Annotated in this window: 49 protein-coding genes and 1 pseudogene (2 of these 50 cut by a window edge); 30 read left to right on the top strand and 20 right to left on the bottom strand. The window is 64.2% G+C overall.

Going from position 1 to position 57256, the window contains the following annotated elements:
• Positions 1-760: the 3' portion of a D-erythronate dehydrogenase gene (gene denD / locus L0U81_RS23525; protein ID WP_233806013.1), read on the top strand. 221 nt of this gene lie to the left of the window's left edge; only the last 760 of its 981 coding nucleotides appear in the window; its start codon lies off the left edge, out of view; the stop codon is at positions 758-760.
• Positions 761-1124: 364 nt separating this feature from the next.
• Positions 1125-2327, top strand: coding sequence for a 3-oxoadipyl-CoA thiolase (pcaF, locus tag L0U81_RS23520; RefSeq protein WP_233806011.1), 1203 nt, complete (start codon positions 1125-1127; stop codon positions 2325-2327).
• A 105-nt stretch (positions 2328-2432) separates the two neighbouring features.
• Here the strand turns inward: pcaF and dmeF are convergent, their stop codons facing one another.
• Positions 2433-3368, bottom strand: coding sequence for a CDF family Co(II)/Ni(II) efflux transporter DmeF (gene dmeF, locus L0U81_RS23515; RefSeq protein WP_233806009.1), 936 nt, complete (start codon positions 3366-3368; stop codon positions 2433-2435).
• A gap of 7 nt (positions 3369-3375) precedes the next feature.
• A complete protein-coding gene (locus L0U81_RS23510) occupies positions 3376-3651 on the bottom strand; it encodes a metal/formaldehyde-sensitive transcriptional repressor (protein ID WP_233806007.1) in 276 nt (91 codons plus the stop codon).
• A 146-nt stretch (positions 3652-3797) separates the two neighbouring features.
• Between L0U81_RS23510 and L0U81_RS23505 the strand changes: the two genes are divergently transcribed.
• The 3 genes from L0U81_RS23505 to L0U81_RS23495 all read left to right on the top strand — a co-directional run bounded on the left by L0U81_RS23505 (position 3798) and on the right by L0U81_RS23495 (position 5955).
• Positions 3798-4376 (top strand): copper-binding protein, encoded by a 579-nt coding sequence (locus tag L0U81_RS23505; protein WP_233806005.1) that lies wholly within the window; start codon positions 3798-3800, stop codon positions 4374-4376.
• A gap of 260 nt (positions 4377-4636) precedes the next feature.
• A complete protein-coding gene (locus L0U81_RS23500; RefSeq protein WP_233807921.1) occupies positions 4637-5608 on the top strand; it encodes a hypothetical protein in 972 nt (323 codons plus the stop codon).
• A 2-nt stretch (positions 5609-5610) separates the two neighbouring features.
• Positions 5611-5955, top strand: a complete 345-nt coding sequence (locus tag L0U81_RS23495; RefSeq protein ID WP_233805997.1) for a hypothetical protein — start codon at positions 5611-5613, stop codon at positions 5953-5955.
• Between the two features lie 11 nt (positions 5956-5966).
• On the opposite strand, the gene L0U81_RS23490 is transcribed toward L0U81_RS23495, so the two are convergent.
• Together L0U81_RS23490 and L0U81_RS23485 are read right to left on the bottom strand one after the other, a co-directional pair.
• Positions 5967-7166: a sensor histidine kinase gene (locus L0U81_RS23490; RefSeq protein ID WP_233805995.1), complete on the bottom strand. Its 1200-nt coding sequence runs from the start codon at positions 7164-7166 to the stop codon at positions 5967-5969.
• 183 nt (positions 7167-7349) lie between these two features.
• A complete protein-coding gene (locus tag L0U81_RS23485) occupies positions 7350-8276 on the bottom strand; it encodes a LysR family transcriptional regulator (RefSeq protein ID WP_233805994.1) in 927 nt (308 codons plus the stop codon).
• 107 nt (positions 8277-8383) lie between these two features.
• Here L0U81_RS23485 and L0U81_RS23480 point away from each other — a divergent pair, with 107 nt between their 5' ends.
• Complete coding sequence (locus tag L0U81_RS23480) at positions 8384-9259, top strand: aldo/keto reductase family oxidoreductase (protein WP_233805992.1); 876 nt, start codon at positions 8384-8386, stop codon at positions 9257-9259.
• Between the two features lie 61 nt (positions 9260-9320).
• On the opposite strand, the gene L0U81_RS23475 is transcribed toward L0U81_RS23480, so the two are convergent.
• Positions 9321-10229 carry a LysR family transcriptional regulator gene (locus L0U81_RS23475; RefSeq protein ID WP_233805990.1) on the bottom strand — a complete coding sequence of 303 codons (909 nt, stop codon included), beginning with the start codon at positions 10227-10229 and terminating at the stop codon, positions 9321-9323.
• A gap of 70 nt (positions 10230-10299) precedes the next feature.
• Here L0U81_RS23475 and L0U81_RS23470 point away from each other — a divergent pair, with 70 nt between their 5' ends.
• Both L0U81_RS23470 and L0U81_RS23465 read left to right on the top strand, forming a co-directional pair.
• Positions 10300-11124 carry an NAD(P)H-dependent oxidoreductase gene (locus L0U81_RS23470; protein WP_233805988.1) on the top strand — a complete coding sequence of 275 codons (825 nt, stop codon included), beginning with the start codon at positions 10300-10302 and terminating at the stop codon, positions 11122-11124.
• A 143-nt stretch (positions 11125-11267) separates the two neighbouring features.
• Positions 11268-12122: an alpha/beta hydrolase gene (locus L0U81_RS23465; protein ID WP_233805986.1), complete on the top strand. Its 855-nt coding sequence runs from the start codon at positions 11268-11270 to the stop codon at positions 12120-12122.
• 20 nt (positions 12123-12142) lie between these two features.
• Here L0U81_RS23465 and L0U81_RS23460 read toward each other — a convergent pair whose 3' ends face one another.
• On the bottom strand, positions 12143-13435 hold the full coding sequence (locus L0U81_RS23460; RefSeq protein WP_233805984.1) for an aspartate carbamoyltransferase: 1293 nt from the start codon (positions 13433-13435) through the stop codon (positions 12143-12145).
• Between the two features lie 439 nt (positions 13436-13874).
• Here L0U81_RS23460 and dapA point away from each other — a divergent pair, with 439 nt between their 5' ends.
• On the top strand, positions 13875-14765 hold the full coding sequence (gene dapA / locus L0U81_RS23455) for a 4-hydroxy-tetrahydrodipicolinate synthase (RefSeq protein WP_233805982.1): 891 nt from the start codon (positions 13875-13877) through the stop codon (positions 14763-14765).
• A 9-nt stretch (positions 14766-14774) separates the two neighbouring features.
• On the opposite strand, the gene L0U81_RS23450 is transcribed toward dapA, so the two are convergent.
• Positions 14775-16862 (bottom strand): putative bifunctional diguanylate cyclase/phosphodiesterase, encoded by a 2088-nt coding sequence (locus tag L0U81_RS23450; protein WP_233805980.1) that lies wholly within the window; start codon positions 16860-16862, stop codon positions 14775-14777.
• A gap of 59 nt (positions 16863-16921) precedes the next feature.
• Positions 16922-17380: a rhodanese-like domain-containing protein gene (locus L0U81_RS23445; protein ID WP_233805978.1), complete on the bottom strand. Its 459-nt coding sequence runs from the start codon at positions 17378-17380 to the stop codon at positions 16922-16924.
• Between the two features lie 121 nt (positions 17381-17501).
• Here L0U81_RS23445 and ftrA point away from each other — a divergent pair, with 121 nt between their 5' ends.
• From ftrA to L0U81_RS23430, 3 genes are all read left to right on the top strand, one after another.
• Entirely contained in the window at positions 17502-18461 is a 960-nt protein-coding gene (gene ftrA, locus L0U81_RS23440; protein ID WP_233805976.1) for a transcriptional regulator FtrA, read from the top strand.
• 98 nt (positions 18462-18559) lie between these two features.
• Complete coding sequence (locus L0U81_RS23435; protein ID WP_233805974.1) at positions 18560-19327, top strand: bestrophin-like domain; 768 nt, start codon at positions 18560-18562, stop codon at positions 19325-19327.
• 85 nt (positions 19328-19412) lie between these two features.
• A complete protein-coding gene (locus L0U81_RS23430; RefSeq protein ID WP_233805972.1) occupies positions 19413-20627 on the top strand; it encodes a DUF2252 domain-containing protein in 1215 nt (404 codons plus the stop codon).
• A gap of 98 nt (positions 20628-20725) precedes the next feature.
• Here the strand turns inward: L0U81_RS23430 and L0U81_RS23425 are convergent, their stop codons facing one another.
• From L0U81_RS23425 to L0U81_RS23415, 3 genes and pseudogenes are all read right to left on the bottom strand, one after another.
• Positions 20726-21190: a hypothetical protein gene (locus L0U81_RS23425; protein WP_233805970.1), complete on the bottom strand. Its 465-nt coding sequence runs from the start codon at positions 21188-21190 to the stop codon at positions 20726-20728.
• A gap of 154 nt (positions 21191-21344) precedes the next feature.
• A pseudogene (locus L0U81_RS23420) lies at positions 21345-21671 on the bottom strand (lactate/malate family dehydrogenase); the annotation flags it as partial.
• Positions 21672-21773: 102 nt separating this feature from the next.
• The gene (locus tag L0U81_RS23415; protein WP_233805969.1) at positions 21774-22157 is read right to left on the bottom strand and encodes a nuclear transport factor 2 family protein; all 384 of its coding nucleotides are present in this window, start codon (positions 22155-22157) and stop codon (positions 21774-21776) included.
• A 310-nt stretch (positions 22158-22467) separates the two neighbouring features.
• Between L0U81_RS23415 and L0U81_RS23410 the strand changes: the two genes are divergently transcribed.
• The 8 genes from L0U81_RS23410 to L0U81_RS23375 all read left to right on the top strand — a co-directional run bounded on the left by L0U81_RS23410 (position 22468) and on the right by L0U81_RS23375 (position 33497).
• Complete coding sequence (locus L0U81_RS23410) at positions 22468-24006, top strand: methyl-accepting chemotaxis protein (protein ID WP_233805967.1); 1539 nt, start codon at positions 22468-22470, stop codon at positions 24004-24006.
• A 310-nt stretch (positions 24007-24316) separates the two neighbouring features.
• Positions 24317-25729, top strand: a complete 1413-nt coding sequence (locus L0U81_RS23405; protein ID WP_233805965.1) for a GH1 family beta-glucosidase — start codon at positions 24317-24319, stop codon at positions 25727-25729.
• Between the two features lie 97 nt (positions 25730-25826).
• Positions 25827-27065 carry an ABC transporter substrate-binding protein gene (locus L0U81_RS23400; RefSeq protein WP_233805963.1) on the top strand — a complete coding sequence of 413 codons (1239 nt, stop codon included), beginning with the start codon at positions 25827-25829 and terminating at the stop codon, positions 27063-27065.
• 8 nt (positions 27066-27073) lie between these two features.
• Positions 27074-28030 (top strand): carbohydrate ABC transporter permease, encoded by a 957-nt coding sequence (locus tag L0U81_RS23395; protein ID WP_233805962.1) that lies wholly within the window; start codon positions 27074-27076, stop codon positions 28028-28030.
• A complete protein-coding gene (locus L0U81_RS23390; RefSeq protein WP_233805960.1) occupies positions 28027-28944 on the top strand; it encodes a carbohydrate ABC transporter permease in 918 nt (305 codons plus the stop codon). Before L0U81_RS23395 ends, L0U81_RS23390 begins: the two co-directional genes overlap by 4 nt.
• Before the next feature lie 3 nt (positions 28945-28947).
• Positions 28948-30108 (top strand): ABC transporter ATP-binding protein, encoded by a 1161-nt coding sequence (locus L0U81_RS23385; protein ID WP_233805958.1) that lies wholly within the window; start codon positions 28948-28950, stop codon positions 30106-30108.
• 45 nt (positions 30109-30153) lie between these two features.
• Complete coding sequence (locus L0U81_RS23380; RefSeq protein WP_233807920.1) at positions 30154-31194, top strand: LacI family DNA-binding transcriptional regulator; 1041 nt, start codon at positions 30154-30156, stop codon at positions 31192-31194.
• A 590-nt stretch (positions 31195-31784) separates the two neighbouring features.
• Positions 31785-33497, top strand: a complete 1713-nt coding sequence (locus L0U81_RS23375) for a SulP family inorganic anion transporter (RefSeq protein WP_233805955.1) — start codon at positions 31785-31787, stop codon at positions 33495-33497.
• Positions 33498-33534: 37 nt separating this feature from the next.
• On the opposite strand, the gene L0U81_RS23370 is transcribed toward L0U81_RS23375, so the two are convergent.
• The 6 genes from L0U81_RS23370 to L0U81_RS23345 form a co-directional block, all read right to left on the bottom strand.
• Positions 33535-34440 carry a lipid A biosynthesis lauroyl acyltransferase gene (locus L0U81_RS23370; protein WP_233807917.1) on the bottom strand — a complete coding sequence of 302 codons (906 nt, stop codon included), beginning with the start codon at positions 34438-34440 and terminating at the stop codon, positions 33535-33537.
• A gap of 445 nt (positions 34441-34885) precedes the next feature.
• Positions 34886-35575, bottom strand: a complete 690-nt coding sequence (locus L0U81_RS23365) for an MIP/aquaporin family protein (protein ID WP_267957206.1) — start codon at positions 35573-35575, stop codon at positions 34886-34888.
• On the bottom strand, positions 35572-36066 hold the full coding sequence (locus L0U81_RS23360; protein ID WP_233805953.1) for an arsenate reductase ArsC: 495 nt from the start codon (positions 36064-36066) through the stop codon (positions 35572-35574). The genes L0U81_RS23365 and L0U81_RS23360 overlap by 4 nt, the downstream gene beginning before the upstream one ends.
• A 28-nt stretch (positions 36067-36094) precedes the next feature.
• Complete coding sequence (locus tag L0U81_RS23355) at positions 36095-36577, bottom strand: ArsI/CadI family heavy metal resistance metalloenzyme (protein WP_233805951.1); 483 nt, start codon at positions 36575-36577, stop codon at positions 36095-36097.
• Entirely contained in the window at positions 36574-36909 is a 336-nt protein-coding gene (locus L0U81_RS23350; protein WP_233805950.1) for an ArsR/SmtB family transcription factor, read from the bottom strand. The genes L0U81_RS23355 and L0U81_RS23350 overlap by 4 nt, the downstream gene beginning before the upstream one ends.
• Positions 36910-37079: 170 nt before the next feature.
• The gene (locus L0U81_RS23345) at positions 37080-38522 is read right to left on the bottom strand and encodes an anion permease (RefSeq protein WP_233805948.1); all 1443 of its coding nucleotides are present in this window, start codon (positions 38520-38522) and stop codon (positions 37080-37082) included.
• Between the two features lie 103 nt (positions 38523-38625).
• Between L0U81_RS23345 and L0U81_RS23340 the strand changes: the two genes are divergently transcribed.
• From L0U81_RS23340 to L0U81_RS23330, 3 genes are read left to right on the top strand one after another with little or no spacing between them, the layout of a single operon-like run.
• Positions 38626-39264 carry a 2Fe-2S iron-sulfur cluster-binding protein gene (locus L0U81_RS23340; RefSeq protein WP_233805946.1) on the top strand — a complete coding sequence of 213 codons (639 nt, stop codon included), beginning with the start codon at positions 38626-38628 and terminating at the stop codon, positions 39262-39264.
• 15 nt (positions 39265-39279) lie between these two features.
• Complete coding sequence (locus L0U81_RS23335) at positions 39280-40929, top strand: FAD-binding protein (RefSeq protein WP_233805944.1); 1650 nt, start codon at positions 39280-39282, stop codon at positions 40927-40929.
• A gap of 20 nt (positions 40930-40949) precedes the next feature.
• On the top strand, positions 40950-42194 hold the full coding sequence (locus tag L0U81_RS23330) for a complex I 51 kDa subunit family protein (RefSeq protein ID WP_233805942.1): 1245 nt from the start codon (positions 40950-40952) through the stop codon (positions 42192-42194).
• A gap of 22 nt (positions 42195-42216) precedes the next feature.
• Here the strand turns inward: L0U81_RS23330 and L0U81_RS23325 are convergent, their stop codons facing one another.
• On the bottom strand, positions 42217-44133 hold the full coding sequence (locus tag L0U81_RS23325) for a potassium transporter Kup (protein WP_233805940.1): 1917 nt from the start codon (positions 44131-44133) through the stop codon (positions 42217-42219).
• A gap of 158 nt (positions 44134-44291) precedes the next feature.
• The gene (locus L0U81_RS23320; protein ID WP_233805938.1) at positions 44292-45167 is read right to left on the bottom strand and encodes a LysR family transcriptional regulator; all 876 of its coding nucleotides are present in this window, start codon (positions 45165-45167) and stop codon (positions 44292-44294) included.
• Between the two features lie 141 nt (positions 45168-45308).
• Between L0U81_RS23320 and L0U81_RS23315 the strand changes: the two genes are divergently transcribed.
• The 6 genes from L0U81_RS23315 (at position 45309) to L0U81_RS23290 (ending at position 54531) form a co-directional block, all read left to right on the top strand.
• Entirely contained in the window at positions 45309-45743 is a 435-nt protein-coding gene (locus L0U81_RS23315) for a VOC family protein (RefSeq protein ID WP_233805936.1), read from the top strand.
• Positions 45744-46159: 416 nt separating this feature from the next.
• A complete protein-coding gene (locus tag L0U81_RS23310) occupies positions 46160-49399 on the top strand; it encodes an efflux RND transporter permease subunit (protein ID WP_233805934.1) in 3240 nt (1079 codons plus the stop codon).
• A gap of 23 nt (positions 49400-49422) precedes the next feature.
• Positions 49423-50649 (top strand): efflux RND transporter periplasmic adaptor subunit, encoded by a 1227-nt coding sequence (locus L0U81_RS23305; protein ID WP_233805919.1) that lies wholly within the window; start codon positions 49423-49425, stop codon positions 50647-50649.
• Positions 50646-52181, top strand: coding sequence for an efflux transporter outer membrane subunit (locus tag L0U81_RS23300; RefSeq protein WP_442793445.1), 1536 nt, complete (start codon positions 50646-50648; stop codon positions 52179-52181). The genes L0U81_RS23305 and L0U81_RS23300 overlap by 4 nt, the downstream gene beginning before the upstream one ends.
• 188 nt (positions 52182-52369) lie before the next feature.
• Positions 52370-53056, top strand: a complete 687-nt coding sequence (locus L0U81_RS23295; RefSeq protein ID WP_042328199.1) for a heavy metal response regulator transcription factor — start codon at positions 52370-52372, stop codon at positions 53054-53056.
• Entirely contained in the window at positions 53053-54531 is a 1479-nt protein-coding gene (locus tag L0U81_RS23290; RefSeq protein ID WP_233805917.1) for a heavy metal sensor histidine kinase, read from the top strand. The genes L0U81_RS23295 and L0U81_RS23290 overlap by 4 nt, the downstream gene beginning before the upstream one ends.
• Here L0U81_RS23290 and dinB read toward each other — a convergent pair.
• On the bottom strand, positions 54498-55664 hold the full coding sequence (gene dinB, locus L0U81_RS23285; RefSeq protein ID WP_233805915.1) for a DNA polymerase IV: 1167 nt from the start codon (positions 55662-55664) through the stop codon (positions 54498-54500). The two genes, L0U81_RS23290 and dinB, sit on opposite strands and share 34 nt — an antisense overlap.
• A 278-nt stretch (positions 55665-55942) precedes the next feature.
• Between dinB and L0U81_RS23280 the strand changes: the two genes are divergently transcribed.
• A protein-coding gene (locus tag L0U81_RS23280) for an EAL domain-containing protein (RefSeq protein WP_233805907.1) crosses the window boundary here: on the top strand, positions 55943-57256 show its 5' portion. Its footprint extends 267 nt past the window's final position; only the first 1314 of its 1581 coding nucleotides appear in the window; the start codon lies at positions 55943-55945; its stop codon lies off the right edge, out of view.

Raw genomic sequence — 57256 nt, 5'->3', positions numbered from 1 at the left:
TCAAACTTCGGCGATCTTTCATCTGGCCGCCATCGTCAGTGGTCAGGCCGAGGCGGACTTCGATCTCGGCATGCGCATCAATCTCGATGCGTCGCGGCTGCTGCTCGAAGTCTGCCGCCAGCGCGGGCACCAGCCGCGCGTCGTGTTCACCAGCTCGGTCGCGGTCTATGGCGGTGATCTGCCCGCCGTCGTGCAGGACCACACCGCGCTCAATCCGCAGTCGTCATATGGCGCGCAAAAGGCGATCGCGGAGTTGCTGCTCAACGATTATTCGCGGCGTGGTTTCGTCGACGGCCGCGTGCTGCGGCTGCCGACCATCAGCGTGCGGCCGGGGCGGCCGAATGCGGCGGCGTCGTCGTTTGCGAGCGGCATCATCCGCGAGCCGCTCAATGGCGAGGAGGCCGTGTGTCCGGTCGCCGGTTCGACGCGGCTGTGGCTGCTGTCGCCGCGCAAGGCGATCGAAAGCCTGATCGCAGGCCTCGAACTCGATGGCGCCGCGCTCGGCAAGCAGCGCGTGCTGAATCTGCCGGGCCTGTCGGTCAGCGTCGACGAGATGATCGCGGCACTGCGCGAGGTCGCGGGCGAGGCGGTGGCGAGCCGCATCGTGCGACAGCCCGACGAGCGCATCGAGAAGATCGTCGGCAGCTGGCCGGGTGCGTGGGATACGTCGCGCGCGGAACGGCTCGGGCTCGCGGGCGAGCGCAGTTTTGCGGACGTGATCCGTGGCTACATCGCCGATGAAGGCATCGAAGTTCGCTGAAGACGCCCCCTCCGCGTATTCCCTGGTATCGCCCGGCACGGCTGCGGCCGTGCTTGACACGCTTTCGCGGCCACGCCTATTATCGAGCCTGTTTGTTCGATATATGACCTTGTGTTCGTATATAGAACATTAGGTCGGGTGAGGAAACCACAGCAGCCGCAACCGTCGGCACTCCCAAGCCCATCGTTCACGATCCTGCGCTAAGCTGGTCCGACGTGACCGCCACCGCGCCGCTGCTTTTTTGCAGCTTCCCGCTCCTTGCCAGGACGGCCCCCAGTTCGATGCCCCAGCGCTTCGAGCCGGTGTCATCGGTGCAAGGCAGGCCGCGGCGCAGCGCACGCAGCATCTCAACTGGAGACATCACATGACCGAAGCATTCCTGTGCGATGCGATTCGCACCCCCATTGGCCGCTATGCGGGTTCGCTGTCGTCGGTGCGCGCCGACGACCTCGGCGCAGTGCCGCTCAAGGCGCTGATGGAGCGCAACAAGAACGTCGACTGGACCGCGATCGACGACGTGATCTACGGCTGCGCGAACCAGGCCGGTGACGACAACCGCAACGTCGCGCGCATGTCGCTGCTGCTCGCGGGTCTGCCGAAGGACGTGCCGGGTTCGACGGTCAACCGTCTGTGCGGCTCGGGCATGGATGCGGTCGGCATCGCGGCCCGCGCGATCAAGTCGGGCGAGGCCGCGCTGATGATCGCGGGCGGCGTCGAAAGCATGAGCCGCGCACCGTTCGTGATGCCCAAGGCGACCAGCGCGTTCTCGCGTCAGAACGAGGTGTACGACACGACGATCGGCTGGCGCTTCGTCAACCCGCTGATGAAGAAGCTGTACGGCGTCGACTCGATGCCGGAAACCGGCGAAAACGTCGCGACCGACTACAACATCAGCCGCGCCGACCAGGACGCGTTCGCGGTGCGCAGCCAGCAGAAGGCCGCGCGCGCGCAACGCGACGGCACGCTCGCGCAGGAAATCGTCGGCGTGACGATCGCGCAAAAGAAGGGCGACCCGATCACGGTCACGCAGGACGAGCATCCGCGCGAAACGAGCCTCGAAACGCTCGCGAAGCTGAAGGGCGTCGTGCGTCCGGACGGCACGGTCACGGCCGGTAACGCGTCGGGCGTGAACGACGGCGCGGCCGCGCTGCTGCTCGCCAACGAAGAAACCGCGAAGCGCTTCGGCCTCACGCCGCGCGCCCGCGTGCTCGGCGTGGCCACCGCCGGCGTCGAACCGCGCGTGATGGGCATCGGCCCGGCGCCCGCCACGCAGAAGCTGCTCGCGCGTCTGGGCATGACGATCGACCAGTTCGACGTGATCGAGCTGAACGAGGCGTTCGCGTCGCAAGGCATCGCGGTGCTGCGCGCCCTCGGCGTTGCGGACGACGATCCCCGCGTGAACCCGAACGGCGGCGCGATCGCGCTCGGCCACCCGCTCGGCATGAGCGGTGCGCGTCTGGTGACGACCGCGACGTATCAGCTGCAACGCACGCAGGGCCGCTTCGCGCTGTGCACGATGTGTATCGGCGTCGGCCAGGGTATCGCGATCGCGATCGAGCGCGTGTGATGCGTTAGCTGGTCTAGCGAATAGTAAGAAGCAGAAGGGCCGGCGTGTCGTCGAGACACGCCGGCCCTTTGTTTTGATTGCGCCTTTTTTCGACGGGCGCGGGCGTTATGACGCCGCTTCGACTGTCAGATGCATGACCTCATGCACCGGCGCGAGCCGCGCGCGGATCGCCTCGGCCGTGACGCCGCCGTGTGTGCGCACGCTGACGATAGCCGCTCGCGCCTGCGGGCCGATCTGCCAGACGTGCAGGTCGGCAATCTCGGCGTCGCCGTGCGAATTCAGGATTTCGCGGATCTCGTCGGCAACGTGCTCGTCGGTTTTATCGAGCAGCACGCCGCCCGTGTCGCGCATCAGCGTCCACGCCCAGCGCGCGATGACGATCGACCCGACGATGCCCATCAGCGGGTCGAGCCAGATCCACCCGAGATAGCGGCCGGCCAGCAGAGCCACGATTGCCAGCACCGAGGTCAGCGCATCGGCGAGCACGTGCACATAGGCGGAGCGCAGATTATTGTCGGATCCGTGCGCGTGGCCGTGATGGTGATGATGGTGATGGCCGTGATCGTGATCGTGATGTCCATGTTCCGCATGACTGCCCGACAGCAGCATCGCGCTGACGATGTTCACGACCAGCCCGATCGCCGCAATCACTGCTGCCTGCCCGAACGCCACGCCGGTAGGATGAACGAGCCGGAACGCCGATTCGATGCCGATACCAAGCGACACCAGCGCAAGAATCAACGCCGAAGCAAAGCCAGCAAGCTCGCCCACTTTTCCGGTTCCGAAGCTGAAAGCGCGGTTGCCCGAGTTGCGTTTCGCGAACGCGTACGCAAGCGCCGCGATCCCGAGCGCGCCAGCGTGCGTCGCCATGTGGAAGCCATCGGCGAGCAGCGCCATCGAGCCGGTCATGTAACCGGCCGCGATCTCGCCGATCATCATGGCAAGGGTCAGCGCGACGACGGAACGGGTCCGGCGCGCGTTTTCGTCGTGCGAGCTGCCGAGAAACGAGTGCTCGTGGGTGCGGATCATGTTGTCAGTCATACGAAATCTACTTGGAATAGCGGCGGATCGCCTCGATTAATGCGTCTACTCCCTTCTTGCGCTGGCTCGCCGTCAGGTCGGGATGCGCGACGTGTTCGCGCGCGTGTGCCTCGACGATCTCGTCGAGCAGGCCGTTCATCGCGCCGCGTGTCGCGGCAACCAGATGCAGAACTTTTTCGCAATCGGCGTCCGACTCCAGTGAACGCTCGATAGCCTGAACCTGGCCAGCGATGCGGCGAACGCGCTTCAATAAGTCGTCCTTGTGTGCGCTCAGATGTGACATACCTATACCCCCTATAGGTATCAATGATAGCACGACGGTGACACGGAGTTTTCGCCGACAAATCGTTCGCGTCATACTGTTTGCAGTGGTTGTCGTGAATACGCGGCGTTCCTGGCGTATTTCAACCTTGCTCGAAGAGAACGCGAATGAAGACAGCGGCGATAGGCGCAGCGTTGATGCTCGCGGCAGTGGCCGCGGCCCAGCCGGGGCGCGCGCAGGACGACATGGCGAGCACCGCGCAAGCGGTGCTCGGCGCGACGCAGCCGGTGCACATGACGGCGGAGATCGTCGGCATCGATGCGGGCGACCGCGCGCTGACGCTGAAGGGCCCGGGCGGCAACGTCGTCATCGTGCTCGTTAGCCAGCAGGCCGCCGGTTTCGATCAGCTGAAGATCGGTGATCACATCGACGTGCTCTACAAGAATGCGCTGCTCACGAAGGCCGAGAAGGTCGGCGGCGCGGGCAAGGGGATTCGCGAGCGAATCGACAGGCAGAGCGATACACCGGCGTCGGGCGGCTACGAGTCGGCGCGGCAGACCGACGTGCTGGCGACGGTAATGAAGATCGATCGCAAGCAGCGGCTCGTGACGCTGCGCGGCGCGCATCAGACACAGACGTTCGAAGCCGCGCCGGATGTCGATCTGAGCGACGTCAAGGTCGGCGATACCTTGCGTGCGGTGTTCGTGTCGGCTGCCGCGGTGCAGGTGACGCCGGTGGGGCAGTGAGCAGCCAGGTTCGCGGCCCATTCCCGCAGCCGCGTTTGTTTCGCCAACTATGTCGAATTATGTCGCGCTGGCGGCCAGATGCCCGCAAACCCTTGCCTGGCGGGCCTGCGCCACGGTGAAACAGCGCGACATATCTTCCCTGATGATTTCCGCGGTGTGTCCTCCTATAGTCCGTTCGTCGCCACGCGGCAGCAACGCAAGTGGCCCGAATCCAGCAAGGACACTCCGTGAAAAATCGTTCATTCGCAGGTTCCGACAAGATGTTCGCTAACGTCGCACGCAGCGCGCTGCGCAACGTGGTGCTCGGCGGGGCTGCCGCTGTCTTCGCACTCGGCAGCGCATCGGCGTTCGCGTGGTCGGGGCACGGCACCGCGTACACGTCGCGCGGCGTCTATAACGGCGCGCACTATGGCTCGTGCGGCGGCGGTAGCTGCTCGCATTCGGGTAGCGTCGCCGGCCCGTATGGCGGCTTCGCGAGCAACACCGGCACGGTCACGCGCACGGCGCCCGGCCAGTTCTCGAACTCGGGCACCGCGACCGGCCGCTACGGCAATTCGGTGCAGCATTCGGGCGACACGAACTGCGCGGGCGGTTCCTGCTCGCATACCGGCACGCTGACCGGTCCGGACGGCAAAACCGCGACGACGTCCGGCGACGTCACGCGCACCGCGCCGGGACAGTATTCGTCGTCAGGCTCGATCACGGGTTCGAACGGCAATACGGTCAATCATTCGGCGTCGACGAATTGCGCGGGTTCGACCTGCGCGCGCTCGGGCACGGTGACGGGCCCGGACAACAACAGCGTCTATCACTCGGGCACCGCGACGCGGGTCGCGCCTGGTGTCGTGACGACGTCGACGAGCGTGACCGGCACCCAGGGCAACACGGTGACGACGGGCGGCACGGTGGTAACCGGCGGCGTGGTGGTCGCGGGCGGGACGACCACTACCGGCACGACCGTGGTCGTCGCGCCGAAGCCGGTGGTGGTCGCGCCGCCTCCGCCACCGGTCGTCGTGCCGCCACCGGTCGTCTACGTGGCGCCGAAGCCCGTCGTGGTGACGCCACCGCCCGCGTACGTTCCGCCGCCGCCGGTGGTGTACGTGCCGCCGCCCCCGCCGCCGGCCGTGTACGTCGCCCCGCGCCCCGTGTATGTCGTGCCGGCGCCGCGGCCTGCCGTGTGGGTGCCGGGCCATTGGGTCGGGCGCGTGTGGGTGCCGGCGCATTGGGCCTGAGGATGAGCGCGGCGATGCGAATCAGAGCCTGCGTCGAATCCTGGCGGTCGCGTGGTGCCGCGCGGTGCAAAGCAGCCGCGTTCGCGACGATCGTCGTGGCAACGTTGCTGACGATCAATGCGTTGATGGACGCCAGCGATGCCAACGACGACCTTCACGCGAACCCCGCCGTCAGCGCAACGAGAGACTGTTCCGCGCGCTACGCCGCATTGCTCGACCTGGCCGAACTCGCGCGCCGAGACGGCAAATCATCGGAGGTGGTCGTGCGCGGGTTGAGCGAACGGAACGGCGCGATGAGCGCGTGCCTACCCGTCGATCGTGGCAGGCCTGCACGGCAACTACATTGAAGGCCGCCGCGTCAGATCGCAAACCGGATCTCGAACGTGGTCCCCACGCCTTCGCGCGATGCGAATTCGATCTGCCCATCGAGCACGTGGCACAGCTCCTTGACGATGGCGAGCCCGAGCCCCGTGCCCGGAATCTCCTCGCCGGCCGCGCGCTCGAATTCGTCGAACACGCGATCCGCGTCGGCGGGCGGGATGCCGACGCCGGTATCGGACACGCGCATCGTCCAGTGTTCGGCGCCATGCGTCTCGAACCGGAATTCGACTTGCCCCGACTTCGTGTACTTGATCGCGTTGGACAGCAGATTGACCGCGATCTGCTTGAGCTTCAGCCGATTCGACGTGATGACCGGCAGCGCGGCATCGAATGCGCTGCGCAACGCGAGCCCCTTCGCCTCGATCGACGGCCGCGTCGACGCGACGAGTTCGTCGAAGAGCTCGCGCAAATCGACGGGTTCGAGCACGAGCGGCGCCGAGTCGCCGAGCACGACCGAGTACTCGATCATCTGGTCGACCAGTTGCTTCATGTCGGCGGCCTGGCGGTTCGCGAGGGTCAACGCGGTATCGGCTTTCGACGGCGCTCGCTCGATCACTTGCAGTGCGACCGAAAACGCATTGAGGAAATTGCGCAGATCGTGCACAACGCTGCGCGTGATCTGCATCCGCGATTCGTGCAGCTCGCCGACCAGCCGTTGCCCGCGCGTCAATTCGTGATTCGCGCGTTCGAGCCGTCCCGTGTATTCGTCGATCTTGCGATCGCGTTCGCTGACCACTTCCTTGATCGACGCATACGTGACCATGCTGAATACGTCGGCGATCAGGCGCCGCGCGCGGCTCTCGTGGCGGCGCGTGCACAACTTGTCGCGCTCGATGAATGCTTCGAGCGCTTCGACGAGCACCTGCTGAAAGAGGTCCAGTTCGCGCACCAGCTCTTCGATGCGGTAACCCTGACGCCAACGAACCTTGCCGTGCTTTTTCGCTTCGCGTTCGATCGATGTTTCGACGCGTTCCAGGTCGTCCGCATCGAGCGCGACGCATACCTCGTCGAGAATCTCCGGCAGATGGTCGGCCAGTTGCTGATAGGTGAGCTGGTCCGCTTCCACGAGATCAGGGTCGATGGAGACGGCATGCATCCACTGCCGCGTCAGGCGGTCCCGTTCCGCGCGGATGAAGTGGGCGAAATTTTGCAGCGGGCTCCCGTGTCTGTCGGTCATGGTGGCTATCGGTATGAAGTTTCAACAACTCGCAAACATTCTAACGGTCCCGATCGCCTCGATTTGCACGGGCACCGCAGGCCTGTTTTTCCGCCGGTTAGCCAGGTGACCCGATGCGCACTGGCAATCCGCGTCATTATCCGCGCAATTGCCGCTGGCGACCTACGAGCCGGCGTTGCCATATTATGTGCGTGCCACGTCATTACTCAGTAGACCTTCTGAACCGGCCTTCAGGAAATCGACGAAGGCGCGCAACGGCGCGGGCACATGACGATGGCCCGGATAGTAGAGGAACGGTCCTGAAAAGCGCTGCCACCACGGCTCCAGAATCGCTTCGAGTGCGCCGCTGGCCAGATGCGGGCGCAGCATGTCTTCGAACAGATGAATGATGCCGAGGCCCGCGATCGCGCCGCTGACCGCGAGGTCGATCGCGGCGCCGGGCCGCACCAGCAGCGGTCCGGTCGGATTCAGTTGCAGCAGCTCGCCATCGCGCTCGAAGTACCACGTCGGCAGCGCGCCGCTCGCGAATTGCCCACGCAGGCAGGCATGCGCAAGCAGTTCGCTGGGATGCCCGGGGCGGCCGTGCGCGTCGAGATAAGCGGGCGACGCGGCGGTCGCGAAGCGCTGCACGCGCGCGCCGATCGGCACCGCGATCATGTCCTGCTCGAGGCGTTCGTCGTAGCGAATCCCCGCGTCGCAGCCGATCGACAGCACATCGACGAAGCCATCCTCGACCACGACTTCGACGCGAATATCGGGGTACTGCTTCAGAAACCGCGCGAGCACGTCCGGCAGCACGATGCGCGCGACGCTCGACGGCACGTTGAGCCTCAGCGTGCCGGTGGGCTTGTCGCGAAAGCCGTTCAGCACGTCGAGCGCCGCTTCCATTTCGCCGAACAGCGGCGTCAGTTTCTCGATCAGACGCAGCCCGGCTTCGGTCGGCGCCACGCTGCGCGTGGTGCGGTTCAGCAGGCGTAGGCCGAGCTTCGTTTCGAGGCGCCGCACCGCGACGCTCAGACTCGACGCCGACACGCCGCTCACGCGCGCCGCGTCGCGAAAGCCGCCCGCGCGGGCGACCGAAACGAAGGCGGCCAGATCATTCAGTTCCATGGCGATTGATTGTGCAGATTTTTGAACAACCCGTACACGTTAGACCGGTTTATTCAACAACGCAATTCCGGCGATACTGCCGCTCACCACTTCACCAGGAGATCGTCATGCCGAACTTCAGCTCTATCGACACTTTCGCGCTCGCCGGCCGCCCGGTGCGGCGCATGGGCTATGGCGCGATGCAGCTGGCCGGCCCCGGCGTGTTCGGGCCGCCGAAAGACCGCGAAGCGGCGCTGGCGGTGCTGCGCGAAGCGATCGCAGCGGGCGTCGACCACATCGATACAAGCGATTTTTATGGGCCGCATGTGACCAATCAGGTGATCCGCGAGGCGTTGTATCCGTATCCGCGCGATCTGACGATCGTCACGAAGGTGGGCGCGGTGCGCGACAGCGCCGGCGGGTGGCTGCCGGCGCAGGAGCCCGCCGACCTCGAACGCGCGGTGCACGACAATCTGCGCAACCTCGGGCTCGATGCGCTCGACGTGGTCAACATGCGTGTGATGGGCAACGTGCACGCGCCGAGCGAAGGCTCGATCGAAAAGCAGGTCACGGCGCTCGCCGAGTTGCAGCAGCGAGGTCTCGTGCGTCATGTCGGGCTGAGCAACGTGACGGCCGCACAGATTGCCGAGGCACAGCGCATCACGAAGATCGTGTGCGTGCAGAACCACTACAACTTCGTGCATCGCGACGACGATGCGCTGATCGATGCGCTCGCGGAGCAGGGCATTGCCTACGTGCCGTTTTTCCCGTTGGGTGGCTTCACGCCGATTCAATCGGCGGAGCTGTCGGACCTTGCCCACAAGCTCGGTGCGACGCCGATGCAGGTCGCGCTCGCGTGGCTATTGCATCGGGCGCCGAACATTCTGCTGATTCCGGGCACGTCTTCGGTTGGACATCTGCGCGAAAACCTGCAGGCCGCGCAGTTGAAACTGAGCGACGAGGTGCTCGATCAACTGAATGCGATCGGCGCTGAGAAGGGCTGAGGTTCGGTTTCGCAACACGCGCTGCTTGCACAGCGGGCGACGGCGCCATTGCGGCAGCGTATCAAACCGATGCCGCAATGAACTCCCGCAACCATTGATGCGCGGGATCGCGATGCACGCGCTCGTGCCAGAGCATCGCCATTTCGTAGCCCGGCACCTCGACGGGCGGCTCGACCATCCGCAACGCGTCCGAGTCACGCACGAGACGCGCAGGCAGCATCCCCACGAGGTCGGTGCTTGCGAGCACCGATTGCATGAACAGAAAGTGCGGCACCGACAGCACGACCTTGCGCGCGAGCCCCGCCTTCGCAAGCGTTTCGTCGGTGACGCCGAAAAAGCCGCCGCCATCCGGGGATACGATCACGTGCTCGAGCTTGCAGAACTGCGCGAGCGTGGGGCGACGCTTGAGCTTCGGATGACCCGCCCGGCCGACGAGCACATAGCGCTCGGCAAACAGCACGCGACGGCGCAACCCTTCGGGCGCGCCTTCGCTCGTATGGAAGCCGATATCGATGTCGCCCTGTTCAGCCTGGCGGGCGAGCCGAGGCGGCACCGCCTCGACGATCGCGAGACGCGTGCCCGGCGCCGCCGCGCGCAGGCCAGCGAGCATCGGCAGGATGATCGTCGATTCCGCGTAGTCGGTTGCGGCGATGCGCCAGGTTTGCGTCGCCGCGGCCGGATCGAACGGGGTCGCGGGCGCGACCGCGCGCTGCAGCGCGTCGAGGGCTTCGCGCAACGGCTCGCGCAGTGCCTGCGCTTTCGCGGTGGGTCGCATGCCGCGCGGTCCGGGCAACAGCAGCGGATCGCCGAATACGTCGCGCAGTTTCGCCAGATGCACGCTGACTGACGGCTGCGAGAAGTTCAGCCGTTCGGCGGCGCGGGTCACGTTGTGCTCTTCGAGCAGCACGTCGAGCGTGACCAGCAGGTTGAGGTCGAGCCTTCTGAGATTAACCACGGCAATACCTGACATATTGGGAATTCATTTCCAATATACCTCGACGACATCTATCGTGACTGTTTTCAGCCACGAAGGTCTCATCATGAACGTTCTTATCGTCTATGCGCATCCCGAACCGAAATCGTTGAACGGTTCGCTGAAGGACTTCACGGTCCGGCATCTCGAACGCGCCGGCCATACGGTGCAGGTGTCCGATCTGTACGCGATGAACTGGAAAGCGTCGCTCGATGCAAACGACAGCAGCGTGCGCCACAGCAGCGAGCGCTTCTTTCCGTCGCTCGAATCGAAGCATGCGTTCGAGAACGGCTTGCAGAGCGAGGACATCGCGCGCGAGCAGGACAAGCTGATGTGGGCCGATGCGGTGATCCTGCAGTTTCCGCTGTGGTGGTTCTCGATGCCGGCGATCATGAAGGGCTGGGTGGAGCGCGTCTATGCCTACGGTCTCGCCTATGGCGTCGGCGAGCATTCCGATGCGCGCTGGGGCGAGCGTTACGGCGAGGGCCGTTTCGCAGGCAAGCGCGCGATGCTGGTCGTGACGACGGGCGGCTGGGAGTCGCACTACAGCGCACGCGGCATCAACGGTCCGATCGATGACGTGCTGTTCCCGATCCAGCATGGCGTGCTGTATTACCCCGGCTTCGAGGTGTTGCCGCCGTTCGTCGTCTATCGTACGAGCCGTGTCGACGAGGCGAAGTATGAGCAGGTCAGCGAGGCGCTCGGACGACGGCTCGACGCTCTCTGGACGTCCGCGCCGATCGCGTTCCGGCCACAGAATGGCGGCGCGTATGCGATTCCGGCGCTCACATTGCGGGACGATCTTGCGCCGGGGCGAGTCGGCTTCGCGGCGCACCTCGAAGGTGCGGGCGCGGAAGCATCAGCTGAGGCCGCCGAAGCAACTGAAGCCTGACGGGGCGTATTTTTGGCTGAAATTTGGTTGTAAGTCGCGATTGCTAGAGTCGTCCACGACATAGGACGAGGCATGCCGTGGCGGTTTCCTCGGGATGCCTGACGAATGTAAGCAGCCGGAAGTCAACCGGAGGGCGACCCACCATGAATCCAGTCCGTACGTTCTGGCTCGTTCTGATGCTGATCGCGTCGCCCGCGTGGGCGTTTCAGTCGCGCGTCGTCACGATTCCGAGCGCGGCGATGCTTCGCTCGTTCGATGCAACGGTCGTGCTGCCCGATCAGTATGCGCGCGGCGACCAGACCAGGCGCTTTCCGGTCGTCTACGTGCTGCACGGCTCGGGCGGCGATTACACGGACTGGACCGCGAATTCGCAAATCGGCAAGCTCGCCGACCGCTATCACGTGATCCTCGTGATGCCTGACGGCGGCCACGAGAGCTGGTACATCGACAGCCCCTTCGATCCGCGCAGCCGCTACGAAACCTATGTCGGCACCGAAGTGGTGGCCTATATCGACAGCAATTTCCGCACGATCGCGACGAAGCAGGCGCGCGCGATCACGGGCTTGAGCATGGGCGGATTCGGCGCGCTACGCATTGCGCTCGACCGGCCCGACGCGTTCGGCGCGGCGGGCAGCATCAGCGGCGCGGTGGACCCGCGCGGCAGCGCGGACGAGCGGGGCATCGAGCGCGTGTTCGGCGACCCGTTGCAACATGCGGACTTCTGGAGTAGCGAAGCGATCGTCGCGAGTGCGCAGGATTTCGGCCGCGACCATATCGCGCTGACGATCGATTGCGGCGTGAACGATTCGCTCGTGCAGTCGAACCGTCTACTGCACGAGCGGCTCGTCGAACTCGGCGTGCCGCACGATTACGCCGAGCGGCCCGGCGGCCATACATGGAAGTACTGGTCGAACGCGGTCAAATATCAGGTGCTGTTCTTTGCCGGCACGTTCAGGCAGGCGGCGCGCGAAATGCGTGACGGGCACGCCGCGGCCTGACTCGCGCAAGACTGCCCGCCTCAATCGATGCCGTGAAACACCGCGTCGTCCGGGCCGAGGTAGACGGGCGGACGCCACGCGGCATCGCGCATCGAATGCTGGACCAGCTTGTCGACGCCGAGCAGCACCGCGAAAATTGCCATCCGCACCGGAATGCCGTTGTCGGTTTGCCGGAAAATCGCGAGCCGCGAATCGTGATTGAGGTCGGTGCTCAGATCGTTCGCGCCGGGCCGGCTGTCGCGCGGCAGCGGGTGCATGATCAGCGTGTCGGTGCCGCACACGCTATCGACGAGCGCCTGGTTGATCTGGAAGTCGGGCGTGTAGCCCTCGAACGATTCGTCGGCGAAGCGCTCCTTCTGGATGCGCGTTGCGTACACGACGTCGGCGCCGCGCAGGCCGGTGCGCAGGTCGTGTGTCTGTTCGATCACGTGACCGTTGCGCGAAATCTGCTCGATGATATAGCCCGGCATTTCGAGCATCGGCGGCGAAATCAGCGTGAACTTGATGCCGCGATAGAGCGCCAGCAGCTTCACGAGCGAGTGCACGGTACGTCCGTATTTGAGGTCGCCGACCAGTGCGATATGCGCGCCATCGACGATCTTGCCGAGGCGCGAGAACTCGCGCTGGATCGTGTACAGATCGAGCAGCGCCTGGCTCGGATGCTCGCCGGGACCGTCGCCGCCGTTGATCACCGGCACGTTGGTCGCGCGCGCGAATTCGGCCACCGAGCCTTGCTCCGGGTGGCGGATCACCAGCGCGTCGACGTAGCCGCTCATCACGCGGCTCGTGTCGTAGATCGATTCGCCCTTTGCCATCGACGAGAACGTGAAGCCGGTCGTGTCGCACACCGAGCCGCCAAGCCGGCAGAACGCCGCGCCGAAGCTCACGCGGGTACGTGTGCTCGCCTCGAAGAACAGATTGCCGAGCACCGCGCCTTCGAGCACGCGCGAGATTTTGCGGCGCCGGGCGATCGGCTGCATGATGTCGGCGACGCGAAAGAGCGCCTCGACCGAGTCGCGCGAAAACTGATCGACCGACAACAACTGCGGCTTGCCCTCGAACAGGATTTGGCCTGCGAGCGATTGCGAGTCTACGCTTTGCGTATATCCTTCGCCCGGCTCGGTGTTGGCGACGATCTCCGACACGAAACGCTCGACGATTTCCGGCATCGCCCGCGATTCCTGCGAGTCGTCCGGCAGCAGCCACGTGTCCAGCGCCCGGCGCGAAACGCCGATGCGGTTCGCGAACGTATCGCGCGTCATGTTCAGGCGACGCATCGCATCGCGTAGGAAAGCTTGTTGCGGAACGCTCATGAGGGCACCTGTCGCAAAATGGGGTCGGCGGGGAGTAAGGCAGCAAAACGCGTAGATGTACGCGGTGCGTATATTAGTGTCCCGCGCGTAGAAGTCAAGCGTTTTTCTCCGCGCCCCGTTTCGTGAGGCTTACGGGACTGCCTGCGGCGCCGGTTTCGCGGTTACACTGCGGGTCATGCACTCCGGCCCCACGTTCCGACTCCGTTCGTCGCTCCCTATCTGCACCGCTCAGTCGAGCGCGGCGGTTGCACGCCCGAATGGTTGTTCGCGCAACGTCGGCGCCAAAGCCAAAAAACAGCCGCTCATCTGACCGGAGCACGCTGTTCCGTCGTCAGATGTGCGACGGAACGACCGGTCGACCGCCCGCCTGCGGCTTTCCCCCTGTTCTCCCTCGCACCGCTGACCCGGATTCGATACGGTCGTCATCGAGGTAGAAAACATGTCTGATTTCTCGGGTATCTGGATTCCGCTGATCACGCCGTTCGCTGACGGCGCCGTCGATCATGCCGCATTGCGTGCGCTGGTGCGCCGTTATGCGGACGCCGGCGTGGCCGGGTTGGTCGCGCTCGGCACGACCGGCGAGCCGGCCACGCTCGACGCCGCCGAACAAGACGCCGTGCTCGCGACGATTCTCGACGCGGCGGCAGCCGCCGCCAGCGCGTCACCGCAGCGGCGTAAGTTGCCGGTGCTGGTGGGCGTCTCGGGCAATCACACGGCGAGCATGTGCGAGCGGATCGGGCAGCTCAACCGGTTGCCGATTGCCGGCGTGTTGATCGCCGCGCCGTATTACACGCGGCCCGCGCAGGACGGCATCGTCGCGCACTTCAGCGCGCTCGCCGACGCGAGCGCGCATCCGGTCGTGCTGTACGACATTCCGCAGCGCACCGGCGTGCGGCTCGAACTCGACACGCTGCTGACGCTCGCCGCGCATCCTCGGATTCAGGCAATCAAGGATTGCGCCGGTTCGCTCGACACGACGCTTGCGCTGATTCGCGACGGCCGCCTGCAGGTTCTGGCGGGGAACGACCTCGAGGTCTTCACGACGTTGTGCGCGGGTGGGAGCGGGGCGATCGCGGCGTCGGCGCATTGGCGGCCCGAGCGTTTCGTCGCGCTGCATCGCGCGTTGACGGAGGGGAAGCTCGACGAAGGACGGCGCATTTTTCACGCGCTCGTGCCGCAGATTCAGCTCGCGTTTGCCGAACCGAATCCCGCGCCGATCAAGGCGTTGCTTGCGGCGGGAGGGTGGGTGAGCAATGAATTACGTTTGCCGATGACGCGTGCGAGCGGGGCGTTGACCGAACGGCTGGCGGCCTTAGGGGAGACGCGTTAGACAAGTCCTTCAAAGCGCGCTTTGTTCACGAGCGGCCGCCATTCGCCCTTTGAGCATTGCGGCGAAGTCGTCGGCATTGACCGGCCTGCCGAGCAGGAAGCCCTGCATTTCGTCGCACATCATCGAGCGCAGCTTGTCGAGCTGCGATTGGGTTTCGACGCCCTCGGCGACCACGTCCATTTGAAGCGAGTGCGCAAGCGCGATGATCGCCGACACGATCGCGCTGCCCGCGGCGCCGTGCGTGTCGAGACCGCTGGTAAAGAAGCGGTCGATCTTCAGTTGCTTCGCCTGAAAGCGCTGCAGATACGCGAGGCTCGAATACCCGGTGCCGAAGTCGTCGATCGAGATGTCGAAGCCGCTTGCCTGAAACGCGCGGATCACGTCGACCGTGCGCGCGGCGTCATGCATCGCGACGCTCTCGGTGATCTCGAACATGATCTGCTCGCACGCTACGCCCTCGCTTGCGACGATCTCGAGCATCGTCTCGACGAGGTCCGGCTGCACCAGCTGACGCGGCGACAGGTTGATTGCCACCTTGATCGCCGGCAGACCCTGTTCGATCCAGCCGCGAATGCGCTGGCAGGCTTCTCGCACGACCCAGTAGCCGATCTGCACGATCTGCCCGGAGCGCTCGGCGACCGGGATGAATTCGAGCGGCGTTAACGCGCCCATCTGCGGATCGTGCAGACGGATCAGCGCCTCGGCGCCCGCGAGCACGTCGCCGCCGCGATGAAACTTCGGCTGGAACTGCAGCGAGAAACGATCGTTCACCAAGGCTTCGTGCAGCGCTTGCTGGATCTGCAGCGTGCGCATGGCGGCCTCGTTCATGCTGCGCTCGAAAAAGCGGTAGGTGCCGCGACCCGCGCGCTTCGCTTCGTACATCGCGGCGTCGGCGTGCTTGAGCAGTGTGTCGACGCTGTCGCCGTCGCGCGGATAGAGTGCGATGCCGATGCTCGGCATCACCTGCAGCGGTTGCTCGTCGCTCCACATGCCCTGGCGCATCCGGTCGAGCACGCCGTCGGCGAGCTGGGCCGCGTCGTCGCCGGACGTGAGGTGCTCCGCGAGCACGACGAACTCGTCACCGCCGATTCGCGCGACGGTGTCGCTCGAACCCACGCACTGCTGGAGGCGCTGCGCGAACGCGGACAGCACTGCATCGCCGGTCGAGTGGCCGAGCGAATCGTTGATCGTCTTGAAACCGTCGAGATCCATGAACAGCACCGCGAACGACGTGTGCTGGCGGCGTGCGACGCTAATCGCGCGTTCGATCCGCTCGGTCAACGTCGCACGGTTCGGCAGGCCGGTCAGCGCGTCGAGCGTCGCGAGCCGCACGATCTGGCCGTTCAGCTTCGACATCTTGCCGAGCAGGAACGTGGTGTGCACGTCGAAGCGCGACAGCATCAGCGTGACGATGAGCACCGCGAACGTCAGCAGGATCACCGAGGTGGCGAGCCATGTCGCGTTGATGTCGTTGGCCGCGCCGCAGATCGCGCCGGGTGCGAAGCTGGCGGCGGCCATGCCCGTGTAATGCATTCCGCTGATCGCGAGGCCCATCACGAGCGCCGCTGCGAGACGTTTGCGCGCGATATGGCTCTCGTGTTCGTTGCTGAGCGCGCGTGCCATCCATAGCGCGGCGCTCGAAGCACCGATCGCGATCGCGAGCGAGGCTGCGAACCACGCCGGCTGGTAGTGAATCGCGGGCGCCATGCGCAGCGCCGCCATGCCGGTGTAATGCATCCCGGCGATACCGATCCCCATCAGCACGCCGCCCGCCAGCAGCCGGCCCGGCGTCAGGCGCTCGCGGGTCGTCATGGAGAGCGCCAGATATGACGCGCCGATTGCCAGCGCGAGTGAGCAGGCGGTCAGCGCGAGGTCGTAGCCAAGCGGGATCGGCAGCGAGAACGCGAGCATCGCGATGAAGTGCATCGACCAGATGCCGACGCCGAGCGCGAGCGCACCGCCGAGCAGCCATGCATGCCGCCGGCGCGCCGAGGCGAGCAAAAAGATGCGGCCGGTCAGATCGAGCCCGGTGTACGACGCGAGCGTCGCGACCGCGAACGAAATCGCGACCAGCCAAAGATTGTATGAACTCTGCATATCGGGTCCGCCGGGAGGAGTCCGGCTGAACATGTTATCGGCACTTCGCGAACTTTTGTTTAACTTCTTCGCGATTTGCCAACCGGGGACGAAGTGTCATGGTGGCTCAGCGTGAAGCCCTCGTCGAGCCAACCGGTGACGCCGCCCGCCATCAGCTTGACCGGCCGCCCGAGCTGGGCGAGCCGCAGTGCGCCGCGCGCCGCGCCATTGCAGTGCGGGCCGGCGCAGTAGGTGACGAACAGCGTGTCCGGTGCATAGGCGGCCAGCTTCGACGCGACGATCTTACCGTGCGGCAGATTCAGCGCGCCGGGCACGTGGCCCTGCGCGAACAGTGCGGAACTGCGCACGTCGAGCAGCACGAAGCCGGGCGCGCCGCTCGCGAGCGCGGCGTGGACGTCGGCGCAATCGGTTTCGAAGCGCAGCGACGCGTGAAAGTGGGCGAGCGCGGTGGCGCTGTCGGCAGCAGGGATCGCGGTGACGGCGTTCGGAGTGGAGGCGGTGGAGTTGTCGTGAGTCATGGTAAGGAGGGGGGCGAGTTGATCGGAAGGTCTGTCGCGCGCGTTTCAGACACGATCAGTGTGCCGGGCGGCCGGTCGCCGGATAAGTGGCGTGATCGTCAATCTCCGGTAACATCGCGCCATGCACAACCATCTCGTCGTCGCGCTGGCCTATGACCGGCTCTGCACCTTCGAATTCGGCTGCGTGACCGAACTGTTCGCGCTCGAACGTCCCGAGCTAGGCGTGCCGTGGTATCGCTTCGCGGTCTGCGCGGGCGAGCCCGGTCCGATTCGAGCGGCGGGCGGCATCACGGTGGCCGCGCCGTACACGCTGAAGCTGCTCGCGAACGCCGACACGATCGTGATTCCGGGTTGGCGTGACCCCGACGAAGTGCCGCCTGCCGCGCTGCTGCGCCGGATTCGCGCGGCCTACGAGCGCGGCGCGCGGCTCTGCTCGATCTGCTCGGGCGTGTTCGTGCTTGCGGCGGCCGGCGTGCTCGACGGCAAGAACGTGACCACGCACTGGCGCTACGCTGACAAGTTGCAGCAGCGCTATCCGCAACTGCGCGTACAGCCCGACGCGCTGTATGTCGACGAAGGGCAGGTGATTACGTCGGCCGGATCGGCGGCCGGGCTCGACATGCTGCTGCATCTGGTGCGGCGCGATCATGGCAGTGCGGTCGCGAATCGCGTCGCGCAACGGCTCGTGGTGCTGCCGCATCGCGAGGGCGGCCAGGCGCAGTTCGTGCCGCGCCCGATGCCGCACGATGAGAGCGGACGTATCGCGAAGCTGATGGACTGGGTGCGCAGCCACGCGGCCGAACCGCATACGTTGCACTCGCTCGCCGGGCGCGCGGCGATGAGCCCGCGCACGCTGCAACGACAGTTCCGCGATGCGACCGGCATGGCGCCTTATGAGTGGCTCGTCAGGGAACGCGTCGCGATTGCGCGTGAGTTGCTCGAAGCGACGCCGCCGCTGCCGATGACGCGCGTCGCCGAGCTGGCGGGGTTCGGGTCGGAAGAGTCGTTGCGGCGGCATTTTCGTCGCATCGCGTTGACGAGTCCGGGGGCGTATCGGCGCAGGTTTGGGGGTGAGGGGTAAGAGGGGCCGGGCGCTGCGATTCAAGAGTACATTGCAGCATGAATTCATCCTGAATTCACAGCGTCCCCTATCCATCACCAGAAGAAAAACCGCGCGCCATGCCAAACGTTCTGAATCATGCCGAGCTCGTGTTCGTCCTGTCGTTCGGATTGATGTGGCTGGCGGCGCGCGTCGGCGCGACGCTGCTGCGGCGCTTGAGCAAAATCACCGACGATGCCCGCGACGACTTCAGCGTGGTCCAGACCGCGACGCTGACGCTGCTTGCTCTGATCATCGGCTTTACGTTTTCGATGGCGGTAGGCCGCTATGACCTTCGCGAGCATTACGAGGAAGAGGAGGCGAGCGCGATCAGTACCGCCTACGTGCGCGCCGACCTGCTGCCCGCCGCCGATGCGGCCGCGCTCCGCGCATTGCTCATCGACTATCTCGACGTGCGCGTGCTGTTCTACACGACGCGCGATACGCGGGAGCTCGACCGGGTGGACGCGGACACCACGCGCCTGCAGCAGGAAATGTGGATGGCCGTCAGGAATGCGGCGACCGCGCAGCCGACGCCGATCGCGGCGCTCGTCGTCACCGCGATCAACGACGTGCTCAACATGCAGGGCTACGCGCAGGCCGCGTGGTGGGACCGCATCCCTTACGGGGCGTGGGGATTGATGGTCGTGATGGCGATCTGCGCGAGTCTGCTGGTCGGCTACGGCGCGCGGGCGCTGAAGGCCGGCGAGGGCTTGCTGCTGGTCGTGCCGCTGGTGGTGGCGCTGGCGTTTGCGCTGGTCGCCGATATCGACAGTCCGCGCGGCGGCATGATTCATGTGCGCCCGGTCAATCTGCAGTCACTGGTGACTTCGCTGCATCCGCGTTGAACCTGCATTGAATTCGCGGTGCGCGCCGAGGTCACAACAGCCATTGAACTCACCTCGAGCTTGCGCTCATACGACGGAATCCCTTATGTCCGACATCGCCAGGACCATCGCCAGTTTCAACGCCGGCCGCGACCCCGAACGGCTCGCGATGAAGTACAAAGCCATGCGCGGCTCGCCGTTCGTGTTCCTGCGTGGCACCTGTCATCTGTTCTATGAGCGTTTGCCGCGCGCGAAAGTGCTCGACGACGCGCCGCATGTGTGGATCTGCGGCGACATGCACCTGGAAAATTTCGGTAGCTACAAGGGCGACAATCGCCTCGTCTACTTCGACAACAACGACTTCGACGAAGCCTGTCTCGCACCGGTTCCTTATGAGCTCGTCCGTCTGTTGACGAGCGTGCTGGTCGGCGCGGCCGACCTGAAGCTGAGCCGCGCCGAGGCGCTCGCGCTGTGTCATACCGCGCTCGACGCATACAGCGCCGCGCTTGCGTTCGGCAAGTCGCGCTGGATCGAAGCGGAGACCGCGACGGGCATGGTGCGCGATCTGTTCGACGCGCTCGGGAGCCGCACGCGCGCCGCGCATCTGGACCGGCGTACCGTGCTGAAAGGCAAGACGCGCATGCTGAAGGTCGACGGCAAGAAGGCGCTACCTGTTAGCGACCAACAGCGCGCGGCGGTCGCGCAGTTCATGCAGCGCTTCGCGGCGACGGAGCCGAATCCCGAGTTCTACCGCACGCTCGATGTCGCGCGGCGCATTGCGGGAACTGGCAGCCTGGGTGTCGATCGGTATGTGATTCTGGTCGAGGGCAAGGGCTCGCCGGATGGCAACTACCTGATCGATTTGAAAGAGGCACTGCCATCGTCCGTGAGTGTGCACGTGAAGGCTGCGCAGCCGAAGTGGCAGACCGAGGCGCAGCGTGTCGTCGAAGTGCAGCGGCGCAATCAGGCGGTATCGCAGGCATTTTTGCACGCGGTCGAGTTCGACGAGCGCTCCTATGTGCTGCGCGGTTTGCAGCCGTCGGAAGATCGCGTGGCGCTCGCCGACTGGAACGGCAAGCTGCCACGGCTCGAGGAAATCATCAACAGCATGGCCGAGCTGAGCGCATGGGCGCATCTGCGCAGCGGAGGGCGGCAGAAGTCGGCGATCGCGGATGATCTGATCGCGTTCGGGAATCGGCGCGATTGGCAACTGCCGTTGATCGATCTGGCGACGCAGTGCGAGGCGCAGGTCGCGGCGGATTGGAAGGCTTATTGTGAAGCTTATGATCGAGGGGCGTTTGAGGTCAGGATCTCGGCTTAGTGAGGCGTTGGATGGGGGCTGGTGCGGATTTCCTTCACTGATAGCCCTTCTAAAGTCCATGAAGGTGATCTGCCGTATCGCAGGTCGCGCAGAAAAGGTCATCGCTTGGCGAGCACGCTTTCCGTCGCCTCCTTGACGCTGCGCGCGCTGCCTAACAGTGCTTCACGCTCGATGGGATCGAGTTCCGGATAGGCGATCAACCGCGCGCCCGCCCCATTGACGACCATCGGCAGCGACACGCACGCGTCCGGTACGCCTTCCACTTCAGCCTGGACGATGCCCACCGTGAGGATCAGATCGGTGTCATGCACGATGGCCTCGCAGATCCGTCCTATCGCGCTGGCGATGCCGTAGTGGGTAGCGCCCTTGCCTTCCTTGATGAGCTTCGCCGCCTCGTGCACGGAGCGCAGGATCAGATCCCTGCTGGTGGAGCCCAGCACCTTGCCGTGTCTCGTCAGGAAGGTTTCGAGCGGCATGCCGCAGACCGTCGCGCCGGACCACTGGATCAAGGCCGATTCGCCATGCTCGCCGAGCACATAGGCATGAATCGCGGACGCCACCACGCCGAGCCGCTCGGACAGCAGTGAACGCAGCCGCCCGGTGTCGAGCGAGGTGCCGGTGCTGATGAGGCGCTCGCGCGCAATGCAGGCGGCCGTAGACGGCGCCGGTCACCACGTCGCACGGGTTGGTCGCGATCAGATAGATGGCTTCGGGCGCGAGCGGCGCGATGCGATCGACGATTCCCGCCGCGATGTCCGCATTGGTTTTGGCCAGGTGCAGGCGAGTTTCGCCGGATTTGACGCCGGCGCCGGCGGTAATCACGACGATGTCGGCGTCGCGCGCGTCCTTGTAATCGCCTGCCTTGAAACGGCTGTGCCCCCAGAATGCGGCGGCATGTGCGAGATCCAGAACCTGTCCTTCAGCGCGCACTCGCGCGACGTCGATGATGACGACTTGCGCGCTCGGAATGGCCAACGCCACGAACAGGGCTGCCGATCCTCCAACCAGCCCGGCGCCGACGATCACGACTTTGGCTTGCCGCATTGCGAACCTCGGTCAGTTCGAGCTTCAACCCCCGCCGAGATAGTCGCACGCGCGCATTTCCCATCAATCGGACCTTGGTTCTACACGGCCGCAACGCGTTTTTCACGCGATCCGCTCAACCCATCGACTCCGCCAATCCGGTGCCTCAAACGGATCCGCGAAATACTGCGTCTCGTGGACGACCTTGCCGTCGCGGAACTCCATCATGCTGACCGTGTAAGCGATGCGCCCCTGATAGCTGATGGTGTACTCGGTGATCCAGAGATTGCCGTCGCCTTGAATTCTCCGGACATCGAAGCCGGATGGCTTCCCGGGATGATGGCTGCGCAATGCCTGCAAATTGACTCGTCCGCGGATTCGCTCGCCTGATTGTGGGTAGTCGCAGATCGCATCGTCATCGTAGATATCGTGTTCGGCGTCGAGATCGCCGGCCGCCGAGGCCTGCCAGTGTGCGTTCAAGGCCTCACGTATGGCTTCTTCGTTCATGGAGCGTCTCCGGGTCGAGGTGTTCCAGTTTGCGCGATAAATAAAATGGAATGGAAATGCTGGTGTTTACGATTGTCTTGCCATTCCTCCTTGTGGCAGAATTTGCGCGCGAGTTTGGCTCGGCGGTAAGCGCCGCGCAGCGCGAACTCAACGGAGACGGGGGGTTGCCGGAGCGATGCGCTCCGTGACGACCTCGCTTACGGGGCGTCTCCTCACACGCAAAAACATGCACGCCAGCAACGTGCTACCGGGCTGCGTTCTGAGGCGCATGGCCAGCAATCAGAGACAAAAAATAAGGTGAGGCAATTCCATGTCGACCTATAAAGAGACGCCACACGTTGCCGCCGCACGATCCCCCTCTCTCCCGCTCAAGTGGACATTGCGTCGCTGGAACCTGCGCGTGCAGTGGACGATTGCCGCGCTCAGCGCAATTGGCGCCATCGCGGCGGCGCTCTGGTGCGGCAGCTATGGCGCCGTGATCGGATTGGCGCAGTTTCTGGTGATTTTTGGCCTGTTCGGGGCCGGCCTGATGCAGGCGGTCTCGACCTTGCGGGCCCAGTTGAATGCGCTGTGCGACGGCGATCTGATGCACGACGCTTCTTTGCCGGGGCACGACGAACTGACGGCGCTGGGCGAGCAGGGCCGTCTGCTTGCCTACCAGTTGTCGCAAATGGTGGCGCGCATCCGCAGCGAAGCCGAGTTGATCGCGATGGGCGGGGCTCAGGCCACCCAACAAGCGACCTCGCTGTCGCAGCGTACCGAATCGCAGGCGGCCAGCCTCGAGCAGACCCGTGCCTCGCTCGATGCCTTGCTGGAAGCCGTGCGCTACAACACCGATCAGACGCGCCAAGCCGATGAGCAGTCCACTCGTGCGCATGCCGATGCGGTTGCGGGGCAGGCCGCGGTGCGCGCATCGGTCGAAAGCATCGAGCGCATCGAGCAACGTTCGCGCGAGATGGGGGAGATCCTCGGTGTGATCGACGGCATCGCCTTCCAGACCAACATCCTTGCACTCAACGCCGCGGTGGAGGCTGCCCGGGCCGGCGAATACGGTCGCGGTTTCGCCGTGGTCGCCGCCGAAGTGCGCGCGTTGGCGCAGCGCAGCGCGCAAGCGGCCGGGGAGGTCAAGAAACTGATCCAGCATTCTCGTGACGAGGTGAGCGACGGGGTGCAGGCCATCGAAGGCAGCAGAAATCTGTTGGCGCAGGCGGTCGACGCGGTCAGCGAGGTGGCCTCTTTGCTGCGTGACGTCGCGCGCTCGAGCAACGAGCAGACCGCAGGGCTGCAGGAAATCGCGCAGGCGGTCGAGGTGCTGGACGGCATCACTCAGCGCAATGGCCAGATGGTCGGCGGGGCGGCGGAAACGGCGAGCCTGATGCGGGACCGCGCCGACCGGCTCAGCGATGGGGTGAAAAATATCCGGCTGCGACAGGGCTGCGCGGGGGAAGCCCGGGCCATGGCGGAGCGTGCGGCCCGACTGGTCGACACCGAGGGGCCCGAGAACGCGGTGCGCCGGTTTCACGACCCGAAAGGCGGCTTTCACGATCGCGACCTCTACATCGTCGTTGCGGACCGCGACGACTATTTCCGGGCCTTTGGCTCCGACCCGAGCAAGGCGGGCAAGCTGCGCAAGGACGCGCTGCCGGGCGACGACCAGACAGCGATCCGGGACGCCAGCTGGCGCGCGGTCGATCAGGGCGGAGGCTGGATCGAATTCAACGGACGACATCCCGTTACGAAGCAACCGGTGGAAAAGATCGGCTACATCGCGCCCGCCCTCGGTGGCCGCTGGGCGGTCCAGTGCAGCGTCAACCGTGGCGATGGGCTGATGTCGTCGAAAAACGCCTGAGTGCGGCGGGTCCACACGCCGCTACAACTGACTCTCGAAATCTCTCTCCAGCATCTCGTCATAGCCTGACAACCTGATCCGCTGGCCGGAATTCCGTCAGGATCCGCCACCTGATGCACCCAGCATCAAGCTCGCAAGCGTGCCAGCGGCCCCTCCAGACAAATCCGGATTGCTGCGGCGATTTCCCCGCTGCAATCTTTCGCCAGCCAGTGTGGAAGCGCTTCCAATCAAGCGTTCACGCCATGCTCGAACGTCAGCGCCTAAAGTTCCACCACACCCGGTTCAACGACCTCATAGCAGGAGAGAATCCGTGGAAAACGACGCATCCGCAGTCACCGACGCCGCCTATCCCGCTTACGGCGGCCCCCATACCGACCCATTCACGCCGCCCGCCGATTCGTCGCTGTGGCGCCAGGACTTTCTGCTCGGCGCGGCTACCGCGTCGTACCAGATCGAAGGCGCGGTCAACGAAGACGGCCGTCTGCCGTCGATCTGGGACACGTACTCTGCGACGCCGGGCAAGGTGCTGGCCGGCGACACCGGCGCCGTCGCGTGCGATCACTATCATCGTTGGGAACAGGACGTCGATCTGCTCGCTGGGCTCGGCCTCGAAGCGTACCGGCTGTCGACCGCATGGCCGCGCGTGATGGACGAAAACGGCGCGCCCAACCGCAAGGGGCTCGACTTCTACAAGCGCCTGCTCGAACGGCTCAAAGAGAAGAACATCACGACCTTCGTCACGCTGTATCACTGGGATCTACCTCAGCATCTCGAGGATCGCGGCGGCTGGCTCAATCGCGAAACCGCGTACCGTTTCGCCGATTACGCAGACCTGATGAGCCGTGAGCTGCACGGCCTCGTCGACGCATGGATGACGCTAAACGAGCCGTGGTGTTCCGCGTACCTCGGCTACTGCGTCGGCCGTCATGCGCCGGGGCTCACGAACGTGCGTTTCGCCACGCAGGCGATGCATCATCTGCTGCTCGCGCACGGTCTGGCGATCCCGGTGCTGCGCGCGAACGATCCGCGCTCGCACAAGGGCATCGTCGCGAACGTCGGGCGCGGCACGCCGAACAGCGACAGCGCCGCCGACGGTCGCGCGGCCGAGCTGTTCGAAGTTCAGAACAACGCGTGGATTCTCGATCCGCTGTTGAAGGGCGAGTATCCGCAAGACCTGTTCGAGCTGTGGCCGGATGCCGAGCCGCTCGTGCTCGACGGCGACATGCAGAAGATCAATACGCCGCTCGACTTCCTCGGCATCAACTATTATTTCCGCACCAACGTCGCGAGCGACGGCGGCCATGGTTTCACCGAGGTGCCGCTCGAAGGCGTCGAGCGCACGCAGATGGGATGGGAGGTTTACCCGGACGGTCTTCGCGATCTGCTGACCGGTTTCAGGGAAACGTATGCGAATCTGCCGCCGATCTACATCACCGAGAACGGCATGGCATCGAATGACCAGGTGATCGACGGCCGCGTCGAGGACACGCAGCGCATCTCGTACCTGAAGCGCCATCTCGCCGCGGTCGATCAGGCGATCAAGGCCGGCGTCGATGTACGCGGCTATTTCCTGTGGTCGCTGATGGACAACTTCGAGTGGGCGTTCGGCTACGAGCGGCGTTTCGGCATCGTGCATATCGACTACCAGACGCAGCAGCGGACGATCAAGCGCAGTGCCGAACTGGTGTCGAAATTTCTCAAAGATCGCAACGCGCAAGCGTAATAAACATAGTCAAAGCGACGCAACAACGATGTAAAACCGGGTGGAGCTGGTCGGTATTTCGACTTTACACACGGGCACGGAGCCCGGAGGAGACGGAATGAACAGCAACAGAATGGTCTTGCGAGGTGTGGTTGCGGCACTGGCGCTGTATGGCGTCGTCGCGCAGGCGGAACCCCTCAAGGCCAACGTGATTCACTGGTGGACCTCGGGCGGCGAATCGGCCGCGATTCGCCAATTTGCCGACGCGTACGACAAGGCCGGCGGTGAATGGGTCGACAATGCGGTCGCCGGCGGGGATCAGGCGCGTGCCACCGCGATCAACCGCATCGTCGGCGGTGATCCGCCTACCGCCGCCCAGTTCAATACGTCGAAGCAGTTCCACGATCTGATTGATCAGGGACTCCTGAATAACGTCGACGACGTCGCCACCAAGGAAAACTGGAGCGGTATCTTCCCGCAGTCGATTCTCGACAGCATCCGTGTGAAGGGTCACTACTACGCGGCCCCGGTCGACATCCACATGCCGGCATGGTTCTTCTACTCGAAGCCGGTGTTCCAGAAAGCGGGCATCACGAGCGAGCCGAAAAGCTACGACGAGTTCATCGCCGATCTCGGCAAGCTGAAGAGCGCGGGCGTGATTCCGCTCGCGTTCGGTGGCCAGCCGTGGCAGGAGAAGATCACGTTCGACGCGGTGCTCGCCGATGTGGGCGGCCCGGACCTGTATATGAAGGTCTATCGCGATCACGATCAGAACGCGGTGAAATCGGAGGCGTTCAAGAAGGTGCTCGTGTCGTTCAAGCGGCTGCACGATTTCGTCGATCCTGGCTCACCGGGGCGCAACTGGAACGACGCGACCGCGCTCGTGACCACGGGCAAGGCCGGTGTGCAGATCATGGGCGACTGGGCGAAGGGCGAGTTCGTCGCGGCGAATCAGACTGCGGGCAAGGACTTCGGCTGCTTCCCGGGCTTCGGTCCGCGTTCGCCGTATCTGGTCGCGGGCGACGTGTTCGTGTTCCCGAAGACCGACAACGCGTCCGCGATCAAGGCGCAGAATCTGCTCGCCACGGTGATGACCTCGCCGTCCGCGCAGGTTGCGTTCAGCGCGAAAAAAGGCTCGATTCCGATCCGGCCTGACGTGGACGGCAGCAGTCTCGACATCTGCGCGAAGGCGGGCATCGCGATCATGAAGGACAAGTCGCGTCAGTTGCCGAATCCGGAAATGCTGCTGTCGCCGGATGAGCAGGGCGCGCTGACCGACGTCGTGACGAACTTCTGGAACAAGAACGAGTCCGTCGACGACGCGCAGAAAGCGTTCGCCAGCGCGTTGAAGGGCTAGGCCTCGCCATGCACGCGCTCAAGCTGCCAGCCGGGGGTTCGAAACCACAAGACAGGCCGCACCCCAAGCCGCGACATAAACCGCTGAACCGGCGGTTTTCGATCGCGGTCTGGCTGGCCTTGCTGCCGATGCTCCTGACCGTCGTGTTCGCGTACCTGGGCACGATGGTCTGGACTGCGCGCGTGTCGCTCAGCAATTCGCACACGTTTCCGTCGAACGACTTCGCGGGCCTCACGCAATACGTGCGGCTCTTCCACAACGACCGCTGGCTCGTGTCGCTGCAGAACATCGTGATCTACGGCGCGTGCTTTATCGTCGCGTGCATGGTGATCGGTTTGCTGCTGGCGATCTTCATCGATCAGCGCGTGGTCGCGGAAGGCGCGTTGCGCACGGTGTTTCTGTATCCGTACGCGATGTCGTTCGTCGCGACCGGGCTCGTGTGGCAATGGATCCTGAATCCCGCGCTCGGCGCGCAGGAGGTGCTGCACAGGATGGGCTTCACGCATGCCCGCTTCGACTGGATCGTCGATCAGGACCTGGTGATCTACACGATCGTGATCGCGACCGTGTGGCAGGCGTCCGGGCTCGTGATGGCGCTGATGCTCGCGGGCCTGCGCGGCATCGACGAGGAACTGTGGAAAGCCGCGCGCATCGACGGCATTCCGCGCTGGCGCGTGTACGCGAGCATCGTGGTGCCGATGCTCGGACCGTCGATCTCGACCGCGTTCGTGCTGCTGTTCGTGATGGTCGTGAAACTGTATGACGCGGTCGTCGCCATGACGCAGGGAGGCCCCGGCACCGCGAGCGAAGTGCCGGCCAAATTCATCCTGGACTATCTGTTCGGGCGCGCCAACATCGGGCTCGCGTCAGCGGCATCGATCGTGCTGCTCGCGACGGTGCTCGCCATTCTCGCGCCGTTCTTCTATGTACGCGGCCGCGCTGCGCTACGCGGGGAGAAAGCATGAACACGCTCGATGCCACGCTCAAAGGCGGGGTGCCGCATCGCGCGCAGGCGCGGCGCCGCCGCTCGGTGTTCTCGCCGGCGCGGCTTGGGATCTACGCGTTCCTGCTCACCGCGGCGGCGTTCTTTCTGCTGCCGCTCTACGTGATGCTGGTGACGTCGGTCAAGCCGATGAGCGAAATCCGCCTCGGCAATCTGCTCGGCTTGCCGATGCATTTCACGCTCGACGCGTGGAGCGCCGCGTGGCAGTCGGCCTGCACCGGGCTCGATTGCAACGGCATTCGCGTCGGCTTCTGGAACTCGGTGCGTATCGTCGCGCCGAGCACCGTGCTGTCGATCATGGTCGGCGCGGTGAACGGCTACGCGCTGTCGTTCTGGCGGCCGCGCGGCGCGGGTCCGCTGTTCGCCGTGCTGCTGGTCGGCGCGTTCATTCCGATCCAGGTGATGGTCTATCCGCTCGTGCACGTGCTCGCGAGCGTGCATCTGTTCAGCTCGCTGCCGGGCATCGTCCTGATTCATACGATCTTCGGCATGCCGGTGATGACGCTGCTGTTTCGCAACTACTACGCATCGATTCCGCAGGAGCTGTTCAAGGCCGCGCGCATCGACGGCGGCAGCTTCTGGCGCATCTTCTTTCAACTGATGCTGCCGATGTCGACGCCGATCATCGTCGTCGCGCTGATCATGCAGGTCACGAACATCTGGAACGACTTCGTTCTGGGTCTCGTGTTCGCCGGCACGAAGAATCTGCCGATGACAGTGCAGCTGAACAACATCATCAACACGACGACCGGCGAGCGGCTCTACAACGTCAACATGGCGGCGACCATTCTGACCTCGATGGTGCCGCTCGCGGTCTATTTCATTTCGGGCCGCTGGTTCGTGCGCGGCATCGCGTCGGGCGCCGTCAAGGGGTAGGGCATGGCAAACATGGCTAATACGATCGACGCGGCCGGCGTGCCGGGTGCAAGCGCGGACGCCAACCCGGACGCCGCGGCGCTCACGCATCCCGCGAATGTGGCGATCCGCAATCTGACGATTCGCCTCGGCTCGAACACGGTGATCGAGAACCTCGATCTCGACGTGCTCGCCGGCGAGTTCGTCGTGCTGCTTGGGCCTTCGGGCTGCGGCAAGTCCACGCTTCTGCATAGCATCGCGGGGCTGATCGACGTCAGCGACGGCAGCGTCGAGATCGCGGGCGAGGACATGACGTGGGCCGATCCCAAAGATCGCCGCATCGCGCTCGTGTTCCAGTCGTACGCGCTGTATCCGACGATGAGCGTCGAGCGCAACCTGTCGTTCGCGCTGCGCATCAACGGCACGCCCAAGGCGGAAATTGCGCGGCGTGTTGCGCGCGCCTCCGAGATGCTGCAACTCGGGCCGCTGCTCAAGCGCAAGCCGTCGCAGTTGTCGGGCGGTCAGCGGCAGCGCGTCGCGATCGGCCGCGCGATCGTGCGCGAAGCCGACGTGTTCCTGTTCGACGAGCCGCTCTCGAACCTCGACGCAAAGCTGCGCACCGAGCTGCGCCGCGAGCTCAAGCAACTGCATCAACGCCTCGGCGCGACGATGATCTACGTGACGCACGATCAGGTCGAGGCGATGACGCTCGCCACGCGCATGGCCGTGATGCGCGGCGGCGTGATCCAGCAGTTCGGGACGCCGGCCGAGGTCTATGCGCGGCCGAACACGCTGTTCGTCGCGACGTTCCTCGGCTCGCCGGCGATGAATCTGCTGAAGGGCACGCTCGAGACGCGCGACGGCGCGCTCTGCTTTTGCACCGCGCAGGTGCGCATCGACGTGTCGGTCTACGCGTTCAAGGAGGCGCCGCCACACGGCGTGCCCTGCGTGCTCGGCGTGCGCGCCGAAGACGTGCATATCACGCAAAGCGCGAGTGAGCACGCGAAAGTTTCGCTGATGGAGCCGATGGGCAACCATCGCGTCATTTGGCTCGACTATCATGGCGAACAGATTGCGTCGATCGATCAGACAAAAGCGCCGATTGCGGAGGGTGACACCGTGGCGTTCTCGTTCGACGCCGCGCATGTCTCGCTGTTCGACGAAGCGAGTGGAGCGCGCTTGTAACACCGCGGCGCGCCACGCGCGAAGCGGCTCGTCGATACAGGCTTGATGGAGAACCGCGTGGCAACACTCAAGGACGTCGCGGAACTTGCCCGTGTGGGCATGTCGACCGCCTCACGGGCCATTTCCGGCAAGGGACCGATTTCCGCCGATGCCGCGGCGCGCGTGAAGGCGGCGATCGAGGCGCTGAACTTCCGCCCGTCGTCGATCGGCCGGGCGATGGCGACGCAGCAGCTCGGCATCATCGGCATTTTCGTGCCGACCTTTTTTGGTTCGTACTACGGGACGATTCTGAAGCAGACCGACAGCGAGCTGCGCGCGGTCGGGCGGCATGTCGTGGTCGCGACCGGCTGCGGAGAAGTATCGCCGCGCGAGCAGGCGATCGAGGCGGTGCGCTTTCTGATAGACCGCGATTGCGATGGCGTGGTCGTGCTCAGCCACGATCTGCACGACGAAGACCTGATCATGCTGCATGGCATGCATCCGAAGATGGTGTTCCTCAATCGCGCGTTCGAGCAGTTGCCGGATGCGTCGTTTAGCGCGGATCATCGGCGCGGCGGCGAACTCGCGGCGCGCACGCTGCTCAATCACGGGCATCGCGACATCGCGGTGATCTCCGGGCCCGCTACCGCGTCGGACAACGTGATGCGGATCGACGGCTTTTTCGCCGATCTCGCGCGCGCCGGCATTGCGCGCGACGACGTCACGCTGATCGAATCCGACTTCTCGCCCGAAGGAGGATACGCGGCCGCGCAGACGTTGCTCGATTCGAAGCGGCGCGTGACGGGCTTGTTCTGCGCAAACGACACGATGGCGGTCAGCGTGCTTGCGCGCTTTCACCAGGCGGGCATTTCGGTGCCGAACGATATTTCCGTGATCGGCTACGACGACGACTACTCAGCCGCGTATGCGGCGCCGGGGCTCACCTCGGTGCATATTCCGACCGCGGAACTCACGCAGAACGCGGTGCGCTGGCTCATCAACCAGTGTTACGGCACGACGTGGGAGATCTTCCGCGAGTTTCCGGTCAGTGTGACGATGCGCGAATCGGTTGGGCCGGCGCCGATGGCTAAGAACAGGACACGCTGAGCGGTGCGTTAGAACTATTCGCCTAATTGCGGGGCGTGACTGGTGCCTGGAGCGAGTGCAAGTGTGCCGTCACGCGCATACGTCGCATTCGCGCGGTTTTTCACGCGCCACGTCTTCCTGGGATTCGCGTTTTCACTTACGTTTGCGACAGGATTTTTAATGCCGTCGTAATCCTTCGCAATAGTGCTTTGCGGTTTTCCCTCATTAAACTTACGTCAGATTTCTTTAAACTCCCTGGTAACAATTTGTTACGGGTGAGTGAGATGTTGACCATCTTTCTGATCGTTTGTCCCATCTGTATCGCTGCGCTGTTCGGTTTTGCACGCCATGTGGATCCGCAGACGGGACAGTTCAAACGTTAGATTTTCAGGCGTTTTTTGTTGCGGCCGTGCCGTGGAGGTTGCCGCGTTTCGATTCACGGGTCGTTAGTTTTTTGTCAGTTTGAAATGAGCAATCGTTTGCTTTCTTTCGGTCTGCTTTCCCGTTTTCGTTTTCGTCAATAGCCCGTTCTCGCTTCCGTCAAGTCTTGCCTTCGTGTACCGGTTCGCGGCACGATGCGCGATTACCTTTGTTTCGGGGCAGCATCGCGCATGCAAGATTTACTGCAGAAAATGGCGGCACGTGCCAGCGTGCTGAAGGGCATTCTTCCTTTGAGCCGGGTAGCGGCGGCGCGCGACGCGCTGGCCGGTGTTCAGCTTGCGTCGATGGATATTCCGCAGGTGCTCGGCTATGCGCGTATTGCCGGCATGCCGGCCGTCACCGGACTCTATACGGTGTTCCTGCCGCTCGTCGCGTTCGCGTTTTTCGGCGCGTCGCGGCATCTGGTCGTCGCTGCCGATTCCGCTACCGCGACGATCTTCGCGAGCCGCCTGTCGAAAATGGCGCCCGTGTCGAGCGGCGAATACGCGGCGCTCGCAGCGATGGTCGCGCTGCTGACGGCCGCGTTGCTGCTCGTCGCGCGCGTCTTCAAGCTCGGTTTTCTCGCCGATTTCCTGTCGCGCACGGTGCTGGTCGGCTTTCTCGCGGGCGTCGGCGTACAGGTCGGCATCGCGATGCTTGGCGACATGCTCGGCGTGCCCGGGCATGCGGCGACCAGCGTGAATCAACTGCTGCTCGTCGTGCGCGAGGCCGCGCAAATCAATCAGTCGACGCTGGCGATCTCGGTGCTCGTGGTGGTTGCGATTCTCGTGTGCAAACGTTTCTGGCCGCGCTTGCCGGTGCCGTTGATCGCGGTCGTTGCGGGCATTGCCGCGAGCGACGTGTTCAGTTTCGCGGCGCACGGCATCTCGATCCTCGGACCCGTGGAGGGCGGACTGCCGCCGCTGCGGATTCCGTCGGTGACGTGGCAGCAGATGCTCGACCTGGTTCCGATCGCGGCGTCGTGCTTCGTAATGATCGTCGCGCAAAGCGCCGCCGCGAGCCGCGTGTTCGCCGAGCGCTATCACGAGCAGGTCGATACCAACGCGGACCTGCTCGGCATCGCGGCCGCCAACGCGGCGGCGGCATTTTCCGGCGCGTTCGTCGTCAACGGCAGCCCGACGCAGACCGCGATGGCCGATCGCGCAGGCACGCGCAGCCAGTTCGCGCAGCTGGTCTTCGCGGCAGTCGTGGTGGTCGTGCTGCTGTTTTTCAGCCGCTATCTGCAGTATCTGCCGCACTGCATTCTGGCGAGTATCGTGTTTACGATCGCGGTCGGGCTGGTCAACGTGCAGTCGATGTTGGCGATTCGTCGCGAAAGTCCCGGCGAATTCGCGCTAGCGCTGTTCACCGCGGCGGCGGTCGTGCTGATCGGCGTCGAACACGGCATTCTGGTCGCGGTCGCACTGTCGCTGCTGCGCCACGTGCGCCACAGTTACCGTCCGCACACGATGATGCTCGCGCCCAACGGCGACGGTTTGTGGGTGCCGGTGCCGGCGGTACCAGGTATGGAGACCGCGCCGGGGTTGATCGTCTATCGCTTCGGCGCCGATCTGTTCTACGCGAACGATCACTTTTTCGTCGACGATACGCGCCGCCTGATCGATCACGCGCCGAACGCGGTACGCTGGTTTGTCGTCGATGCGAGCGCGATTACGGATGTCGATTATTCGGCGGCGCGCTCGGTGGGCGAACTGTGCGCGGCGCTCAAGCGCAGTGGCGTCGAGGTTATCTTTGCGCGCGTGAATCGCTACTTGCGCTCGGATATGGATCGGCATGGAATCACGCCGATTGTCGAGGAGCGCTGTATTTTCGGCACGCTGCATGATGCACTGATCATGGCGGGAGTGGAGAAGCCGCATGAGCAGGTGAAGGGGGCGCCGTAAGGGGGATGCGCAGGCTCACGGCCCAACGACGGAATGCTCAATACACGGCGGACACACCCGGCGGACGATGCTTGAAGCGCCGATGGACCCAGTAGTATTGCTCTGGAAACTGGCGGATCTGCGTTTCAAGAAACTCATTCATTCGACGCGCATCGATCTCATCGCTCTCTGACGGGAAGTCGTTGAGCGGCTCGAAGATCGTCAGCTTATATCCACGGTAATCGGGCAGCACTTCAGTCACGAACGGCACAACCCGCGCACCGGCTAGTCGGGCAAGGCGCGAAACCGAAGTGAGCGTGCATGCGGGCACGCCAAAAAACGGTACGAAAACCGAGTTTTGTACGCCGTGATCCATGTCCGCTGCGAGCATGACGGGTATGCCTGAGCGAAGCAACGCCACCATTTTTCTGGCACTTGTCGAGCGTTCGATCATCTCGGCGCCAAATCTGCCGCGTTGCCGCCTGGCCAGGTCGCACAGGCGCGTGCTTGACATGCGCGTGTACAGCGACGCGGCAGGCATGCGCATAGAGTAGAGTATGCAGCCGACCTCGATGCTCACGAAGTGAAAGCCCAGAAAGATCGTCGGTGGAGCGTTCTGGTCTTCCAGATCGATTCTACTTTCGATCTGGACCAGGTTCCGTATCGACTCCGCGCTGCCAAACCATTGAATGCCTCGTTCGACATAGCTTCGAATGACCTGTCGAAAGTGGTTTCTCGCAAGCTCATCGTATTCGCGCTCGCTCTTGCCCGGAAAGCACAGGCGCAGGTTGACGAGGGTGATATGTTTTCTGGAGCCTGGAAGCGCATACAACATCGCACCAAGAGCGCTGCCTAGCCGCGCGACCAGCGCGTAGGGAAGGACCGAGAAGAGACGCAGCAGCCCGACAACGAGGAAAAAACCCAGATGTCCCAGGAGTTTCCCCCGTTTGTGAGAATCGCCCATTGTTACTCGCAAGAAATATTTGTTATTCGGTTGCCAACGTCTGCGTGGGCGATGGATGACGTCGAAAAGTTCGAGATCATGGTGGCGCATTGAATGCGCCTATGGCACGGCGATTCCGAAAAAGTATCGCACGTGCAACTTTGGGAGAGGCTATTCAGGTGGGCGTTGTCGGGTTTGCCCCTGGCGAATTTTGATTACGCACCGTTACGAGTCGCCAGAAGCACAGATAGACCGGGTGGCCTTTTTACTTTGAAAGCCGAAACGACGCTTCGTGCTGGCGTCACGCGGGTCCCGCAGACATTATGCATTAAGCCCGACCGGTCACACATCTACTGGCTGACTGCCGCGGCCGGTGTATCGCACTCTCGCATAACGGCACCATTCAGGTCGAATCCTCGGAAAGCGGCACGAGTTTCAGGGTGCAAATTCCACGCTTTCCATCGACTTATCGCTGACGTGTAGCGTGTTGTACTGGCTGCTTGCCCGGCTCGAAGGCCATATGTAGCGCGAGGCCTATCGCCGCGCCAATCAGTTCGGCAATGACGAAGCCGGGTACGCCAGACGGCGCAATGCCTGCAAATGTGTTGGTGAACATGCGGCCGAACGCGGCGGCCGGGTTCGCGAACGACGTTGATGCCGTGAACCAGTACGCGGTGCCAATGTACGCCGCCACCATGATCGACGCGCGTGGGGCCGGTGCGCGCAGAATAACGAGGAGCAAACCCGCGGTCGCCACTGCCTCGGCAAGCCATTGTCCGGTTCCTGTGCGAACCTTGCTCGATAGCTCGATGATGGGCAAATCAAACATTGCGTGCGCGAGCCACGCACCGAGCAGCGCGCCGACAAGCTGGGCACCGATGTACGGCAGCAACTCCCGAGCATGCAGTTCGCCGCGCAATACCATGACGGCGCTAACGGCCGGATTGAAATGCGCACCGCTCAATGGTCCAAAGACTTCGATCAGCACATACAGTCCGCCCACTGTTGCCAGCGTGTTGGCGAGTAAGGCGATCGCCACATTGCCGCCCGCAAGTCGTTCCGCCATGATGCCGGAGCCAATCACAGTAGCCAGCAGCAAGGCTGTGCCAAGCAGTTCAGCGAAGACCTTGCGCTTGAGACCAATCACTGCCGTCATGATTCTGAGATCGCTGTGAGCGCCTGCTGGAGCCCCTCGTTGCTCATCGTGTCCAGCGGCAGCTCGAGGAGTTGCAGCATGCGATATCCGATCGCCTGACGGGTGAGTTCGAACGCCACGCGCTTGCCGTCCTCGCCGCCCAATGCGAGAGAAGGATCCGCGTATCCCCAGTGGACCTTGACGGGACTGCCCGGCCAATATGGGCACGTCTCGGCGGCGGCACTGTCGCAGACGGTGATGACGATGCGCATCGCAGGCGCATCGGCGGCGGCAAACTCGTCCCAGCTCTTGCTGCGGTAGCCACTTACGTCGATACCCGCGCGCGTAAGCGCCTCGACGGCGAACGGATTCAGACGGCCGCCTGGTGCGCTGCCCGCACTGAACGCGCGCACGTTCTTGCCGAGCTTCGCAGCGAGGTGATTCAACATGGCTTCGCCCAGCACACTGCGGGCGGAGTTGTGCGTGCACAGGATCAATACGTTGGTCGTCATGTGTTTCCCGCTGGATTGTGCGCCGCGCTTAGCAGCACGAAGAAGACTTGACCGGAATGCCGACCGGTTTGCCCGACGACGGCGCACAGCATGCAGCAACCTCGGAGACCGGCGCGCTGGTCTGCCCGTTGCGCGACTCGCCAAACACCGGAATATGATTCAGCGTGTGATACGACTCCCATGCGATGCCCTGCGGATCGACGGTCCAGTACTTGTTCGACTTTGCATAGCAGCACGCGGTATCCATTTGCGTGTCGACTGGCAATGCTGCGCCCTCCAGCCGGGCGTGCATCTCGGCCAGTTCAGCTTCGTTCTCGACCTGCACGCCCAGGTGATCCAGGCCCGGTGCGGCACCGCGTTGCGAGATCGCGAAATTGACGCGCGGGTCTTCCAGCATCCACTTCGCGTAATCGCTCTTGACGACGCTCGGTTCAGTAGCAAACAACGCCGAGTAGAAACGGATGCTCGATGCGAGATCCGCAACGGCGACGTGAACGTGAAAGCGCTTCATGACTGCTTCTCCGTGGAGGAAGAACACGCTGAAGCCGGCGTGCAGGGGTTGCCGCCGCAGCAGTTCTCGGTGAGATAGGCCAGCAGGCCGTTCATCGTGTCGAAGTTTGCGCAGTAGTAGACAAACCGGCCTTCCTGACGGCTGGTGACGAGCTGCGCGTGAGACAGCTCCTTCAGGTGGAAGGAGAGCGAAGACGGCGGTACATCGAGCAACGTGGCAATCTGGCCAGCAGGCATGCCCTCGGGGCCTGCCTGTACGAGAGCGCGAAAGATCGCGAGCCTGGACTCGTGCGCGAGTGCCGCCAAAGCGGCGATGGTCTGGTCTGTTTCCATATTTCGATAATAGTCGAAATATGGGGTGAGTGGCAAGGAGAATGAAGCACCACATCAAGCTTTGGAAGCTCGGTACAGCGTATGAGATTCGCACCGCCGCTCGAAGCGCGGTCGCGCGAGGCGACAAGCCGCACAGTATTTATTTCCGGCACGGCAAGCGGCCTCAAACCTCAAAGCAGGATGGGCGCACAAATCAAAAGAAACGCAGCGATATACACGACGCCGAAAATCAGCCCGAGTCTCCAGAAGTCACCCGCGGGCAGGTACCCGCTGCCGAAGTAGACAGGACTCGGCCCGGCTCCATAAGGCGTCAGGATCCCCATGATCCCCAGAGTCAGCGAGAGCATCAGCGCAAATGCCTCCATCGGCATGCCGGGAATGGTCGAGCCCACCGCCAGCATGACCGGCAGCATCGCCGTCGTATGAGCCGTCACGCTCGCGAACATGTAATGCGTGAAGAAAAAGATCAGCACGAGTACGATCGCCGCCGTCGTCGGGGGAAAGCCGCTCATGTGGGTCGAGATCGTCGCGGCGAACCATTTGACGAAGCCGGTCCTGCTGAGCCCATCGGCGAGGGCGACAAGCGTCGCGAACCACACGAGCGTATTCCACGCCTGTTTGTTGGTAAGCATGTCGTCCCAGCTCACCACCCTCGTGACCAGCATCAGCGCGATCACCATCAGCGCCGCGGTCGTGGGATTGACGTAGGCGTCCGCAAAGACCCACAGCGCGAGGGCGATCAGCACGAGCACCGCGAGCATGATTTCCCGCCGGCTGAGCGGCCCCATCTCCTTGAGTTGCTGGGCAGCCCAGGCTGGCACTTCGGCGCTCTGCTTCACCTGCGGCGGATAGATCATATAGGTGAGTAGCGGTACGGCCAGTAGCAGCAGGATGCCGGCGGGCGCGAAGGCCAGAAACCACTGCGTCCACTGAAGGTCGACGTTGACCGTTTTCTTGACGAGTTCGACAGCGAGCAGATTGGGCGCGAGCGCGGTGAGGAACATCGAACTCGTCACGCAGGTGGTGGCGATAGCTATCCACATGATGTACGAGCCGATGCGCCGTGCCGACGGATCGTTCGGTTTCGAGTCGTAGAGCGGCGGCAAACTGCGAATCACCGGGAAGATCGTCCCGCCGCTGCGGGCGGTGTTGGAAGGGGTGAATGGCGCGAGCACGGCGTCAGCCACCATCACCGCATAGCCGAGCGTGAGGGTGCGGCGGCCCAGCGCGCGCACGAGCATCAGCGCAATGCGGCGGCCGAGCCCGGTTTTATCGTATCCAAGGGCGAACATGAAGGCGCCAAAGATCAGCCACACGGTGCCGTTCGAGAAACCGGAAAGGGCCCAGCTGAGGCCCGCGCCCGCCACATTGAAACCGGGCTTGGCGAGTTGTTCGGGACTGAAGAACACCCACTCACTGAACACAGCCACGATCGTCACCGCGATAAGACCGATCGCCGCGCCCGGAATGGGCTCCAGCATCAACCCGACGATCACTCCCGCGAAAATGCCGAAGTAATACCACGTGTGCTGCTCGAGACCGGCAGGCGCCGGAATCAGTGCGATCACGATCACCACGATCAGGGGAGCGATGGCCTTCCAGAAAGTTTTCATGCGCTGCCCCTGTCCCGTAAGCATCCGTGTGCTAAGGTTTATATGACCTTTTTCGCGCATTCGCCAGTGAACTGTTCGCGGCGCGCAAGGAGAGTGCAAGGCCATGGTTCGCGTGAGTATCGAAGGGCGCGAGATTCAGGCGCCCGCCAACTGCTCGATCCTGCAGGCCATGGGGCACGCGGGACAGACCCTCGTCGAGGGGGTCGGCTGCATGTCCCAGGGTGTGTGCGGCTCATGCCGTGTGATGGTGCGGCGTAGCGGCGAGCAGGAAGTCAAAACCGCGCTCGCCTGCGAGACCCTCGTCGAAGACGGCATGCAGGTCGCCTTCCTCGATTACTTCACCGAGTCGGTACGTCACTTCTATCGCATCGAGGATATCGACGACAGCTGGCAGACGCTGCGCCAGATCGCCGAGATCTTCCCGGAAGCGTCGCATTGTCGTCATTGCAGTGGCTGCGACCGCGCCTGTCCAAAGGGGCTCGAAGTGCAGCGCGGCGTGAACCTGGCGGTGGAGGGCAATCTGGCCGCAGCGGGCCAGGTATTCGACGAGTGTGTGATGTGCAACCTGTGCACGCTTGCATGCCCCGAGCATATCCGGCCGAACCATCTGGGTGTGTTCGTGCGCCGGATGCGCGCGTCGCTTTCGCTGCGTCCGGCCAATCTGATGCGGCGGCTCCAGCAGATCGAGAGCGGTGAAATGAAGATCGACTTCGATGCGCCGGGCGCGCAGCCGCCGCGCTAACCGGAGCGAAACATCATGTCCTCCGGCATACCCTACGATGACGCGCGCCAGCGCTACCGCCCCGGCATGGAGGCCAGCACGCGCAGCGACGACGTCCCTGTCGATGAACTCCTGAAGGCCTATCACCCTGACCATGGGCCGCATGCGCGCGTCACCCTGAGCGTCGGTGTCAATCGCGGCGAACCCTGCCAGCCTGATCTCGCGCGCCATCTGCAGGCCAACGCGCTGATCGATGATGTCGACATCGCCGGCGCGCAGCTGATGACTACCGATGTGCTGGTGATCGGCGGCGGCGGTGGGGGCTGCGCAGCGGCGCTCACGGCGGCGAAGCAGGGCGCGCGGGTCATCCTCGCCACCAAGCTGCGCCTCGGTGACAGCAATACCGTGATGGCCGAAGGCGGAATCCAGGCGGCCGTCGGCGAGGATGACAGTCCCCAACTGCACTTCGAAGACACGCTTCGCGCCGGACACTTCTGCGGCGAACCTGAACTCGTAGCGCAGATGGTGATGGACGGTCCCGATGTGATTCGCTGGCTGATCCAGCTCGGCATGATGTTCGATCTGGAAGAGGACCAGCCGCTCGGCGGCAATCTGTTGCGCAAGAAGCCAGGTGGCGCATCGGCGGCGCGGATTCTGTCGTATCGGGACTATACCGGCCTCGAAATGATGCGCGTGCTGCGCGAGGCGGTGGACCTCGAGCCCGGCATCGAGCTGTGGAACCGCTGCCCTCTGGTCGAACTGCTGTCCGATGAGCGCGGGGGCTGCGCCGGAGCGGTGATCTACAACCTCGAATGGCGGACCTTCGTGCTGGTGCGCGCACGCGCCGTGATCCTCGCCACTGGCGGCGCCGGGCGACTGCACCTGAATTCTTTCCCGACCTCCAATCACTACGGCGCCACCGCCGACGGTCTGGTGCTCGCCTATCGGATCGGCGCGCGCCTGCGCGAACTCGACTCGTTCCAGTACCATCCGACCGGCATCGCCTACCCGCACCATCTGGCGGGCGGCCTGATTTCCGAGGCGGCGCGATCCGCGGGGGCGAGACTCCTGAACGGCGAAGGCGAACGTTTCGTCGACGAGCTCAAGCCGCGCGACGTGGTCGCCTCGGCCATCCTGCGCGAGTGCGAGCAGGGGCGCGGGATCGAGCGCGAAGGCCAGGTTGGGGTGTTCCTCGATACGCCGACGCTCGAAATCGAGCATCCCGGCATCCTGGAGAAGCGTCTCGTCACGCTTCGCCATCTCGCACACAAGTGCGGCATCGATGCGGCGCAGGAGCCGTTCCTCGTTTATCCCACGCTCCACTACCAGAACGGCGGTGTCGCCATCGACAAGGACGGCGCCACGAACGTACCGGGCCTTTTCTGCGTCGGCGAGGTGACGGGCGGCATCCATGGCCGCAACCGGTTGATGGGTAACGCGCTGCTCGACATTCTGAGCATGGGGCGCCGTGCCGGCGCGAAGGCGGCGCAATCCAGGGAGTGGGTCATGGCGAGCCGCGCCGGAATCGGTCACGTGCACGCGTGGCAGAGAGAGCTGACGCAGGCGGGACTGCCGCTTCACGTTAAGGCGCCGCAGCTTTTTCCCGCCTATGCCCATTTTGATCTGCGCGTCGATGCAGGATTGCGCTCGAGCGCGCGCGGGCGCGTGATCGGCGGCATCCGTTGAGGCGAACCACGGAGCACGCGATGCAAACATTGAATCAGTGCTTGATGAGGGACGATTTCCGCGTCGGCGCCGACCTTGATGCGTGGTTCGCGTGCGGTGGCGGAGAGGGACTCGCCAAAGCGCTCGAAGACCCGGGGGCGATCATCGCCGAAATCGCCCAGGCCGACCTGCGCGGCATGGGAGGTGCTGGCTTTCCGGCGCATCGGAAGTGGGCGCCGGTCGCGGCCGCCCCTGACGGTGACAAGTACGTGATCTGCAATGGCAACGAGGACGAGCCGGGCACCTTCAAGGATCGCTTTCTGCTCGAACACACGCCGCATCAGGTGATCGAGGGCGCACTGATTGCCGCACTGGCGACGCGGGCCAACCATGTCGTTCTGTATGTCAATCCGCACCAGACGGTGTCACTCGCGGTGACTCGCGAGGCGGTGAAGCAATGGTCGGGTCACGCGCAATTCGCCGCGATCGAGAGCTGGCTTGGCGTGCCCGTGTCGCTTGCCGTGGTCCCTAGCTCGGGGTTGTACATCGGGGGAGAGGAAACGGCGGTGATCGCCAGCGTCGAAGGCGGCTTTCCGTTTCCGCGGCGCAAGCCGCCTTTCCCGGCCGAGCATGGCGTGCATGGCGCGCCGACCATCGTCAACAACATCGAGACGCTGGCCCATGTACCGGGGATTCTGCGCCACGGCGCGCAGTGGTACCGGGACCTCGGCGTAGGGAACGCGGCCGGAACCAAGCTGTATTCGCTCTCCGGCGATGTGCTCCTTCCCGGTCTGTACGAACTGCCGATGGGCACGAGCCTGGAGACGCTGGTCTTCCAGCACGGCGGCGGCATGCTGCAGGGCAAGGAATTCAAGGCGGTCTTCACGGGTGGTCCATCCAACACCCTGCTGACGAAGCGCGACCTCGACGTTGCACTGGACTTCGACTCGGTGCGCCAACGCCGTTCGCGTCTGGGGACGGGCGCGATGATCGTCGTGTCGGAAGGCACCAGCATCGTGCGCAAGGTCGCGGAATACGTGAATTTCTTCGCTCAGGGTTCGTGCGGCCAGTGCCCGCCATGCAAGGGCGGAACGTTTCAGATGATGCGGCTTCTCAACCGGCTCGACACGGGACGTGGTGTGCGCGCCGATCTGGAAGCACTGGAGAACCTGTGCTGCGTGCTTCCGGGCAGCGGGCGTTGCGGTTTGATCGACGGCGCGGTGACGGTGGTAGAGAGTTCGATGAACCAGTTCCGCGAGGAATATGAAGCGCTGTTGATGGCGTAGGGCCGAGACGCAGCGCTCGGCCCTAGATCTCCACCCGCGCACCCACTTCGATCACGCGATTGGCCGGCAGTTTGAAAAACGCCGCGATATTGCCCACGTTGTGCAGCATCACCGCGAACAGCCGCTCGCGCCATAACGCCATACCGTGCCCGCTTTTGGGCACGACGGCCGCGCGGCTCAGGAACCACGAGGTGTCGTGCGGATCGAAGGGGAATTCCAGCGATTTGTGGGCGGCCAGCGTCCGAGGCAAGTCCACTTCGTCCTTGAATCCGTAGTTCACCGTTGCGTGCCAACAGCCCGCGCAAAGCGGCCTGATCTGTACGCGCTCGCTTTCGGCCACCCACGGCACGCTCTTCGTTATCACGCTGAGGAAAACCGTGCGCTCATGCAGCACGCGGTTGTGCCGCAGGTTGTTGACGAGCGCGTGCGGCACCGCTTCGGCGTCGGGCGTGAGGAAGATCGCCGTGCCGCCCACGCGCGTCGGCGACGTCGCGAGCAGCGTAGTGAGGTACTGTTTGAGCGGCGTCTTTCCCGCCCGCACGCGCGCTTCGGCCATCATCATTTCCCAGCCGCGTCCCCATGTCGCCATGATCGTGAACATGATCCCACCGACCACGAGCGGGAACCAGCCTCCATCCACGATCTTGAGCAGGTTCGCCGAAAAGAACATCGCGTCGATCACGAAGAAGAACGAGGTGGAAAGCACGCACAGCAGCCAGTTGTAGCGCCATGCGTAATGCACGACGAAGAACGTGAGGAACGTCGTAATGAGCATCGTGCCGGTCACGGCGATGCCATACGCGGAGCCGAGAGCCGTGGACGAGCGGAAGCCCACCACCGCCGCAACCACGGCGACGAGCAGAATCCAGTTGATGCCGGGCACGTAGATTTGCCCGATCTCGCGTTCCGACGTATGCACGATGTTCATGCGCGGCAGGAAGGAAAGCTGCATGGCCTGCATCGTCATCGAATAGGTGCCCGAAATAACGGCCTGCGAGGCGATCACGGTGGCGACGGTCGCCAGCACGATCATCGGCACGATGGCCCATTGCGGAAAGAGCCGGTAGAACGGGTTTTGCACCGCGCCGGGGTTCGCCAGCAGCAGCGCGCCCTGGCCCAGATAGTTGAGCGCGAGCGCGGGAAAAACGACGCCGAACCACGTAAGGCGAATGGGCCGCTTGCCGAAATGGCCCATGTCGGCGTAGAGCGCCTCGGCGCCCGTGAGTGAGAGCACGACCGCGCCGAGCGCGACGAACGCTAGCCAGCGGTGATGCAGGCAGAACGCGAGCCCTTCCAGCGGATTCAGCGCGTAGAGCACGACCGGCACGGCCATGATATTCACGACACCTGCCACGCCGATCACGATGAACCAGAGCACCATCACGGGCCCGAACACGGCGCCGATGCCGCCCGTGCCGTGCTTTTGCGTGACGAACAGGACGATGATCGCGGCGAGCGTCACCGGAATGACATAGGTCTTGAGCCCAGGCTCGACGACTTCGAGCCCCTCCACGGCGCTGAGCACGGAGATGGCGGGCGTAATGATGCTATCGCCGAAGAAGAGCGCCGCGCCCATCACGCCTACCACGAGGAGCGCACGACGCAAGCGCGGCCGCGACGCGATCGATGACGCGGCGAGCGCGAGCAGCGCCATGATGCCGCCTTCGCCGTGGTTGTTCGCCCGCAGGATCAGCACGACGTACTTGAGCGAAACCACGATCATCAGCGACCAGAAGATCAGCGAGACGATGCCGACGATATTGAAAGCATTGAGCGCGAGACCGTTGGCGGGGTCGAACACCGTGGCGAGTGTATAGAGCGGGCTCGTGCCGATGTCGCCGTAGACCACGCCGAGCGCGGCCAGCGCGAGCGCCGGAAGAGCCGGTGAGGCTTCGCCGTGGTGGTCCTGCGCCGTCGCGGCGGTTGCGGAGCGTCCCATGTCTGCCTCCTCATACGAATCGCGCGTGCGCCGTGATGGGCGCGCCACGTATTCGCTAGAGGAAGTATAGAAATTTCGGGCGAAAATGCGCTTCGCGTCACCATGTCACGCGCGTGCCACCGTGATCGAACTCGCGTCGAATCCGCCGGGCAAACCGCTCACCCCTGCGCCGCCGCCGCAATACACTCCGCCAACGCATCCGCGACCACCGGCCGGCTGTGCCGGGGCCGCAGCACGAGCCCGATGTCACGCTCAAAGGTCGCGTCGCCGAGTTCGAGCGCCACCACGCTCGCGGGCCATTTGCCGAGCCCGGCCGTATTGGGAATCAGCGCGACACCCATGCCGCGCGCGACCAGTTGCACGATCGCCTGCAATTCGTCGAGCTCGACCGCGTCGCGCACGGTGAGGCGCGCGCGCCGCAGAAAGCGGTCGACGAGCCGTCCGCCGAACGACGCGCGGTCGTAGCGGATAAATGGTTCGCTGCGCAGCAGTTCGCGCCACGAGCGGCCGCCGCGCGCGAGCTTTTTCGGCGCGAGCAGCACGAACGGTTCGGCGACGAGCGTGCGCCATTCGAGTTCCGACGGCAATGCGAACGGCGGCTTGATGATGACGGCCAGATCGAGCTCGCCCGAGTCGACCTGGCCGAGCAGCCCCAGCGATACGCCCGGCACCACGCGAATCCGCCAGCCGGGGCGCTCGTCGCGAAAGCGCGCGAGCGCGTCGGCGAGCAGCGACACCTGCGCGGACGCGATCGCGCCGACCCGCAGCATGCCGCTTTTGGCGGCGCCTGCGCTGCGCTCGGAGAGCCGCGCGTAGAGCGTCATCATTTCCTCGGCCAACGCGAGTGTTTCGCGGCCCGCTTCGTTGAGCGTCGCCGAGCGCCCGGTGCGGTCGAACAGCTGGAAGCCGAGCTCCTCTTCGAGCCGCTGCATCTGCGCGCTGACGGCCGATTGCGTGAGCCCGATGCGCGCGCCCGCACCGGAAAACGTGCCGTATTGGCTGACGGCGATGAAGGTTTTCAACTCGCTGAGCATGATCAATTAATCGAATTTCGTGATGGTCAGGTCAAATATATATCGTTTCTCAGCATTTTTATTCATGATTAAACTGGGCTTGATGTGAGCCGATTGCCAGTCACGATCCATCCCCACACCCACCCAGCGAGTCTTACCATCATGAGCGTTGCCGAAACCGCTTTGCCGCCGTTCCATCTGGCGTTTCCTGTTCATAGCCTCGCCGCCGCGCGCGAGTTTTACGGCGAATTGCTCGGCTGTCCGGAAGGGCGCAGTTCGGACGCGTGGGTCGATTTCAATTTCTACGGCCATCAGATCGTCGCGCATCTGGCGCCGGACGAAGTCGGTCACCGTCACACGAGCGCGGTCGACGGCGACGCCGTGCCGGTGCGCCACTTCGGCGTGGTGCTGTCGATGGCGCAGTGGCAGGCCGCCGCGGACAAACTGCAGAAGGCCGGCATCGAGTTCATCATCGAGCCGCACGTGCGCTTCAAGGGCGAGGTCGGCGAGCAGGCGACGATGTTCTTCCTCGATCCGTCGGGCAATGCGCTCGAGTTCAAGGCGTTCGCCGATATGTCGTCGCTATTCGCCAAATAAGCATCGCGGGCGTTGACGCCAGCAGACGCATAGACGCAAATGAGAAGGCCGGTCGACCCCGCAGGTCGACCGGCCTTTTTGCATCGGAGCGAACGGCGGCGCGGAGCAAAATGCCGTGTCGTGCGAATGAATCTGAAAGCATGTTTCTTAATATTTCCAACGAAAGTCGCGCCGCGTATCAGCCAACGTTCCTTTAACTGCGCTTAACTTTATTAAACAAACGTTTGCTTGGCGCCTATTTCGACGCAAATCCGGCGCGAGCCCATCGCCGTCAAAAATAGTGCGTCGGCTTTCAACAAGCTTCCTGACAAAATCGCCATTTTCGCGCCATGCAGGCGTTGGTGCCAGCGATCTAGCATAAGCGCAGATTCAATCCCTCTCTCTCCCTCCACCCGCATTTTCCCGGGCCCGTTTCAATGTGGATCGTCAACGTAGCGCTTAAGCGGCCATACACGTTCATCGTGATGGCGATTCTGATCGTGCTGGCGACGCCCTTCGTGCTGTTCACTACGCCCGTCGACGTGCTGCCGGAAATCAACATTCCGGTCGTCAGCATCATCTGGACGTATACGGGGCTGTCGGCCGAGGACATGGCCAACCGCATCACGTCGGTCAACGAGCGCAGTCTGACCACGACGGTCAACGACATCGAGCACATCGAATCGCAATCGCTCCCCGGCATCGCGATCCTGAAAGTGTTCCTGCAGCCGAATGCGAACATCCAGACGGCGATCGCGCAGACGGTCGCTGTCGAGCAGGCGCAGTTGAAGCAGATGCCGCCGGGCGCCACCGCGCCGCTGGTCATCAGCTACTCGGCCTCCAGTATTCCGGTGATCCAGCTTGGCCTGTCGAGTCCGAAGCTCTCCGAGCAGGATCTGAACGACACCGCGCTGAATTTCCTGCGTCCGCAACTCGTGACGATTCCGGGCGCGGCCGTGCCGTATCCGTATGGCGGAAAATCGCGGTTGATCTCTGTCGACCTCGACACGCGCGCGCTGCTGGCCAAAGGCCTCACGCCTGCCGACGTGGTCAACGCGTTCAACGCGCAAAACCTGATTTTGCCCACCGGCACGGCGAAGATCGGACCGAAGGAATACACGATCGACATGAACGGCTCGCCACCGACGTTGGAAGGCCTCAACGACATTCCGGTGCGTACCGTCAATGGCGCGACGACCTATCTGCGTGAAGTTGCGCACGTGCGCGACGGCTTCTCGCCTCAGACCAACATCGTGCGGCAGAACGGCCATCGCGGCGTGCTGATGTCGGTACTGAAGAACGGCAACGCCTCGACGCTGTCGATCGTCGATACGTTGAAAGGCATCTTGCCGGCCGCGCGCGCGGCGCTGCCGCCGGATCTGCAGATCACCGCGCTGTTCGACCAGTCGGTGTTCGTGAAGGCGGCGGTGCAGGGCGTGGTGCGCGAAGCACTGGTCGCCGCCGCGCTGACCGCCGCGATGATCCTGCTCTTTCTCGGCAACTGGCGCAGCACCTGCATCATCGCGATCTCGATTCCGCTGTCCATTCTGTCGTCGTTGATCGTGCTGCACGCGCTTGGACAGACCATCAACATCATGACGTTGGGCGGGCTCGCGCTCGCGGTCGGGATTCTGGTCGACGACGCGACCGTGACGATCGAGAACATCGAGCGGCACTTGCACATGGGCACGAATCTGCACGATGCGATTCTCGACGGCGCCGGCGAAATCGCGGTGCCGGCGCTCGTGTCGACGTTGTGCATCTGTATCGTGTTCGTGCCGATGTTCTTTCTGACCGGAGTCGCGCGCTATCTGTTCGTGCCGCTCGCGGAAGCAGTCGTGTTCGCGATGATCGCGTCGTACGTCCTGTCGCGCACGCTGGTGCCGACGCTCGCGATGCTGCTGATGGGCCACGCGCACAAGCCGAAGGCGGGCACGAAGCCGAATCTGTTCATGCGTCTGTATCACCGTTTCGACGCCGGCTTCGAGCGCATGCGCGCGGCCTACATCATGATCCTGAGCAACCTGCTCGTGCGTCGCAAGATGTTCGGCAGTCTGTTTCTCGGTTTCTGCGTGCTGTCGATGGGCCTGTTCTTCACGCTCGGCGAAGACTTCTTCCCAAGCGTCGACGCGGGCGATATCCGCTTGCACATGCGCGCGCCGACCGGCACGCGTATCGAGGAAACCGCGCGGCTTGCCGACGAGGTCGAAAAGGTGATCCGCGAAGTCGTGCCGCCCAAGGAGCTGGGCACGATTCTCGACAACCTCGGCGTGCCGTATAGCGGCATCAACCTGTCATACAGCAACGCGGGCACGATGGGCACGCTCGACGGCGAGATCCAGATCGCGCTGAACGAAGGCCACAAGCCGTCGCAGATGTACATGGACAAGCTGCGCGCGATCCTTCCGCAGCGCTTTCCGGGCGTCGAATTTTTCTTTCAGCCCGCCGACATCGTCACGCAGATCCTGAACTTTGGCCTGCCCGCCGCGGTGGATGTGCAGATTGCCGGCGCGAATCAGCAGGCCAACCTCGACGTCGCGCGCAAGCTGCTCAAGCAGGTGCGGACGATTCCCGGTACCGTCGACACGCATGTGCAGCAGAAGCTCGACGAACCGGTGATCGATCTGCACATGGACCGTACGCGCCTGCAACAACTGAACCTGACCGCGAACGACGTCGCGCAGAACGTGCTCGTTTCGCTGTCGGGCAGCTCGCAGACGTCGCCGGGTTTCTGGATCAACAATCGGAACGGCGTCGAATACCGGGTGGCGGTACAGACGCCGCAGTACCAGGTGTCGTCGATCGACGAATTGTTGCGCACGCCGGTGTCGAGTTCGATGACCGGGCCGACGCAACTGCTCGGCAACCTCGTGCAGGTCTCGGCGAAGAGCCAGTTCGCGGAAGTCACGCATTACAACATCCGTCCGGTGATCGATCTCTACGTGAGCGTCGAGAAGCGCGATCTCGGCAGCGTCGCGAACCAGGTCGACAGGATCGTCAATCAGGTGCGCGGCTCGCTGCCGCGCGGTAGCACGATCACGGTGCGCGGCCAGGTTCAGACGATGCGCAGTTCGTTCTTCGGGCTCGGCGTTGGTGTCGCCATGGCGATCGTGCTCGTGTATCTGCTGATCGTCGTGAACTTCCAGTCGTGGATCGATCCGCTGATCATCGTCAGCGCATTGCCGGCGGCGCTCGCGGGCATCGTGTGGATGCTGTTCCTGACCGGCACCCATCTGAGCGTGCCGGCGCTGACGGGAGCGATCATGACGATGGGCGTCGCGACCGCGAACAGTATTCTGATGGTCGCGTTCGCGCGCCAGCGGCTCGCGGCCGGCACGCCGCCTCTCACGGCCGCGCTCGAAGCGGGCGCAAGCCGGATCCGTCCGGTGCTGATGACCGCGTTCGCGATGATCATCGGCATGATTCCGATGGCGCTCGGTCTCGGCGAAGGCGCCGAGCAGAATGCGCCGCTTGGCCGCGCGGTGATCGGCGGGTTGCTGTTCGCGACCGTATCGACGCTGTTCTTCGTGCCGCTCGTGTTCGCGGGGATTCATTCGTGGCTCGCGCGCCGTCGCAAGAACGGCGGCGGCGAAGACGGCGGCGGCAACGGTGGTGGACCCGGCGGCCATAGCGGCAGCCCCGCGCCGGAACACAGCAGTGCGGCGACGCCCGCGTAAAAGTTAAACGATGGTTGACTGAGATGACCGAAAAAACTCATGCATCGCTCGCGATCCCCACGCGGGAAACGGAAGAGGGAGAGCACCTGCTGCCGCCGCGGCAGCGCGAATGGAGGCGCGCGAAGATCGCGATCCTGATCGTGTTCGTGCTGCTCGTGATAGGCACGCTGCGTACCGTGATCGCGAACGTGCTGCAAAACCGCGAAGTCGCGGCGGCCGCGCAGCAGAACGCCACCCAGTACGTGAACGTCGTCACGCCGACGCCGACCGACGGCGGCGGCAACACGCTGCTGCCGGGCACCTTGCGCGGCTATGTCGAGTCACCGATCTATGCGCGCGCGACCGGTTATCTGCTGCATTGGCACGCCGATATCGGCACGCGCGTGAAGCAGGGGCAGTTGCTCGCCGAACTCGATACGCCGGAAATCGACCAGGAACTCGCGCAGGCTCTTGCACAGCGTCAGCAGATCAATTCGAGCCTCGCGCTCGCGAAGAGCTCGCTGGAACGCTGGCAGCAATTGCGCCAGCGCGATGCAGTGTCGCAACAGGAACTCGACGAACGGCAAAGCACGTACACGCAGGACGTCGCGAATCTCGCGGCCGCCGATGCGAACGTCAAGCGTCTGCAGCAGCTCGAATCGTTCAAGCGGATCGTCGCGCCGTTTGCCGGCGTGGTCACGCAGCGCAACGTCGACGTCGGCGATCTGATCGACGCGGGCAGCGGCACGAGCCGCGCGCTGTTCGCGCTCGCGCAGTCGGACCCGTTGCGCGTCTACGTGCAGTTGCCGCAGGCGTATGCGCAGAACGTAGCAGTTGGGCAGAAGGTCGTGGTGACGCAGGCTGAACTGCCGGGCCAGCAGTTCAACGGTACGATCACGCACATTTCCGGCGCGATCGACGTGCCCACCCGTTCGTTGCAGATCGAAGTGACGCTGCCGAATCCCGACGACAGGCTGCGCCCAGGTGCCTATGTGCAGGTCGCCGTGCCGGGCACCGCGCAGGCGCGCCTCACGGTGCCCGGCAACGCGCTGCTGTTTCGCGCGGAGGGTCCGCGCCTCGCGGTCGTCGATGCGAAGGGTAATGTGAGCCTGCACAAGATCGTGATCGCGCAGGACCTCGGTCAGCAGCTCGAAATCGAAAGCGGTATCACGCCGAGCGATCGCATCATCATCAACCCGAGCGATTCGATCGCCGATGGCGATCATGTGCAGGTGCAGCCGTTGCAGAAGAGCGGCAAGGGGGCGTCGTGAGGTTCGCGGCTTCACACGAGGCGCGCACGCGTGGCACCGCATTCACCGCGTTGACCGCCTTCGCCGGCGCGGCGCTGCTCGCCGCGTGCACGGTCGGCCCGGACTACCAGCGGCCGCAGGCCGAGGTGCCGCCCGAGTGGCACACCGATTCGTTCTGGCGCGTCGCCGCACCGTCGCATGCGCCGATCGCGCCGGACTGGTGGGCGGGCTTCGCCGACCCGACGCTGGCGACGCTCGAAACCCAGGCGCTCGCGCAGAACCAGACGCTTGCCGCGGCAAGCGCGCACTACGAACAGGCGAAGGCGACGCTCGCGAACGCCAGCGCGCAGCGTGTGCCGGAAGTCGATTTCAGCGCTCAGGCCTCGCGCTTCCGCATTTCGCACGACCGGCCGCTGACGAACTACGCGACGCCGACCGAATCGACGGTGCAGAACAGCATCCAGCTCGGACCGACGATCAACTACGACACCGATCTGTTCGGCCGCATTCGTCGCCAGGTCGAGGGCGCGCAGGCGTCGGCCGAGCAGTCGGCGGACGATCTCGCGAACGCGCGGCTCGTGCTGACGACCGATCTCGCCACCGACTACTTCTCGCTGCGTGAGTTCGACAACGAGATCGACGTGCTGAACCAGTCGGTGAAGCTGCAGCAGAAGGCGCTCGATTACGTGAACACCGAGCATGATCTCGGTTCGGTATCGGGCCTCGACGTGCTGCAGCAGAAATCGCAGCTCGATTCGACACGCGTGCAGGCGCAATTGCTGCTCAATCAGCGCGCGCAGTTCGAGCATGCGATCGCCGCGCTGGTCGGCGTGCCGGCCCCGCAGTTCGCGATCGAGCCGAAGGTGCTCGACATCAGGCCACCGACGGTGCCGCTCGGCGTGCCGAGCGATGTGTTGCAGCGGCGGCCCGACGTCGCGTCGGCGGAACGCGCGATGGCGGCCGCCAACGCGCAGATCGGCGTGGCCAAGGCAGCGTTCTTCCCGAGCCTCACGCTGAGCCCGGGCATCGGCTGGGAGAGCACCGAGTTCGCCAATCTGCTGAGCGCGCCGACGCTGATGTGGACGCTCGGCGCGACGGTGGGTCAGGTGATCTTCGACGGCGGGCGGCGCGCGGCCAACGTGAAGTTCGCGAGCGAGGGCTACAAGGCGACCGAGGCGAACTATCGGCAAACGGTGCTGAGCGCGTTCCAGCAGGTGCAGGACGGGATCACCGGACTGTCGGTGCTCGACGGCGCGGCGAAGCAGTCGCGCGAGGCGGTTGAGGACGCGCAGCGGCTGCTGTCGCTCGCGAACGATCGCTATTCGGGCGGCCTTGTCGCGTATCTGAATGTGATCGACGCGCAGGAGTCGCTGCTGACGAGCGAGCGCACGGATGTGCAGATTCACGGCCAGCAGTTGACGTTGTCGGTGGCGCTCGTGAAAGCGCTCGGCGGTGGGTGGGATGGCGGTGCGCAAGGCGGTGCGCAAGGCGGTGCGATGGCTGCGAACGAGGCTGGCGCACAGCAGACGGAGTCGCCAGCTCCTGCACGTTGAAGCGCCCCCCAGCTTCCATGCCGACAACGTGGGATCGGCATGAAGAATTAGGGGCGTTTCGTATAATGCACAGTTGACAGCTTTGCATGGGATCGGAGTAAGTGCATAGCATGGGACCGGAGTAGACGCTAAAGCGCCAACACCGGTCGACACGCTAAAGCGCTAACTCCGATCGACAGGGGACCTGGATGAAATTGCTGATTGTTGAAGACGAGCACAAGGTGGTGGACTACCTGCGCTCCGGTTTGACAGAGCAGGGCTGGGTCGTCGATGTCGCGCTCGACGGCGAGGAAGGCATGCATCTGGCCACCGAATTCGACTACGACGTAATCGTCCTCGACGTGATGCTGCCCAAGCGCGACGGCTTCAGCGTGCTGAAGGCGCTGCGCATGCGCAAGTCGACGCCGGTCATCATGCTCACCGCGCGCGATCACGTGAACGACCGCGTGCGCGGCCTGCGCGAAGGCGCCGACGACTACCTGACCAAACCGTTCTCGTTCTTAGAACTCGTCGAGCGTCTGCATGCGCTCGCGCGCCGCACGCGTTCGCAGGAGTCCACGTTGATTTCCGTCGGCGATCTGTTCGTCGATCTGATAGGCCGCCGCGCGACGCGCGACGGCGTGCGCCTCGACCTCACCGCGAAAGAGTTTCAGCTACTGAGCGTGCTCGCGCGCCGTCAAGGCGACATTCTGTCGAAGACCGCGATTACCGAGCTCGTGTGGGACGTCAATTTCGACAGCCACACGAACGTCGTCGAAACCGCCATCAAACGGTTGCGCGCGAAGCTCGACGGTCCGTTCCCGTCGAAGCTGCTGCACACGGTGCGCGGCATGGGCTACGTGCTCGAAGTGCGCGAAGAGGCTGAGTCATCATGAACCGCTCAATTGCCCGCCGGCTTGCGTCGATGTTCGCGCTGGTCGCGCTGTTCGTATTTACGCTCGTCGGCACGGGGCTCTTTCTGGTGCTGCGCACGCAGCTCGAACATCATCTGCGCGAGTCGCTCGACGATCGCACGCAGATCGCGCGCATCATCGTCCATCACGCGGTGAATCCCGACAAATGGCGGATGGCCCGCGAAAAACTCACCGACATGACGCCGCCCGACAGCAGCACCCTGTACTCGGTGACGAGCGCGGACCCGAGCTATCACTTCGGCACACCGGTGCAGGGCACCGTCACGAACAGCTGGTCCGGCGGCTACGCGCGCATCACACCTGCGGGCGGCGGCCCCGACATGCTGACCTCGACGGTGACCTTGCCGCCCAATGCCGGGCGGCCAGAGGTGCAGTTGCAGGTCGCGTCGAGCTATTCGCCGAACCAGCGCACGATGCGCGTGTTCGGCTCGGCGCTCGCGGCGCTGTCCGCGCTCGGCAGTCTCGCAGTGTTGCTGCTCAGCTACTCGGTCACGCGCATCGGCCTCGCGCCGCTCACGCGTCTGACGCGCGACGCTTCAGCGGTCAGTCCGAACAATCGCTCGCAGCGCCTGAACACCGCGTCATTGCCGCTCGAACTGAACGATCTCGCCAACTCGTTCAACGGCGCGCTGGAGAGGCTCGACGGCGCCTACGGCCGCCTCGAATCGTTCAACGCGGACGTCGCGCATGAACTGCGTACACCGGTCACGATCCTGATCGGGCAGACCGAGGTCGCGCTCACGCGCAACCGCTCGGTCGACGATCTGCGCCACACGCTGCAATCGAATCTCGAAGAATTCGAGCGGATGCGCGCGATCATCAACGACATGCTGTTTCTCGCGCGCGCCGATCAGGGCGAACGCGCGACCGGGCTCGTCGAGGTGTCGCTCGCGGCGGAAGTCGCGCATACGCTGGAGTTTCTGGAAATTCCGCTCGAAGAGGCGCGCGTGCATGCGCGGCTGCGGGGCGATGCGCTCGCGCGCGTGAACCGGTCGCTGTTTGGCCGCGCGTGCGCGAACCTGCTGATGAACGCGATCCAGCATTGCGAACCGGGCGCGTCGATCAGCGTGACGATCGCGCGCGGGGAAGGTGCGATGCGTGACCAGGTGCGCATCGCCGTGGCGAATCCGGGCGAGCCGATCGCGCCGGGCGTCCTCGAACATCTGTTCGATCGCTTCTATCGCGCGGAAGTCTCGCGCACCAATAGCCGCGAAAACCACGGGCTCGGACTCGCGATCGTGAAGGCGATCGCGGAGATGCATCGCGGCACCGTGTCCGCGCACAGCGCGAACGGCGTCAACACGTTCTCGTTTTCGGTGGCGGTATCGGCGATGTCCACCTCGGGCGACGTGCCGGCCATGCGCGCGAACGCGAATCCGACTGGCGTCGCCGCCAATACCGGCTATTCGTCGCTCGCGAAAGGCAAGTCGGCCTGAACCGGCAAGCGCGGCTTCAACGCCTGTTCGCTCGCCGATGTCAGCGTGCTGATGCGCACGCCCAACAGCCGCAGCTTGCGGTTCAACTCCACGCGGCGTAAGCACTCGGTCGCCGCGCGGCGGATTTCGGTCGCGTCGGCAGTCGGTTCGTCGAGCGTCAGATCGCGCGTGACGGTGCGAAAATCGTCGTAGCGCAGCTTGATGCCGATCGTGCGGCCCACGTAGCCCTTACGCACGAGATCGTCGGCGACGCGCACGCAAAGCCCCGTAAACGCGCTCGATAACGCCGGCCGATCATGACGCGGATGCAGATCGCGCTCGAAAGTAGTTTCGCGGCTGATCGACTTCGGCTCCGATTCGACCACCACCGGCCGCTCGTCGTGACCTTGCGCGACCTGCATCAGCCATGCCGAATAGCTGCGCCCGAAATTGTCCTGCAACAGCCCGGCGTCGGCGGCAGCCAGATCGCCGACCGTCGCGAGGCCGAGTGCAGTCAACTTCTCCGCGGCCTTCGGGCCGATGCCGTTGACCTTGCGCACGGGCAGCGGCCACACGCGCAGCGGTATGTCGGCGGGCGTGAGGATCGTCAGGCCGTCGGGCTTGTCCAGTTCGGAGCCGATCTTCGCGAGCAGCTTGTTCGGCGCGACGCAGATCGAGCACGTGAGACCGGTGGCCTGATGAACGGCTTCCTTGATGCGTCGCCCGATGTCGGCCGCTTCGCCCGGCACGTCGGTCAGGTCGATATAGATCTCGTCGATGCCGCGATCTTCGATGCGCTCAGTGAACGTCCTGACGGCCGCCTTGAAGAGGCGCGAATAGTGGCGGTATGAGTCGAAGTCGGTCGGCAGCAGGATGGCGTCGGGCGCGAGCGCCGCGGCCTTCATCATGCCCATCGCCGAAAACACGCCGAGCGCGCGCGCCTCGTAGGTCGAGGTGGTCACGACGCCGCGGCCCGCGTAATCGCGCAGCTTCGCGAAGCGTTTGCTGCCGTCTTCGAGCACCTGCGGCGCGCTGTTGCGCCCGCCGCCGATCACCACCGCGCTGCCGCGCAGCTCCGGATAGCGCAGCAGTTCGACGGACGCGTAAAACGCGTCCATGTCCAGGTGCGCGATGCGGCGGGGTGACGAATTCATGGGGTTGAAGCGGGCGATGGCGATAAGCGAGGGCTATGACGGCGCGCGTTGCAATCGCGCCAGTCCGTCATGGTACCTTGCCGCACGCGCGGGCGGTCAGGGCCGCCGCGGCCGGCCGCGTGCGCGTCGTCCAACGCAATGTTGAAAAAGCGGGTTCAGAAACTATTCTTGACTCTGACATCCGTCGCTTGTGCGCCGGGCCCAATGCGCCCCCGCGACCGCACCCGGCGGGTTTCGCCGCGACGGTTCACCACGGGGCTCGACAGATGATCAAGCGAATGTCGCTGATTTCGGCGTATATCGCACTCGGCTGCGCCGCAACGGTGCTGCCGGTCCTGATCAGCGTCCATGTCGCTAACGAAGACGTTGCGCGCCGCGAGCAGGCAGATTTGCGGGAATACGCCGCGAAGGCCGTGATGCGCACGGACCTCGTCGCGTATCAGGCCCGTGCGGCGATTGCGGACCTGCAGGCCGAGCACGCGGAGGTGTGTTCGCCAGAATACCTGCAAAGGGCTGCGCACGTGATTCTCAACTATCGCTACGTTCGGGATGCGGGGGCGATAGGCGACGGGCGCTATCTGTGCTCGCCGCTGTTCGGCGATGTACGCACTCAGGATGTCGCTTTGCCGCCGCCGCGCTGGCGAAGCGACGACGGCTACCTGGTCTGGTTCAAGCAAAAGAATCCGCTCAGCGACATGCGTGAGGATATACAGCTTGCGCGCGACGGCGAGTACGTGTCGGTCGATCCGCAGTCATTCGTCGATGTCATGGATCCCGCGGGAAGGCCGATCGCCACGATCAACACCGAACTGAACTCGATCGTCGCGATGTCGGCGGGCGCGGACGCCGAAGACATGCTCAATGCGTGGAAGCGGGCGGGGCGCATCGATAGCAGTGAATGGAATTACGCGGTGGCGCGTTCGTCGACGCGTTCCCTCGGCGTCGTCGTCAAGGGCCGGCGCACCAGCCTGCTCAGAGACTGGCCCGGCCTGCTGACGATGTGGCTTTCGATGGGCGTCGCCTTGGGCGCCGCGTTCGGCTGGATCGCATTCAAACGGATCTCGCGGCAGGTGTCGTTCCAGGCCTCGCTTGAATGGGCGATCTCGCGCAAAGCCATCGACGTCGTATATCAACCGATCGTGAGTCTCGCGACGAACGAATGCGTCGGCGTCGAAGCGCTCGCCAGATGGACTCTGAATGGGCGCGAGATATCGCCGAACATCTTCGTCGCGCTGGCCGAACAGCATGGCCTGATCCAGTCGTTGACCGACCTCGTGCTGGAAAAAACGCTCGCCGATCTGACGGAGCTATTGCGTTCGCGGCCGTTGTTCTACGTGTCGGTCAACGTGAGCGGCGACGATCTGTGCACGCCGCGCTTTCTGGACCTCATCACCGCAAAACTCGCCGGAACCGGCATACGCCCCGCCCAGATCAGGATCGAGGCGACGGAGCGCAGCTTCCTGAACGCCGATGCGACCCGGCAGACGATAGCGGCCTTCAGAAGCGCCGGCCACCCGATCTATATCGACGATTTCGGCACCGGCTATTCGAGCCTCGCCTATTTGCAGACCTTCAGGATCGACGTTCTGAAG

The sequence above is a fragment of the Paraburkholderia sp. HP33-1 genome (assembly GCF_021390595.1).
Taxonomy (GTDB): Bacteria; Pseudomonadota; Gammaproteobacteria; order Burkholderiales; family Burkholderiaceae; genus Paraburkholderia.
This window is presented reverse-complemented; position numbering and strand designations above follow the sequence as displayed.

Excerpts from the sequence above, each read along its gene's own strand:
- L0U81_RS23380 (WP_233807920.1), top strand. The coding sequence starts at position 30,154 with ATGGAGAACCGCGTGGCAACACTCAAGGACGTCGCGGAACTTGCCCGT.
- L0U81_RS23320 (WP_233805938.1), bottom strand. The coding sequence starts at position 45,167 with ATGCTCAGCGAGTTGAAAACCTTCATCGCCGTCAGCCAATACGGCACG.
- L0U81_RS23355 (WP_233805951.1), bottom strand. The coding sequence starts at position 36,577 with ATGAAGCGCTTTCACGTTCACGTCGCCGTTGCGGATCTCGCATCGAGC.
- L0U81_RS23375 (WP_233805955.1), top strand. The coding sequence starts at position 31,785 with ATGCAAGATTTACTGCAGAAAATGGCGGCACGTGCCAGCGTGCTGAAG.
- L0U81_RS23465 (WP_233805986.1), top strand. The coding sequence starts at position 11,268 with ATGAATCCAGTCCGTACGTTCTGGCTCGTTCTGATGCTGATCGCGTCG.
- L0U81_RS23340 (WP_233805946.1), top strand. The coding sequence starts at position 38,626 with ATGGTTCGCGTGAGTATCGAAGGGCGCGAGATTCAGGCGCCCGCCAAC.
- L0U81_RS23325 (WP_233805940.1), bottom strand. The coding sequence starts at position 44,133 with ATGGGACGCTCCGCAACCGCCGCGACGGCGCAGGACCACCACGGCGAA.
- L0U81_RS23445 (WP_233805978.1), bottom strand. The coding sequence starts at position 17,380 with ATGACTCACGACAACTCCACCGCCTCCACTCCGAACGCCGTCACCGCG.
- L0U81_RS23430 (WP_233805972.1), top strand. The coding sequence starts at position 19,413 with ATGTCCGACATCGCCAGGACCATCGCCAGTTTCAACGCCGGCCGCGAC.
- L0U81_RS23435 (WP_233805974.1), top strand. The coding sequence starts at position 18,560 with ATGCCAAACGTTCTGAATCATGCCGAGCTCGTGTTCGTCCTGTCGTTC.
- L0U81_RS23360 (WP_233805953.1), bottom strand. The coding sequence starts at position 36,066 with ATGACGACCAACGTATTGATCCTGTGCACGCACAACTCCGCCCGCAGT.
- L0U81_RS23505 (WP_233806005.1), top strand. The coding sequence starts at position 3,798 with ATGAAGACAGCGGCGATAGGCGCAGCGTTGATGCTCGCGGCAGTGGCC.
- L0U81_RS23385 (WP_233805958.1), top strand. The coding sequence starts at position 28,948 with ATGGCAAACATGGCTAATACGATCGACGCGGCCGGCGTGCCGGGTGCA.
- L0U81_RS23475 (WP_233805990.1), bottom strand. The coding sequence starts at position 10,229 with ATGTCAGGTATTGCCGTGGTTAATCTCAGAAGGCTCGACCTCAACCTG.
- L0U81_RS23485 (WP_233805994.1), bottom strand. The coding sequence starts at position 8,276 with ATGGAACTGAATGATCTGGCCGCCTTCGTTTCGGTCGCCCGCGCGGGC.
- L0U81_RS23290 (WP_233805917.1), top strand. The coding sequence starts at position 53,053 with ATGAACCGCTCAATTGCCCGCCGGCTTGCGTCGATGTTCGCGCTGGTC.
- L0U81_RS23295 (WP_042328199.1), top strand. The coding sequence starts at position 52,370 with ATGAAATTGCTGATTGTTGAAGACGAGCACAAGGTGGTGGACTACCTG.
- dinB (WP_233805915.1), bottom strand. The coding sequence starts at position 55,664 with ATGAATTCGTCACCCCGCCGCATCGCGCACCTGGACATGGACGCGTTT.
- L0U81_RS23415 (WP_233805969.1), bottom strand. The coding sequence starts at position 22,157 with ATGAACGAAGAAGCCATACGTGAGGCCTTGAACGCACACTGGCAGGCC.
- ftrA (WP_233805976.1), top strand. The coding sequence starts at position 17,502 with ATGCACAACCATCTCGTCGTCGCGCTGGCCTATGACCGGCTCTGCACC.
- L0U81_RS23490 (WP_233805995.1), bottom strand. The coding sequence starts at position 7,166 with ATGACCGACAGACACGGGAGCCCGCTGCAAAATTTCGCCCACTTCATC.
- L0U81_RS23330 (WP_233805942.1), top strand. The coding sequence starts at position 40,950 with ATGCAAACATTGAATCAGTGCTTGATGAGGGACGATTTCCGCGTCGGC.
- L0U81_RS23315 (WP_233805936.1), top strand. The coding sequence starts at position 45,309 with ATGAGCGTTGCCGAAACCGCTTTGCCGCCGTTCCATCTGGCGTTTCCT.
- L0U81_RS23410 (WP_233805967.1), top strand. The coding sequence starts at position 22,468 with ATGTCGACCTATAAAGAGACGCCACACGTTGCCGCCGCACGATCCCCC.
- L0U81_RS23305 (WP_233805919.1), top strand. The coding sequence starts at position 49,423 with ATGACCGAAAAAACTCATGCATCGCTCGCGATCCCCACGCGGGAAACG.
- L0U81_RS23495 (WP_233805997.1), top strand. The coding sequence starts at position 5,611 with ATGAGCGCGGCGATGCGAATCAGAGCCTGCGTCGAATCCTGGCGGTCG.
- L0U81_RS23310 (WP_233805934.1), top strand. The coding sequence starts at position 46,160 with ATGTGGATCGTCAACGTAGCGCTTAAGCGGCCATACACGTTCATCGTG.
- pcaF (WP_233806011.1), top strand. The coding sequence starts at position 1,125 with ATGACCGAAGCATTCCTGTGCGATGCGATTCGCACCCCCATTGGCCGC.
- L0U81_RS23345 (WP_233805948.1), bottom strand. The coding sequence starts at position 38,522 with ATGAAAACTTTCTGGAAGGCCATCGCTCCCCTGATCGTGGTGATCGTG.
- L0U81_RS23395 (WP_233805962.1), top strand. The coding sequence starts at position 27,074 with ATGCACGCGCTCAAGCTGCCAGCCGGGGGTTCGAAACCACAAGACAGG.
- L0U81_RS23510 (WP_233806007.1), bottom strand. The coding sequence starts at position 3,651 with ATGTCACATCTGAGCGCACACAAGGACGACTTATTGAAGCGCGTTCGC.
- L0U81_RS23470 (WP_233805988.1), top strand. The coding sequence starts at position 10,300 with ATGAACGTTCTTATCGTCTATGCGCATCCCGAACCGAAATCGTTGAAC.
- L0U81_RS23370 (WP_233807917.1), bottom strand. The coding sequence starts at position 34,440 with ATGGGCGATTCTCACAAACGGGGGAAACTCCTGGGACATCTGGGTTTT.
- L0U81_RS23390 (WP_233805960.1), top strand. The coding sequence starts at position 28,027 with ATGAACACGCTCGATGCCACGCTCAAAGGCGGGGTGCCGCATCGCGCG.
- dmeF (WP_233806009.1), bottom strand. The coding sequence starts at position 3,368 with ATGACTGACAACATGATCCGCACCCACGAGCACTCGTTTCTCGGCAGC.
- L0U81_RS23500 (WP_233807921.1), top strand. The coding sequence starts at position 4,637 with ATGTTCGCTAACGTCGCACGCAGCGCGCTGCGCAACGTGGTGCTCGGC.
- L0U81_RS23460 (WP_233805984.1), bottom strand. The coding sequence starts at position 13,435 with ATGAGCGTTCCGCAACAAGCTTTCCTACGCGATGCGATGCGTCGCCTG.
- L0U81_RS23400 (WP_233805963.1), top strand. The coding sequence starts at position 25,827 with ATGAACAGCAACAGAATGGTCTTGCGAGGTGTGGTTGCGGCACTGGCG.
- dapA (WP_233805982.1), top strand. The coding sequence starts at position 13,875 with ATGTCTGATTTCTCGGGTATCTGGATTCCGCTGATCACGCCGTTCGCT.
- L0U81_RS23450 (WP_233805980.1), bottom strand. The coding sequence starts at position 16,862 with ATGCAGAGTTCATACAATCTTTGGCTGGTCGCGATTTCGTTCGCGGTC.
- L0U81_RS23350 (WP_233805950.1), bottom strand. The coding sequence starts at position 36,909 with ATGGAAACAGACCAGACCATCGCCGCTTTGGCGGCACTCGCGCACGAG.
- L0U81_RS23335 (WP_233805944.1), top strand. The coding sequence starts at position 39,280 with ATGTCCTCCGGCATACCCTACGATGACGCGCGCCAGCGCTACCGCCCC.
- L0U81_RS23365 (WP_267957206.1), bottom strand. The coding sequence starts at position 35,575 with ATGACGGCAGTGATTGGTCTCAAGCGCAAGGTCTTCGCTGAACTGCTT.
- L0U81_RS23480 (WP_233805992.1), top strand. The coding sequence starts at position 8,384 with ATGCCGAACTTCAGCTCTATCGACACTTTCGCGCTCGCCGGCCGCCCG.